We start from the raw sequence: 57,671 nt of genomic DNA, 5'->3' as shown, positions 1-57,671 counted from the left end.
TAGGCAGCGATTGCAACCCGCGGCAAAAGCTCAATGGGATGGTTCTTTGATTGTAAGCTGTACTTAATCATGAATCAGTTATGAAATCCACTCGACTCTCTACATCAGGTGAATATCACTTAAAGCAGCCTAATAAAATAGAGAATTTATTTAGCTTGTTAAAAGGAAAAAATCATTTGGTGACGAGTAAAGCGAGAAGCATTGATGGGTATTTATCTGGAGTTTATGCATCGTTATGTGTCTATCAACTCTGTCATAAAAACAAGCCAGTGGTTCGTATTATGCAAACATCTGCTTAAACAGGATTCGGGTTGAGTAAAATTTTATAGCATGGAGTAGAGGCTTGATTGAAAGACGTAAAAAAACCGCCCGGAAGGGGCGGTTTTTTTAAATCATTAATTCTAAAAGAATTAACGACCTTGGATGTCACGTTGAACTTCACCAGTGTAAAGCTGACGTGGACGACCGATTTTGTAAGGGCCGCTGTGCATTTCTAACCAGTGGCTGATCCAGCCAACTGTACGTGCAAGAGCGAAGATTACAGTAAACATTTCAGTCGGAATACCAATCGCTTTAAGGATGATACCTGAATAGAAGTCTACGTTAGGGTATAAGTTACGTTTGATGAAGTATTCATCAGACAATGCAATGCGTTCAAGTTCCATTGCAAGAGCAAGTTGTGGATCGTTGATACCAAGCGCACCAAGAACTTCATCACAAGTTTCTTTCATTACTTTCGCGCGTGGATCGAAGTTTTTATAAACTCGGTGACCGAAGCCCATCAGTTTAACTTCTTTAGTCTTCACTTTTTCCATGAAGCCCGCAACGTTTTCTACAGTGCCGATTTCATCAAGCATCTTAAGAACGGCTTCGTTCGCACCACCGTGAGCAGGACCCCAAAGTGCAGAGATACCCGCAGCGATACATGCGTAAGGGTTAGCACCAGTAGAACCGGCTAAGCGTACTGTAGAAGTAGATGCGTTTTGTTCGTGGTCAGCATGAAGCGTGAAGATACGATCCATTGCTTTAGCAAGAATTGGGTTAACTTTGTAGTCTTTGTCTGCAGGAGTAGCAAACATCATGTACAAGAAGTTTTCAGCGTAGCTCAAGTCATTACGTGGGTAAACGAATGGTTGACCAACTGTATATTTGTAGCTCCAAGCTGCTAGCGTAGGAACTTTAGCAATCAAGCGGATTGCAGTAATTTCACGGTGGTTAACGTCTTCGATGTCCAAGTTGTTGTGATAGAACGCAGAAAGCGCACCAACTACACCAACCATAATTGCCATCGGGTGAGCATCACGACGGAAACCATTGAAGAAACGGCTAACTTGGTCATGAACCATAGTGTGGTTACGAACTTTAGCATCAAATTCTACTTTTTGTTCAGCTGTTGGAAGTTCGCCGTTTAACAATAAGTAGCAAGTTTCTAAATAGTCTGCTTTAGTTGCAAGCTGGTCGATTGGGTAACCGCGGTGTAGAAGAACACCTTTGTTACCATCGATGAATGTGATTTTAGATTCACATGCAGCTGTTGCCATAAAACCAGGATCAAAAGTAAAGTGACCTGCGGCCAACACATCTTTAACGTCGATTACATCTGGGCCCAATGTGCCGCTGTAAATTGGTAATTCAATTTCTTTGCCATCAAGCTGTAAAACGGCTTTTTTGCCAGTTGCTGCAGACATTCAATAGATCTCCTGTCCTGGTGAATGTTTTATCTGACTCGTAGTACTAATCTTTTAATGCGCGAATCAGACGGGTCAAAAATTTGCTATAAGATTAGTGAGTACTGAAATTTTGTCAATTATACTTATGGATAAAGCGACGCCCTCACCGGGGTTGGATCAAAAAAATCCAGTAGCCATGAGGAAAATATCAGTATCGACGCTGTATAATAAGTCAAATGAAAATAAGTTGCAGAAAAAAATATGCATGTTGTGGGAATTGTAGGCAATTTTTAATTCCTAAAAACTCTGATAGGTTCCGAATTTACGTCAAGCCTAATATTTTAAATTATTCTAATTTTCGTAACTTACATCTTTTTATTGTATTTTTTGCTGATTTTTTAGTCATAATTAAAAGCGATAAATGAAAAGTGAAATTAAGTTTGTTTGGTTAAAAAATAGCTGCCAAATATGTGCTGAAATGGTGGTTATTTGTCCAAATTGGATAAAATAAACCATAATTTTGCAGAAAAAATCAGCATGATTTTGCCATATGAGGAAGTTATGCACAGACTAAGTAGTTATTTCATTTCATGAAGTTGGATTGATATAATTATTGTAAATACCATATATTTCTAATGGAAATGAAAATTGTTATAAATGATATAAATACAGCTAAGATTGTTGTAAAATATAATGATTCTTTGTTCATCTTTAGTCTAAATAAATAAATTTAATTATCAAAGCTAAAAACGATAAATAAAATTTAATTTTATTTAATAAAAACCAAACATATAGCTCTGTTTTCTTAGATGTATTTTGTCTGCTTGCATTGGGGATTTTATGTTAATGATTCTTATTTGATGCTTTTTTATGGAAAAGCTAAATGTGACTGTTTGTATTTTGATAGTTCACGTTTTATAATTCAGTGTCGTTTTAAGTTTAGGTGTTACTGGATAGAGTAATTGCCTAAAAATGCTAGCTTTCCTTCGAATTAATTCCAACAAACTCCGGATGGAGTTTTTACTTACAGGATGCCCGCTGTGAAAAGCAACAGACCTGTCAATTTGTCCATGGGTCAAGTTTTAGAAGTAAACTTAAAATCCCCTGTGGCTATTGCATCAATTCTACACCGTCTCTCTGGTGTCATCGTATTTTTACTTGTACCGGTACTTTTGTGGCTTTTAGACAAATCATTGTCTTCTGCTGAAGGTTTTGCTGAAGTTCAGGCAATCTTTAGTAGCTTCATTGTGCGCTTTATCGTATGGGTATTTGTAGCCGGCTTACTTTTCCATTTTATTATGGGTATTAAGCATTTACTTGCTGACCTTGGTTTTGCTGAAGAACTGCAAAGTGGTCGTGTGGCAGCTACTATTTCATTGATCTTGGCTGCGATTTCGATTGTCGCATCATTTGTATGGATTGTTCTCTAATGAAAAGTGCTACAGGTTTAACGGGTTCAGGTTCTCGCGATTGGTATATCCAACGCGTAAGTGCTCTTGTATTAGCTGTTTATACTGTTGTGGTATTGGGTTGGATCCTTCTGAATGGCGGATTTAACTATGAACAATGGTTTGGCTTTATGATGACATTACCAATGAAGATTATGTCTTTATTGGCAGTCTTATCTCTTGTCGCACACGCTTGGATCGGTATGTGGCAGGTATTCACGGATTATGTGACTACTCGTCAAATGGGTCCTTCAGCTTCGGGCTTGCGTTTGGTGCTGACTTCAGCAGTGATTATTGCTGTATTTGCATATGCAATCTGGGCAATCCAGATTTTTTGGGCGAATTGATAGGAAAATATCATGGGCGCGATTAACCCTAAAGAAGATTACACAAATATTCCACACGAAACTTTCGATGCTGTCATCGTTGGTGGTGGTGGTTCAGGTATGCGCGCATCTTACCAGCTTGCTCAAGCGGGTTTGAAAGTTGCGGTACTGACTAAAGTGTTCCCAACACGTTCTCATACTGTAGCAGCACAGGGCGGTATTGGTGCATCTCTTGGTAATATGCAAGAAGATAACTGGCACTACCACTTCTATGACACGGTTAAAGGTTCTGACTGGTTGGGCGACCAAGACGCGATCGAATTTATGACGCGTGAGGCTCCACAAGTTGTTTATGAATTAGAACATTTGGGTATGCCATTCGACCGTAACGCAGACGGTACAATTTACCAACGTCCATTCGGCGGTCACTCTGCAAACTACGGTGAAAAAGCAGTTCCTCGTGCATGTGCTGCTGCTGACCGTACAGGTCACGCACTGCTTCACACGCTTTATCAAAGCAACGTGAAAATGGGTACGCAATTCTTCGTAGAATGGATCGCACTTGACTTGATCCGTAACGAAGCTGGTGACGTACTTGGTGTAACTGCTATTGACCAGGAAACTGGTAAAATTGCAGTATTCCAAGCGAAAGCGACATTATTCGCTACAGGTGGTGCAGGTCGTGTTTACCGTGCATCTACTAACGCATATATCAATACTGGTGACGGTCTTGGTATGGCAGCTCGTGCAGGTATTCCATTACAAGATATGGAATTCTGGCAGTTCCACCCCACGGGTGTTGCGGGTGCAGGCGTATTGTTGACTGAAGGTTGTCGTGGTGAAGGTGCAATCCTTCGTAACAAAGACGGCGAACCGTTCATGGAACGTTATGCTCCAACTTTGAAAGACTTGGCGCCACGTGACTTCGTATCACGTTCTATGGACCAGGAAATCAAAGAAGGTCGTGGTTGTGGTCCTAAAGGTGACTACATTCTTCTTGATATGACGCACTTAGGTGCAGATACGATCATGAAACGTCTTCCATCTGTATTCGAGATTGGTAAGAAATTCGCGAACGTTGATATCACTAAAGAGCCGATTCCAGTAGTACCAACAATCCATTATCAAATGGGTGGTATTCCAACGAATATTCATGGTCAGGTTGTGGTTCCTGAATCTCGCGAAACAACTCCGCTTGAAGCACACTACAACAAAGATACTGATGTTTATTCTACAAATGCGGAAGGCCGTGACTTCACTAAGCCAGTGAAAGGTTTCTATGCAATTGGTGAATGTTCATGTGTATCTGTACATGGTGCGAACCGTTTAGGTACAAACTCATTACTTGACTTGGTTGTATTCGGTAAAGCTGCTGGTCAACATATCATTGATTATGTGACTAAACATCATGGTGATGACTACCAACCGCTTCCTACGACTGTGCTTGAACAAACTGTTGAGCGTATTCGTAAATTGGATGAGTCAACTTCAGGTGAAAATGCTCAAGAAGTTGCTGATGCAATCCGTGACATCGTTCAAGACCACGCTGGTGTATTCCGTACATCTGCACTTCTTGAAGAAGGTGTGAAGCAAATTCTTGCGATTGAGCCACGTGTTCGTAACATTCACTTGAAAGACAAATCTAAAGTATTCAACACTGCACGTATTGAAGCTCTAGAAGTTGAAAACTTGTATGAAGTGGCGAAAGCAACACTGATTTCTGCTGCGGCTCGTAAAGAATGTCGTGGTGCGCATACAGTGGTAGATTTTGAATTGCCGCCAGAACATGCGGACTATCCATACGGTCGTCGTGATGATGAGTGGATGAAGCACACATTATGGTTCTCTGTTGATAACCATCTTGAGTACAAGCCAGTGCGTTACAAACCTTTATCGGTTGATGCAATTCCACCTAAACCACGTACATTCTAATAGGGAGAAGTAAGATGAGTAGAGGTACTCGTACATTTAATATCTACCGCTACGATCCTGATAAGGATAAAGCACCGTACATGCAAACTTTTAAACTTGAATTGACAGACAAGCACCGTATGTTGCTTGATGCTCTTCTTGCTTTGAAAGTGCAGGACGAATCTTTAACGTTCCGTCGTTCATGTCGTGAAGGTATTTGTGGTTCTGATGGTGTAAACATCAATGGTAAAAATGGTTTGGCGTGTCTGTGGAACCTGAATGATTTACCGGAAGTGATTACTGTTCGTCCACTTCCAGGTCTGCCAGTGGTTAAAGACTTGGTTGTAGATATGAATCAGTTCTATGATCAGTACAATAAAATTCATCCGTTCTTGATCAACAACCAGCCTGCGCCACCGAAAGAGCGTTTACAGTCTCCTGAAGAGCGTGAACACCTTGATGGTTTATATGAATGTATTCTTTGCGCATGTTGTTCGACTTCATGTCCGTCATTCTGGTGGAACCCTGACAAGTTCTTGGGTCCTTCAGCATTGTTGAATGCTTATCGCTTCATCATTGACTCGCGTGATACTGGAACACAAGAGCGTTTGGCTCGTCTTGACGATCCATTCTCGCTATTCCGTTGTAAAGGTATTATGAACTGTGTATCAGTTTGCCCTAAAGGTCTTAATCCAACTAAAGCTATCGGTCACATCCGTAGTATGTTGTTAGATCAAGCAGGTTAATCTGCTCCAGTCAAAAAAAGCACACCCTAGGGTGTGCTTTTTTATGCTTTTAATAGTTGTAAGATAGGTAAGGGATACTAAATGGCTATATGAATAGACAGGAGTAGGGGTGTGAAGTGTTATTAAAAAATATATAATTGATTAAAGTAGAGACGGAATCTTGCTTAAAAGCGGTCTAAGTCTTGTGGGACTGTTTGAGTGAGTGATTAAAGCACTAATTGTAGGCTTGAATCTGCAAAGTTGAGATTAAAATGTTATCATATAACGCATATAAAGAGAGCCAGTTTAAATATTGAGCTCTCTTTTGTTATATGTGTGGGCGTGGGGTAGGACTTTGGTCTAGATTGAATCTAATTATGAGATAAAGCACCATATGTTAGATGAAAATGGAGGATATGTATTTCGCTGAGTTATGAGAGGTATGTGTCAAAAAAATCAATTGCAACTGGAGAACATGTTACGATTTGGCACAAAGTTATATTTAAAAAAAGCACTGTATTTGCGTACATTTTTTCAACATCTGAAATTATGTATAAGGTTTATAAATAGATATAAATCGCTTTAGAAAAATTAAGTCGAGTAGTTATTTTTTCTAAGTCGATTTGCAAAAAATTGCTCGGTCTTGGTCGAGTATATATCAATGAGTGATGATGCCAATGGGGGCGTTATGATTCATTATTCACATTGGGTTATTCCTAATGTAGTGATCACGCCTCATGGCTTATGCCTTATGGGGACTAATGTCATATTACCAATTTGACATTATTAATCATGGGTTCGCTTAAAAAGCATCCTGAAAATGTTTTTGCAATAGGAAATGGGTCCACAAATGCAAGAAGTTGCTGACGCACTGCGTCTTGACACTGAACTTAGCGCTGACAGTGCAGCGTATATTGAAGAACTTTATGAGCAGTATTTGACGGCTCCAGATTCAGTAGGTGCTGACTGGCAGGAATACTTCGGTAAATTCCCTAAAGGTGATCAACCACATAGCAATGTACGTGAGCAATTCCTTTTATTAGGTCGCAACTCAAGTCGCGTTCAACCTGTAATTCAAAGTGCTGTAAGTTCTGAGCATGAGCGTCGTCAAATTGGCGTATTGCAACTAATTGCGGCTTATCGTAACCGTGGTCATCAAAAAGCAAAATTAGATCCACTAGGTTTGGCTAAGCGTGAAATCGTACCTGATCTTGATCTTGCTGCGCATGGTTTGACTCAATCTGATTTAGATACAGTATTTAACACAGGCAACCTTGCAATCGGTAAGAGTGAAGCAACTCTAGCTGAAATGGTTCAGGCGATGGAAGCAACTTATTGTGCTTCTATTGGTGCTGAATACATGCATATTGTTGATACCAAAGAAAAACGTTGGATTCAACAACGCCTTGAAAGTGCAAAAGGTCAATTCGGTTTCACTGCTGAGCAGAAAAAACACGTCTTAGAACGTCTGACAGCAGCTGAAGGTCTGGAAAAATACCTCGGTAATAAATACGTTGGTGCAAAACGCTTTGGTGTAGAAGGTGGTGAATCCTTCATCCCGATGGTAAATGAACTGATTCAACGTGCAGGCTCTGTAGGTTGTAAAGAAGTTGTAATCGGTATGCCGCACCGTGGCCGTTTGAACTTGCTTGTCAACATTATGGGTAAAAACCCGGCTGACCTGTTTGGTGAGTTTGAAGGTAAATCACTGCACAAAAAAGGTTCTGGTGACGTTAAATATCACCAAGGTTTCTCATCTAACGTGATGACTCCAGGTGGCGAAGTTCACTTGGCATTGGCATTTAACCCGTCACACTTGGAAATCGTTGGACCTGTAGTTGAAGGTTCTGTGCGTGCACGTCAAGTCCGTCGCAAAGACATTGGTGGTGATGATGTATTGCCAATCATTGTTCATGGTGATGCAGCATTTGCAGGTCAAGGTGTTAACCAAGAAACCTTCCAGATGTCACAAACACGTGGTTATACTGTAGGTGGTACAGTTCACATCGTTGTTAACAACCAGGTGGGCTTCACAACTTCTGACCCACGTGATGCACGTTCTACAGAATACTGTACTGATATCGCGAAAATGATTCAGGCACCGATCTTCCATGTCAATGGTGATGATCCTGAAGCTGTATTGTTTGTTTCTCAATTGGCACATGACTTCCGTCACACTTTCCGTAAAGACGTTGTAATTGACATGTTCTGTTACCGTCGTCGTGGTCACAATGAAGCGGATGAGCCAGCTGCAACTCAACCAATGATGTATCAAGTGATTAACAAAAAAGCGACGACTCGTACGCTTTATGCTGACCAACTTGTACAACAAAATGTTCTGGATCGCGCTGCTGCTGATGCAATGGTTGAACAATACCGTTCAGACCTTGAAGCAGGCAAGCATGTTGCCAATGCATTGGTACTTGAACCAAATACCAAAATGTTTGTCGACTGGTCTCCATACCTGGGTCACGAGTACACAGACGTATGGGATACCTCATTCCCAATCGAACGCTTGAAAGAACTCGGTACTAAAATGCGTGAGCTTCCAGAAGGCTTCGTTATGCAGCGTCAGGTTGCAAAAGTGATTGATGATCGCTTGAAAATGCAAACTGGCGAAATGCCGCTGAACTGGGGGGCTGCAGAAACTTTAGCGTATGCAACTATTCTAGATGAAGGCTTCCTGGTTCGTTTAACTGGTGAAGACGTGGGTCGTGGTACTTTCTCACACCGTCATGCGAAATTGCATAACCAGGTAGACGGTTCAACTTACATTCCATTATGTAACCTGAAAGAAAACCAGCCACGTACAGCAATTTATGACTCTTTATTGTCAGAAATGGCGGTACTTGCATTTGAATACGGTTATGCAACGACTCTTCCTAAGAGCTTGATTATCTGGGAAGCTCAGTTCGGTGATTTCGCTAACTGTGCGCAAGTTGTAATTGACCAGTTCATCGCATCTGGTGAAACTAAATGGGAACGCGTATGTGGTTTAACTATGCTTCTTCCACATGGTTTTGAAGGTCAAGGTCCAGAGCATTCATCTGCACGTTTAGAACGTTTCTTACAGCTTTGTGCTGAAGACAACATGCAAGTGATGACACCGACTACACCAGCGCAAATTTTCCATGCGATGCGTCGTCAGGCACTTCGTCCAATCCGTAAACCAATGATCATCATGTCGCCGAAGTCTTTGCTTCGCCATAAACTTGCAACCTCTACGCTTGAAGAGCTTGCAAATGGTTCATTCCAGACTGTGATCGATGAAATCGACAACATCAACAAGTCTGAAGTGACTCGTCTGGTGCTTTGTGGTGGTAAGGTTTATTACGACTTGCTTGAAAAACGTCGTGAGCAGGAATTAAACAACACTGCAATCGTTCGTATCGAACAATTGTATCCATATCCAGAACAACGTATTGCTGAAGTACTTGCTTCTTATCCAAATATCCAAGAAGTGGTTTGGACTCAAGAAGAACCGAAAAACCAAGGTGCTTGGTTATTCATCGCACCTCGTTTATATGACGATGTAATGAAAACAGGTAAACAGGTACGTGTTAGCTACGCAGGTCGTCCAGCTTCTGCTGCGCCAGCTTGCGGTTCACCATATTTGCATGCAAAACAACAAGCTCAGCTGGTAAATGACGCATTAGCGATTGCAGCTGAACAATCAGGAGATTCTAAGTAATGGCAACCGAAATTAAAGCACCGGTATTCCCAGAGTCAGTTGCAGACGGTACGATTGCAACTTGGCACAAACAACCAGGTGAAGCTGTATCACGTGATGAAGTGATCTGCGATATTGAAACTGATAAAGTTGTTTTAGAAGTTGTTGCTCCTGCTGACGGTACAATTGCGTCAATCATTAAAAATGAAGGCGATACAGTGCTTTCTGCTGAAGTGATTGCACAGTTTGAAGAGGGCGCTGTTTCTGGCGCTGCTCAAACTCAAGCAGTTCAATCTGAAGAGAAAGTTGAACAAGCGGCTGCACAAACTCAAGCGGGTAATGCACCTGTTGTTGAGCGTGCTCAACCTGTTGCTGATCAAGCTCCAGCAGTGCGTAAAGCATTGACTGAAACTGGTATTGCAGCGAGCGATGTAGCTGGTACTGGTCGCGGTGGCCGTATCACTAAAGAAGATGTTGCAAACCATCAAGCTAAACCAGCGGCTCCTGCTGCTGCGCCTTTAAGCGTTGCTGTCGGTGAACGTATCGAAAAACGTGTTCCTATGACTCGCCTTCGTAAACGTGTTGCTGAACGTTTACTTGCTGCGACTCAATCAACAGCAATGTTGACCACGTTCAACGAAGTGAACATGAAACCAATCATGGAAATGCGTGCTCAATATAAAGATGCATTTGAAAAGCGTCATGGTGCACGTCTAGGCTTCATGTCATTCTTCGTTAAAGCAGCGACTGAAGCACTTAAACGCTACCCAGCTGTAAATGCTTCTATCGATGGTGATGACATTGTTTATCACGGTTACTATGACATCGGTGTAGCTGTATCAAGCGACCGTGGTCTAGTGGTTCCTGTATTACGTGATACTGACCGTATGAACTACGCTGAAGTAGAAAACGGTATTCGGGCGTATGCCGGTAAAGCACGTGATGGCAAGTTAGGTATTGAAGACATGACTGGCGGTACATTCACTATTACTAACGGTGGTACTTTCGGTTCATTGCTTTCTACGCCAATTTTGAACACACCACAAACTGCAATTTTGGGTATGCACAAAATCCAAGATCGTCCTATGGCAGTTAATGGTCAAGTAGAAATCTTGCCAATGATGTACTTAGCGCTTTCTTATGACCACCGTTTAATTGATGGTAAAGAAGCAGTAGGTTTCCTTGTAGCAATCAAAGAATTGTTAGAAGAGCCTGCTCGTCTTATCCTTGATCTTTAATTTATAGAATAAATCCATGGGCTTAGAGTGATCCTCTAGGCCCATTTTTGGAGAGCATAATGTCTCAACAATTTGATTTAGTAGTAATTGGTGGTGGCCCAGGTGGTTACGAAGCTGCAATTCGTGCTGCACAATTGGGTTTCAAAGTTGCGTGTATCGAAAAACGCATCCATAAAGGTAAACCATCTTTAGGTGGTACTTGCTTAAACGTGGGTTGTATCCCATCTAAAGCATTGCTTGATTCTTCACACCGTTATGAAGATACAGTGCATCACTTAGATGATCACGGTATTACCACAGGTGAAGTGAAGTTTGATCTTGCAAAATTACTTGCACGTAAAGACAAAATTGTTAACCAATTAACAATGGGTATCGATGGTCTATTAAAAGGCAACGGTATCGAATGGTTAAAAGGTACTGGTAAATTACTTGCGGGTAAAAAAGTTGAGTTTGTATCTCACGAAGGTGAAACTCAAATTTTAGAACCTAAATACGTGATTCTTGCGACTGGTTCTGTGCCTGTAAATATTCCTGTAGCGCCTGTAGATCAAGACATCATTGTTGACTCTACTGGCGCACTTGAATTCCAAGAAGTGCCTAAGCGTTTAGGTGTAATTGGCGCGGGTGTTATCGGTCTAGAGCTTGGTTCAGTATGGCGTCGTCTTGGTGCTGAAGTTGTTGTATTCGAAGCAATGGATGCATTTTTACCAATGGCTGATAAAGCCTTGGCAAAAGACTATCAAAAACTTTTAACTAAACAAGGACTTGATATCCGTGTTGGCGCGAAAGTTGCTGGTACTGAAATTAACGGCCGTGAAGTGACAGTTAAGTATACTCAAGGTGGCGAAGACAAAACTCAAACTTTCGATAAGTTGATCGTTTGCGTAGGTCGTCGTGCATATGCTGAAGGTTTATTGGCTGATGACTGCGGTATTAAACTGACTGAACGTGGTTTAGTTGAAGTAAATGACTGGTGTGCGACTTCTGTGGAAGGCGTATATGCAATTGGTGACTTGGTACGTGGTCCAATGCTTGCACATAAAGCAATGGAAGAAGGCGTAATGGCTGCTGAGCGTATTCACGGTCATGCTGCACAAGTGAACTATGACACCATTATTTCTGTAATCTACACACACCCAGAAGCAGCTTGGGTAGGTTTAACAGAAGAGCAAGCGAAAGAAAAAGGCCACGAAGTTAAAACTGGTCAATTCGGCTTTGCTGCGAATGGTCGTGCAATGGCTGCTGGTGAAAATGCCGGTTTCGTGAAGTTTGTTGCTGATGCAAAAACTGACCGTTTACTCGGTATGCACGTGATTGGGCCTGCTGCGTCTGACATCGTACATCAAGGTATGATTGCACTTGAGTTTGTATCTTCAGTTGAAGATTTACAGTTGATGACTTTTGGTCATCCAACTTTCTCTGAAGTGGTTCATGAAGCTGCACTTGCAGTAGATGGACGAGCGATTCACGCGATTCAACGTAAGCGTAAGTAAGACAAAAAAGAGCGGCTTAGGTCGCTCTTTTTACATTTGATAGTTGTTTTTATTAGAACAATCATCTAAAAATAAAGATAAGAATCATTTTAAGTTCTCAAAATACCAATATTGATTGATGTGAACCAAAAGATATTGGTGAACGTAATAACAAAGTCAAATAAGTACTAAAAGGTTGTTCAATGAATTTACATGAGTATCAAGCAAAAGCGTTATTAAAAAAGTATGGGATGCCGGTTCAAGAGGGCATTTTGGCAACAAATGCAGAAGAAACCGTAAAAGCCTTTGAGGAGCTTAGTGGAAAATTTGCAGTACTCAAAGCCCAAGTACATGCTGGGGGGCGCGGTAAGGCTGGTGGAGTAAAAGTCGTGAAGTCTGCACAGGAAGCTGCAGATTATGCCAATCAGATCATTGGTACTCGTTTAGTGACTTATCAGACGGATGCCAATGGACAGCCAGTCAACAGCATTTTAGTCTCTGAAGATGTTTATCCGGTTGAACGCGAGTTGTATCTTGGTGCAGTGGTTGACCGTTCCAGCCGTCGCGTAACTTTTATGGCATCAACAGAAGGTGGGGTCGAAATTGAAAAAGTGGCTGAAGAAACCCCAGAAAAAATTATAAAAGTCGAAGTTGATCCATTGGTTGGATTGATGCCATTTCAAGCTCGTGAAGTGGCTTTTGCTCTACATTTGAAAGATGGTCAGATCAATCAGTTTGTCAAAATTATGACTGCAGCTTATCAGGCCTTTATTGAAAATGATTTTGCCCTATTTGAGATTAACCCGCTTTCAGTTCGTGAAAATGGTGACATTTTATGTGTGGATGCCAAAGTCGGGATCGACTCTAACGCCTTATACCGTTTACCCGAAATTGTAGCGATGCGTGACAAATCTCAGGAAAATGAACGCGAATTAAAAGCTTCAGAACATGACCTGAATTATGTGGCCTTAAAAGGTAACATCGGATGTATGGTCAATGGTGCGGGACTTGCCATGGCAACTATGGATATCATCAAACTGTATGGTGGTCAGCCTGCAAACTTCCTTGATGTTGGTGGTGGTGCAACCAAAGAGCGCGTCATTGAAGCATTTAAAATTATTTTGGCAGACAGCTCGGTACAAGGGGTTTTAATTAATATTTTTGGTGGAATTGTACGTTGTGACATGATTGCTGAAGCCATTATTGCAGCGGTTCAGGAAGTCCACGTAACCGTGCCGGTCGTTGTGCGTTTGGAAGGAAATAACGCAGAACTTGGTGCTAAGTTATTGGATGAATCTGGACTCACGTTAATCTCTGCATCAGGTTTAGCTGATGCGGCAGAAAAAATTGTCGCTGCGGTAAAAGCTTAAGGAGTATCAATCATGAGCGTATTAATTAATAAAGACACCAAAGTATTGGTACAAGGTTTTACCGGTAAAAATGGTACGTTTCACTCAGAGCAAGCATTGGCTTATGGTACCAAAGTCGTCGGTGGTGTAACGCCAGGTAAGGGGGGGCAAAGCCATTTAAACCTACCTGTATTCAACACCATGAAAAAGGCAGTGAAAGAAACAGGCGCAGATGCCTCGGTCATTTATGTGCCTGCACCATTTGTATTGGATTCGATTGTAGAAGCAGTAGATTCTGGGATTGAACTTATTGTTGTAATTACTGAAGGTGTGCCGACTTTAGATATGTTAAAGGCCAAGCGTTATCTTGAAACCAATGGCAATGGTGCGCGTTTAATCGGTCCAAACTGTCCGGGTATTATTACCCCGGGAGAATGTAAAATCGGCATTATGCCAGGACATATTCATCAGCCAGGTAAAATCGGAATTATCTCGCGTTCGGGTACACTAACCTATGAAGCTGTAGCTCAGACTACAAAGCTCGGTTTAGGTCAGTCAACCTGTATTGGCATTGGGGGAGACCCAATTCCAGGCATGAACCAGATTGATTGCTTGAAGTTGTTCCAAGAAGACCCGCAGACCGAAGCCATTATCATGATTGGTGAAATTGGCGGTACCGCAGAAGAGGAAGCAGCTGAATATATTCAGTCTCATGTCACCAAGCCGGTTGTGGGCTATATTGCAGGTGTGACTGCACCAAAAGGTAAGCGTATGGGGCATGCAGGTGCAATTATTTCTGGCGGTAAGGGCACAGCAGAAGAAAAATTTGCAGCCTTTGAAAAAGCGGGTATAGCTTATACGCGTAGTCCTGCAGAGCTCGGATCAACCATGCTAGAAGTTCTAAAACGCCAAAACCTGGCCTGAGTCAATCCATAAACTTGAAAGCTCTCAATTGAGGGCTTTTATTTTATGGTCTTTGATAAGCTGGGTATCTGACATTGAAAAAACTTCATATAAAAATGAGAAACTAGACCTTCTGTAAAATTACTTTTAAATCATTTACGTGCTGTAAATTGCAGTAATCAAATTCATGCCTAAATCTATACCTTTACATCGATTACGGTAAGGCGTAGCAAAAAAATTAAAAATTTTTAATTTACTATTTACCTGCTCAATTCGAATACGATGTTTGCCCATTTTTCGATTAATCTGCTTATGTAAGAAAGTTAATGGGTTGTTTTATTTGCTGAAAATGTGGTTGGTGTCTGATCCCTAATTGGCTTAAAGCTGGTTACTCTTTATTAACAAGCATAAGGGCTTGATATCTCTGCTTCTTGTGCTGATCTTTAGACAATGAAAATCATGTGTACTTCCTTATGCAAGACCTATTGGAATCATCTGCATCGTTTCATCATGAATTGTCAGTTGGGCTTTAATCTTATGGCATTTTTTCTTAGCACTATAGAATTTTTTCCGCTTTTTGGGGAATGCTTCATTGCCATCTCCGTGGCATCAACAATAACAATCTCCCCATCTAAGCCTTCACTATGAGATAATTTCCTAGGCAAATGAAAATTATCAGATTTTATTAAAATATTTTCGATCTTTTGGATGATTCCACGTGCATTAGATGTATGTATTCCATGGCTCATAGCGACATGAAAAAGTGTTTGATATTTATGTCAATAACTTAGACTCATTAATGGTTAATATTTCGGTAAAAGGCTAAAAGGTCTGCCTCGTCAGGTATTTGCTTGGCTTATTTTTAATACTTCGTGCACTTCTAAAAAGATTCTAGGTTGTATTCCAATAAGTCATTTGAATTGACTGCTTGATAATATTTTAACTTTTGAATATTTTATGTTCCTATAATAATAGAACATATCTTTTCTGTATGAATAAAAATACTCAACTTATTGAGCATTTTTGATTTATACAAGATATTTATTTTGAGTAATAATGTTTTTATAAAGTGGTTAAGATGAAGGATTATATAAAAAATTAATTATTAAATAAATAAAATATTGCTGTTAAAATAATTTTCTAAGATAAAAAAAATAATATATTTCACAATTAAAATAATGTGATATTTATCGCATAAAATAATAAAAACACAAAATTATACACAATATTTTTGTTAATACGGTCTTTTATTTATATATTGTGGATTACAATGTGACCATTAATAACAATGAATAAAGAATATTTTAATTATGAACTTTAATCTCACTATACTATCGATCTCCTGTGGGACTTTACTGTTTTCTACATTGTCATTCGCAGAATTGATCTATAAAGACGTTGTTGATCAACAACGTGAAAAAATTGTACCTTTAATTAAACAAGGCCAGGTGGATACTGGATTACAAAAACTCAGGCAATTATTGGGGCGTTATCCCAATAATCAAAAATTGATTGCTGATTTTGTAGTAATGGCTTATGAAAATAAAAAATTTGCAGAATCAGATATTCGCTACCTGAAGGGTATTCAAAGTCAGCAATTTCCAGACTATGGAAAAATATATGTTATTAAGGCATTACGCGACTTAAAGAAATTTGAGCTTGCAGAAAACTGGGCCAAAAACTTTGCCAAAACCGATTCTAATCAACAATGGATCGTTTGGGCAGGAATATTACAAGCAGAAGCCGGTAAAAAGGCTCAGGCGAAAAAAACCCTTTCTCAAGTTGATATTAATCAAGTCGAAGCAGATTATTTAGCACAGCTTTCCTATACTTACCGGATACTAGATATGCCTGTTGAGGCATTGAATACGGCTAATCTGGCTCTTGAAAAGAGCAAGGACATGGGTACTGAGGAACAGTATGCATTAGCATTGCTGAATAATGCAGATTACGCTAATGCGGAAAACTTTATACAAAACAGTAACTCATTAAAAGAGAATACTGATCTCAGAGCCAATGCCAAAATTAGTGAATTTTCTCAGCGGATTCAAAATGCTGTGGAATATTATAAACTTTCAATTTATCGAGGACGAAAACAGCCGTACCAGCAACTCGATGAAGTGCTCGCAGATATGGAGCAATACGAATCACAATTGCCGAATGATCCGAGTTGGAAACGCCGTTTTTATTATGAATACATCTATGCCTTAAACGAGCGAAATCGCTCTAAAAAAGTTTTTGAACAAATTTCAAAAACAGGAGTGCCTCTAGAACAGATGCCTCCTTATGTGCGTCAAGCGATTGCAGATGCTTACTTTAAGAATCAACAACCTCAAATAGCTGAAAAAATTTATAAAAGCTTATTGAATGAAAAGAACTATGCTCATTTTGAGCTATATGCAGGCTTGTATTACTCATTAATTGAACAAGAGAAATATCAGGAAGCTGATCAATTACTCAAAACGATGGACAAGGCATTACCTACTTTCCAATACAGTAATGCTAAAGGTGTGGATAAGGTTACCCATGATGACCGGAGTGAATATTTAGCTTTAGTCGGGCTTAACTACGCCTATCGTCAAGAATATGCCAAAGCAGAACAATACTATGAACAATTAATTGCAAAAGCACCGAATAACGTTCTTTTTCAAAATAATCGCGCATTCATTCAACTTTTGCGTGAAAACCCACAGCGTGCAGAATGGATTGTATCTCAATGGGATGGAGTCATACCTGTAGATGAAGGCATCCGGATCCGTCATTTAGAAAATCTGCGAGCTTTGGAAAATATCCAGCAATGGCGTCTGCAAAGTACTGAACTTATGCAAACCATGCCTGAAGATACGACCGTAATAAAAAATAAAAAACAGCTTGATGACCGTAATCATGCCTCTATTCAACATCAGAGTAACTTTTCAGAAAGTGATTCCGATAACTCGGCTTTACTTAATCGTTTGAAGGGGAATCGTGAGCAGGATCATTTTACCCGCATTCACAGCCCATGGTTTTTTGATAATTATCGTACTTATGTAGATCACAGCTTTCGTTCTGGTGAATATGATACGGGCACAATTGAAGATCAACGTGTAGGTTTGGGACTGGAATGGGCATCACGTCGTAAAGCAGTGAATGTCATGTTGTCTCAGAGTATCGATAATCCACAAGATCAAGACCGTTTTGGGATCAAGGCCAATTGGTCACAATGGCTGAATGATCATTGGCAGTATGCATTCGGATTTAATAGTCAGGCGGATATTCCATTACAGGCCATCCGAAAGGGCAATGAAGGTAAATCTTATACCTTTGATTTGAATTGGCAACAGCATGAATCTCGTAAGGCGGGTCTGGTCTATCAGTTAACTGATATTGATGATGATAATACACGCCAAGAGGTTTCGGCATACCTTAAACAGCAGATTTTCCAGGCTCCGCATCATATTACCAGTTTGACTTTAGCGGGTTATTACAGCCAGAACAAAGATGTCATTGTGGACTATTTCAATCCTGAAGAAAGTTATAGTGCAGAGTTGCATTTACAGCATGAGTGGATTACGTGGCGGAGATATGACCGCAATTTTACTCAAAATTTTGAAGCTACCGTTGGGACTTTTGGACAAGATAATTATTCCGCGAAGCCAATTTATAACGTTTTTTATGGACATGATTGGCAGGTTTCCCGGACTTGGAGTCTGAACTATGGCATAGGATGGGGAACTCATCCTTATGATGGTGAAGATGAAGAAAAAACTTATGCAACAGTGGGCTTTAAAGGAATTTTTTAATGAAACAAGTGATGAAAACCTTACTTTCTGCTGTCATGGTAACGGTCTTCGCCGTTCCTGCGACGGGATTTACGCAAAATATAACCAAAAATACCACTGAAATACCTGATAACTTATTTGTTACCATTACTTTTCATGATGTTCGAGATGACGTTGCCCGTGAAGGAGATCGGGATCTTTATGCAATCAGTACTAAAAATTTAGGACGCTATTTTGCCTGGCTAAAACAGGAAGGCTGGCAAACCATCAGTTTGCAAGATGTATGGGATGCTCGGCAAAAGAAAAAGAAATTACCAAAAAAATCAGTGTTATTGACCTTTGATGATGGCGCACTCAGTAGTTATACCCGGGTTTTTCCATTATTGAAACAGTATAAATATTTCGCTGCTTTTGCTATTCCGACGAGCTGGATTAACGGGAATACCAAAGATGCTTATGAAGCCTATGGTCAAAATAGCTTAATGTCTTGGGATCAAATGCGTGAAATGCAGCGCTCAGGCCTGGTAGAGTTTGTTTCACATTCGGACAATATGCATAAGGGCATACTTGCCAATCCACAACAAAGTATGCAGCCTGCAGCAATTACACGTCAATTTTTACCCAAATATCAACGTTATGAATCTGATCAAGCTTATCAAAACAGGGTTGTAGAAGATTTACAACAATCCAAGAAAATTTTAGACACTGAATTGGGAATAGATACACGCGCGATATTCTGGCCTTATGGGGCGGTGACCAAGGAAAGTGAAGAACTTGCAGAAAAAGCTGGTTTGCCTATGTCATTTAGCTTGGGCAGTATGTCAACCCTTGCTGATTCGGGGCAAACCTATCAACGTGCCCTAGTAATGAATAATCCAACCCCCGAAATGCTGCATGCAGAAATGCTGGATTTTTTAACTTTTGCAAGCGATATCCACAAACAGCGTAGAAGTTATATCCGTTTTGATTTGGCTGAAATGGTCAGTCCCAATGACAAAATTTTTGATCAAAAACTGGGGCAATTCTTAGATCAGATTAGTGCATTACAAACCAATACTATTTTATTAAAAACTGTAGCGGATGAAAATGGGGACGGAAAAATAGATGTTGCCTATTTTCCTAATCGTCAACTGGGTATGCGTAAGGATTTATTAAATCGTACAGTTTGGCAAGCACGCACCCGTGTGGGTAATCGGGTGTATGCTGAATTACCGATCAGTTTACAAACGAAACAGGGACTCAATTTTGCAGATCTTACTGCGGAATTAGTTAAGTATAATTCTTCAGTTGAAGGTGTAATGATCGATATTGGAGATGAGCTCGACTGCGCGATACAGAAAAAGACTTGGGATGGGGAGTGCGCTGAAAAAATAAAACAGGTTTTTGATATAAAAGATCAAGCTAAAAAACAGGCAAAATATTACACCAATATCAGTAATAATTATCAAACTGTTTTGAAAATCACCTTAAAGGATAAGCATGTAGATGGATTAATGCCTTTGATGGAATATAGTTTAAATAATAATGATTTTCTTTATATTGAATTTGATCCGGTGAAAGATTCTGGAATATTTAAAACTTTAGAAAAACAACTGGAAAAATTAAACAGTATACAAAAACAGTATTTAATCGTGAGTTTTACAGTAAATCCGAATGGGAAAAGAAGTGATTGGAAAGAATATTCACAATATTATCAGGAATTAAAAAAATTATCCGTACAAAAAATTGGGATTAATAATTATCAGTTGAAGGCTGGACAGCAAGTTCAGGGACATCTTTACCAAGATCTAAGTATTAATACCAGTCCACTCACTTATCGTAATCCATATGAAAATAATACTGCGAAGGGGAGGAAATAATGACTGACTCAAGTTTATTTCAAATGAGTGATGTGTATTTTGGCTTTGCTTTTTTCTACCCATTATTTATGGCTTGGCTTTGGATTGCTGGGGGAATCTGGTTCTATTTAAAACATGAACGCAAGCAACCATCGTTACCTCATCCTAGCGAACATGGATGCAGTATTATTATTCCTTGTTTTAATGAGGCAGCACAGGTTAGGGATACCATAAAGTTTGCCATGCAAACGCAGTATCCGGATTTTGAAGTCATTGCCGTCAATGATGGTAGTCGAGATAAGACTGCTGAAATTCTAGACGAGCTTTTGCAAAAATATCCGAAACTCAGGGTTGTCCATTTGGCTGAAAATCAGGGCAAGGCCTATGCTTTACGTGCCGGTGCAATGGTGAGTCAAAATGAATATCTGGTTTGTATAGATGGTGATGCCTTAATCCATCCTCATGCAGTGTTATGGATGATGCATCATTTAACAAAATATCCACGGGTTGGGGCAGTCACGGGGAATCCACGTATTTTGAACCGCTCCAGTATTTTGGGCAAAATTCAGGTGGGTGAATTCTCTTCTATTATTGGATTAATTAAACGTGCACAACGTACCTATGGACGCATCTTTACTGTTTCCGGTGCAATCGTTGGTTTTCGTAAAACGGCACTAGACCGGATAGGATATTGGCGCGATGACATGATCACGGAGGATATCGATGTATCATGGCGCTTACAGTTCGATCATTGGGACTTGCAATATGTCCCAAGAGCATTGTGCTATATCTATATGCCTGAAACCTTCAACGGCTTGTGGAAACAGCGTTTGCGTTGGGCACAAGGAGGAGTGGAGGTTTTATTTGCTTATTTACCAAACTTATTTAGGTGGAATCGACGCCGTATGTGGCCTATTGCACTAGAGTCTATTATCAGTGTGGTTTGGGCATATGTGATGTTCGGTATTATTATCTTATATCTATATGGCCTATTTTTTTCTTTACCCGGAGAGTGGGCGATTCAATCTCTCTTTCCACAATGGTACGGGATTATTCTGGGTTTAACTTGCCTGATTCAATTCTTTGTTAGCTTATATATTGATAAACCCTATGATAAAGCCCGAATCTTCAGAAACTATTTTTGGGTCATTTGGTATCCACTGTTCTTCTGGATTCTGACTATGCTGACGACTGTGGTTGCATTACCTAAAACGATTTTCAAGACTCAAAAACGTGCACGCTGGGTAAGTCCAGATCGTGGATTTAGAGGAGAGCCAGAAAATGACTAAAGTATATAAATATTATTTAATTGAAGATGAATCAAAATTAGAACTACCAGCGTACATTGATCAACCTGAATATGTACGTAATAAAAGCTTGGGTTACAGTCTGCAAATCGTGGGTTGGTTTATATTTATGTGGTTATTTATGCCAGTGTTGACCCTATTTTTATGGTGGTTTGAAAGTCAAACCATTTATCAGCAACTGGTCATACAAGCTCAACCCAATAGCCAGTTAAGTTTATTGAACCTTGTAGTAATGATTTTAAGCTTTATTGGCGTGCTGTTGCTTTGGGCAACTTATAACTGGGCCCGCTTTTCAGGTAAGGATCGTAGAAAAGCTCCATTAGCGGTTGCTGTACCCCAACTGGCCAGCAGTTTTAAGGTGAATACGGCAGATATTATCAATATGCAACAGGCCAGAAATTTAACCCTTTATTATAATAATAAAGGGTTACTGGAATTCTTTGAGACTAATCACCAGTTAAAAAAGCGGATTTCAGCTTAGAAGGTTGAGGATGTTCCTGTACAAAATCATCGGGGTAATAACCAATATGTTTTACCCCGTTTTTTTCTAAAAACTTGATGGTATCCACAATTTCTTCGGTGGAAAGCTGTTGATTGTTTCGCCAATTCAATGCTTGCAGTTCAAAGATGGTATGACTCAAATCCGGGTCGTATTTTTTTGACTGTTGTATGAGGTCGAAATAGAATTGTTGATGGTCATCCGCTTCTTCCATATAAGGCATCGCCATAATGGCATTGTAGTCATAATATTGATAAGTACTTGGCATGGATTGACTAAACCAGTTTTCACTATGAGGCTCTAATACTACGGGTGCATACATATTACGTGCAGTCAGTAGATGAGGCTGTTGTTGTTTAATGATTTTGCTAATACCTGCGGCAAACTGATCCAGATATGCCGTTTTGAATTTGGCAAATTGTAATTGTTTAGATTGCCGTGGTTGTTTTAATAATTGATCTGCACTAAATCCCCAAGCCCGATACATACTCTGTGCTGGAGCAGAGCTGTCTTCATAATCATTCAGCGTGACATCATCATGGTAGAGCACACCATCTACCGCATTTGATTTGATAAAATCTAAGTAAATTTCAGAAACATATTGAAGATTCTTTGGATCAAAGGGTGAAACTCGAATATAGCCCTGTTTTCCGCCGTTGTTATGTGAGACATAAGTCAGTTTGTAATTTTTTGGAAACTCCCACGCCATTAAGGGCAACCAGGCATAAATATGCTTGACCTGGGTCTTGCTACGAATCTGGCTGACAAGAAGAGGAAAAAGATTGTCTCTGGTCGGGATGTGGCGGTTTTTAAAGTACACCTGATTGGCTGAACCATTGGCATCGGGATCGGCAAAGGCTTGCAAGAAAATGGTATTGGGTTGAATCTTGTTAATACGTTGTAATAAAGCCTGAAGATTTTCTTGCTGCTGTTCTTTATTTTTATCATATACATAGTCAATATCGATATGCATGATGCGCATCTGATCGATTTTACCGGTTTTTTTTAATGGCGGTGCAACTGATTTTTGTGTCATATTCTGCTGCACAATTGCATCAATAGGATGCGGCTTGATCTGTACGAAATCTGCAGCCTGTGTAGCTAATGGCAGACAGGTTAAGCTCCAACAAAGACAATGGCTAAGCCTGCTCTGGTATAAATTTTTTAAATTATTCATTATTATACTCACATTTTTTGGTTATAAAATTTTAAAAAAAATATCAATGGGTTGTTTTATTATTAGCTCATCCTATTAAAGGGTGATCAGGCATGAATCAAATCATCAATCAGCAGCTTTTTCATTTTAAATAACGTTGCTTGTGCATGAGAATTCTGCTTAACAATCTCGCCTAAATTTTCAGGGTGAATTTGCCAGCTCACCCCAAACTGGTCTTTACACCAGCTAGATTGGCTCTCGATTCCTTTTAGCGTGATGCTATTCCAATCATAATTAATCTCGGTCTGATTTTCGCATTCAATGATTTTTGCTTTTGCCGCATATTCGTTTGTGGCAATCATGTGATTATACGGAAAACTAGAGTAATACCATTCACAGGCTGCTTTGGCATTTTTTCCAAACCACAGGCAAGGATAAATAGAGGTCGTCATTATTATGCTCTATATAGGCCATATAAACAGATAATGTAGCGCTCTACCAGCATGACTCAAGTGAGTTTGTGCAGGCTAATTGTTTAAAATTGATTCAATTTAAATGAAAAATGCAGCCGATGAGACTGCATTTTTTAGCTGGAAAAAATTTATCTAGATTCAATCATTTGTGATATGAACTCTGAATGATATTTTTAATAAGCACGATTAAAGTAAACAGGTTTGAATACGGACTTTCATGTTCAATGCCTGTTGCAGAATAAAAGCTTTCATCCAGTTGACCTGTTGTCCCATCGGATTGGTTTTGATGGCTGTCTTCAAGAAATCCAAGTTGGCCTGATTGAACAGTTGTGTTTCAATGGCCTGTTCAAGCTGAGCACTACTGGCTGTCATGGGCAGGCTCACCAGATAAAATGCCTTGGGATAGTTATAAAAGGCATACAACAAGTTAAAGGCTTTTTGATCGGCCTTAAGATTGCCTGCACCAATTTCATAGCTGCGATCCTGATTGCTATGGGTGACACCAATCAAAAAATCAAAATGATTATCCGAAAGTCTTAGTCCAAATTGCAGCCCAATCTGGTCAGCGGTGAGCTCATGCTGCACAAAATTATTCAGGATGGAGCCATCCTCTCCCCAAGGTTCTTGCAGCACCAGTAAATGTGGATTGTGCTGATAGATGTGGCCTGCAAGCTGTGCCTGTTCCAGGCTGGATTTCACGGATTCAATAGTACGGTCTGGCATAGGTATAATTCAAAAGAATACAGGAGATGGGAGAAAGTTTAGTTACTCTATGCAATTTTCAGCATGAATTACATAGATGTTTTAGAGGAATTAACAATCAGATTAGATTTTGTACATTTTAATGTTGGCTTGCGGTAAGGGTTATCTCTGAATACAATAATAGATCATCATTTAAGTAAATCATTAATAAAAACTTATACTCTTTATTAGTTAAGCTTTATATGACAAATATGCATATTAATATAATAAAACAAGCAATAGATGTGATAACTAAATCTCTATAATGAATATATATATTTTTAAAAGTGTAATAAGTACACGTTGATCTGAGCTGGTGTTGTCAATGTCCATAACTGAGGAAAGACTTACTCATCTTAAACAGCTTGAAGCTGAGAGTATTCACATTATTCGTGAAGTGGCTGCCGAATTTGAAAATCCGGTCATGTTGTATTCTATTGGTAAAGATTCTGCAGTGATGCTGCATCTTGCTTTAAAAGCCTTTTATCCTGCAAAACTTCCATTTCCGCTATTGCATGTCGATACAGGCTGGAAGTTTAAAGAGATGATCACCTTCCGCGACAACATGGCGAAAACCCATGGTTTCGATTTGATCGTGCATCAAAATAAAGAAGGCGTTGAAGCAGGAATCAATCCGTTTGATCATGGTAGTTCTAAATATACCGACATCATGAAAACCCAGGGCTTAAAACAGGCTTTGGATAAATACGGTTTTGATGCTGCCTTTGGCGGTGCGCGCCGTGACGAAGAAAAATCACGTGCCAAAGAACGTGTATATTCTTTCCGTGACAGCAAACACCGTTGGGATCCTAAAAACCAGCGTCCTGAGCTTTGGAACCTTTACAACGGTAAAGTAAACAAAGGCGAAAGTATTCGTGTGTTCCCATTATCAAACTGGACTGAGCTTGATATCTGGCAATACATCTATTTGGAAAGCATTCCATTAGTACCGCTTTATTTAGCTGCAGAACGTCCTGTGGTTGAACGCAGTGGCACACTGATTATGATTGATGATGAACGTATGCCTCTACAAGAGGGCGAAGTTCCACAAATGAAATCGGTACGTTTCCGTACTTTAGGGTGTTACCCACTTACGGGTGCAGTTGAATCAACTGCCAATACCTTGCCGGAAATTATCCAAGAGATGCTCTTGGCGACCAGCTCAGAACGTCAAGGTCGTATGATTGACCATGATGAAGCAGGCTCGATGGAGAAGAAAAAACAAGAAGGTTACTTCTAATTTTTCGATCTGAACCCGATTTCTAAAGTATGTGGAGTTTGAGCGATGTCTCATCAATCTGAACTGATTAGCCAGGATATCTTGGCGTATTTGAAACAACACGAAAATAAAGACTTACTGCGTTTTTTGACCTGCGGTAACGTGGATGATGGTAAATCGACTTTAATTGGTCGTTTGCTTTACGATTCAAAATTGATCTATGAAGATCAATTGCAAGCTGTTACCCGTGACTCTAAAAAAGTCGGGACGACTGGTGATGCACCTGATTTGGCACTTCTTGTTGATGGTCTGCAAGCTGAACGTGAGCAGGGTATTACTATTGATGTAGCGTATCGTTATTTCTCTACTGAAAAGCGTAAGTTCATTATTGCCGATACTCCGGGGCATGAGCAATACACCCGTAACATGGCGACAGGTGCTTCAACTTGTGACCTTGCGATCATCTTAATTGATGCGCGTTATGGTGTACAAACCCAGACCCGTCGTCATACCTATATTGCAAGTTTATTGGGTATTAAGAACATTATTGTTGCGATCAACAAAATGGACCTGGTTGAATTCTCTGAAGCACGCTTCAATGAAATTCAGGCTGATTATGCCAACTTCGTAAGCCAATTGGGCGACCGTAAGCCAAGCAATATCATCTTTACGCCTATTTCTGCATTGAATGGCGATAACGTGGTGAACAAGTCGCCAAATACGCCATGGTACACGGGCGAAACCTTGATGGGTACGCTTGAGTCTGTAGAAATTAACCGTGATACCGCGAAACGTGATTTCCGTTTCCCTGTGCAATATGTGAACCGTCCGAACCTCGACTTCCGTGGTTTTGCAGGTACGATTGCGTTGGGTGAAATCAATGTCGGCGATACAGTTGTGGCTTTACCATCGGGTAAGACTTCAACAGTGAAAGAAATCGTGACTTATGATGGCAACCTTGAACATGCTTTTGCTGGTCAAGCGGTGACATTAACGCTGAATGATGAAATTGACGTATCACGCGGCAATATGCTGGTTCGTGCAGATCAGGGCATTCCTGCCATTTCACGTTCGGTTAAAGCGACTGTGGTCTGGATGGCGGATCAGCCGCTAGTGATTGGCAAGCTGTATAACATTAAAATTGGTACACAAACGGTGCCTGCCAAAGTGACTGGCATTAACTTCCGTACCAATGTGAATACACTTGAGCACATGCAAGTGGATCATCTGGATCTGAATGCCATTGCCAATGTGACTATTGAATTTGATGCGCCAGTGGTATTTGATCGTTATCAGGACAGCCGTTACACCGGTTCGTTTATCTTCATTGATCGTTTGAATAATGTGACGATTGGTGCGGGTATGGTGGAAGAGTCTGTTGAATGGACTGCACATAGCAACCCTGTAACAGCGGAAGACCGTGCGGCACGTTTGGGTCAAAAACCTGCGTCAATTACGGTGTCTGCCAAAGCATTGGAAAATGCGCAAGCACTTGAAAACCTGTTGCTTCAACAAGGTATTGTCGCGATTGCGAAAGCTGACCTTGATGCTGCGCAAGTTGCACTTCTTCGTGAAACAGGTATTGCTGTGATTACTACTGTTGCAGAGGGTACAGATGTAAGCTTCGCGCAAGAGTCGGTTGACGAATTGGCTGAGAAGATTGTGGAATTGGTTCGTCTGTAATAGATTAAGCTGATTTAAAAAAAACCCGCCTTATGGTGGGTTTTCTTTATCAGATGGCTCACCGATTTTAAATTTGTAAAGATCTGGATATGCAACAATAGTCATCATTATCGTGTGATAAATATTGTAAATAAAAGATCCTAATTGAATTACTAAAAAAAAGAAAAAAATAAGAATAAAATTAAAGGTTAGATAGTTGATTATATAGAATAAATTTTTTGAAAAACTGAATGAGCTTTCAATGTGAAAATAGATGAAATTGTGAGTTCCAGAAAATGCTGAAATTGTTACCAATACTGAGGTATAGAATAGGCAATAAATAAATACTCTAATTAATGATAAATGCGCTCTTTTAAGCTCGGAAAGACCATGCTCAGTTTTGCCAAAAGAAAATAATAAAATTGATAATTTAGGACTCACCACTGAACAGAAAATCGTATATCCTGCGATTAAGAAACCTGTTACGGTAACAACGGTTCCGATTAATGAGCTGCTTAAAGTAAAAATTTTTTCATAGAGTTCGTTAGAGGGAATCCCATAACTTAGGAATAAAGATAAAAATGCAAATACAATGAGAAGAATTTTGTTTTTCTTAGAAAAGGGAATGGCTCTTGCTGAAAAATAAACATTAAATAAATGCTTTTCTTTTAAGAGTTCATCTTTAAGTTTTTTTTTATTAACTGTCATTTGTTTGATTATCCACTTTGCTAGTTAACCGACTAGTAGAAGTTAATTTTTGAATTACCGAGTCCTTTGTTTTAGGTACGGTTATTTGTTTTTTTTCTATTAAATTACTAAATCGTTTAATTAGACTTTTGGCAGTAGCAGATATATTCTTCAAGTCAATTCCATTTATGGATTGTATGATTTTAAAGTTTTCATTATCACCCTTTAGGACTTCATCATTTTCGGAGAGTCCAACAAGTCTCACAGCTTGATTTCCCTGTTGAGTTAAATCACTTAATTGCTGTGTGATTACGTCTTTATTTAATCCCTTATCTTTGTTTTCATATAATAAATTTGTAGATTGGCTATTTGCTGCTGCTGATCTTTCTTGTAGCTCGTCAATAAATCCAGCGTAGTCATTTTCATCATTTCTAACTTTTAATGTAACTTTAACAGTTTCCAATTTTTTATAAGATTTGATAAATTCAGCAAGTCTTACATCAGAAGTTAAAGGCGTAATTCTTACAGAAGGTAAGCCGAAGTCTAATAAAAAATCTTTTTTAGATTCTTTGGGAAGGCTTGAAGCATAATCTCTAGTTTCTCTTTTTAGAAAAGTTTCTGCAGTGCTTCTGAACATATCTAAAGTTGGTGCATGTTTTGTTTCTTTAAGATAGATCAAACGATGATTGTTTAAAATAAGTACAAAAAAAGCAGAGGGAGAACTTGGGAGGGCTTGTTCGTCTTGAATCAATTCACCAGTAACTTCATTATGGTACTGCTGTCTTTTAAGTAAAGTATTTCTAATGAACTTTCCAGCTAAGGCGTAATACATTTCGTTGTTAGTTTGATAATTGATGAATGATACATCTTTAAAGAAAAATGTGCCGTTAGCAATTTTCCACTTATCCTCTCGGTTAAAAGCGGTAAGAACTACTTCGTTAAATAAATCCATTAGATTATTTTCATTAAATTTGCATACAAAATTTGAAACTTCGAACTCAAAAGATGAAGATGTAGGCATAATCCCCCCAAAATAAAAATTTAATTATTTATCATATGTTTAAATGGTTATTTAGTAAACAATTTTGTTGATGAGGTTGTTTTTTTATTTTTTAATATTAAGATATATCTTAATATATATTAAGATATATCTTATCTATGCGAACTTCCAATCTTATTGAGAATAGTGAAAGTACACCAACACCACGTAAACGCCTGTTTGAAGCAGGACAAATGAAGCTATTGGTGCTGCATTTTATTGCCCAATCTCCAAAGTTTAGCTACGACATCATTAAAGACGTGGCATCACTGGTGGGCGGGAACTATAAGCCGAGCACAGGCACCATCTGTCCGACGATTCACTATCTTGAAGAACATCACTACACAGAAGTGAAGCTGAGTGAGGATGAGCGCAAGCAATATCACATTACAGCCCAAGGACTAAAACATTTAGCTGCGCATCAAGACCAGATTAATAAAGTTCTCGACCGCTTTAATACGCGTAAGCAAATCCAGAACAACGAATACTATGTCGATATCAAACGTGCGATGGAAAACTTGAAAACGTCATTGCGCCTGAAGATTCAACATACTGAACTGAATACAGAGCAAATCCGTGAAATCTCCGGAAAGATTGATCAGGCAGCAGTAGAAATTGCACGTATGTAATTCGATTCACGATTTAAAAAGATTAGGTTAAATGATGAAAAATAATTTCCCAAAATTCCACCAGAAACATCTGACTTGGCTGATGCCACTCATCCTGTCGGGCATCATGAGTGGTGCAATTTCCTGCTTTAACCTGTTGCTGAATAAAGGCTTGGTTGATGGCTTTTTTTCTCTGTGGCTACATGCATGGAGTTTGTCATGGCTGATGGCTTTCCCACTGATTCTGGTGATGCTGCCATTGGTGCGTAAATTCCTGATGCAGTTTGTAGAAATGCCCAAATAAAAAACGATTTGGTTTGATTTAAAAACTGTCAAAACCATGCATATAAGAGACGGGATGAATGCATCAGCTTTAGCCCCGTTTTTTTCTCAGCCAGATCACTAAACGGGTCAACATTAGCAGTACGGCAAAATAGATCTGAAAAACGGCTGCAAAAATCATGATCCAGCCGCTATTCCCCGGAGTCTTTCTTGCATCAAGCTCAATGACAAATACCAAAATTGCAACCACAATTTCAAAAACAATCACGGTTTTAAATAGCCAGGTCCATGGAAAACGCAACAACTAGGTGAGGAAAATAACGCCCAAACCAGGGAACAGGCAAAATAGGAAAATAACTTTTAAATCCATAATAATTGAGCATTTTTATTGTGGGTGTGGGGCTAACAATATATTGAATAAAATAAAAATAAAGCAATACACACTGAAATGACGCTACAATATTTAATTGGGTATTTTTATCATTGAACCACAATAATTTTAGATTAGTTCATTGAATCAATAATGCTTTTCATTTCATTCAAACTTTTCACCCCTGCAATTCGTTGAATGATTTGTCCATTTTTAAAAATCAGTGTAGAAGGCAAACCGTAAACGTTATAGCGTAAGGTCAGAATCGGGGATTGATCGACATTGATCTTGCCGAATTTAATCTCAGGTTTGACTTCAGCATAATGAGTTGCCAACTGTTCAAAGACAGGAAAATTTTGTACACAGGGTTTGCACCAGTCGGCATAAAAACGAATCACAGCAAATCCTTCAAACCATTCAAAGTCACTATAATTATCTTCATTGTATTCAATGATGGCTGACATAAATTTTCCTGATGTTTTCCAATTAAGGCTTGGACCAAGTCATACTTAATTCTGCATGACCAGTGTTTTTGTCCATGGCTTGGCTGATGATTTTAAAGCCCTGCTGCTGATAAAAATTTACCGCTGCGGTATTTTCAGTATAGACATTTAAATGCAATTCATCACATTGCTGTTTAAAAAAATCAATCAAGGCCGTACCGTATCCCAAGCCTTGCTGATGGGGTGCAATAAAAAGTGCAGCTAGCACCGCCTCTGATTTCAATAAGGATGCAAAACCTGTGACATTTTGATTGTCCTTGATTACATAATTTTCGGCTAAAGGCAGATACAGATCCCGCATCGGAAGCAGCTGCTGTTCCCAATATGTTGCAGGAATAAAATCATGTGTCTGTAGGGAAGCATTGAGCCAGATGTCTAAGATAGATTCCATATCCTGCATTTCAGCTTTTTGAATAGTTGCCATGTGCTCATATCATTTTGCTGAATAGTAGGAAGATTATACATAAGTCCACAGTTATTCATTCCCGGCTATTTCTATGTTCAAATAGAGCAGTAAATTTTAAAAAGTAATGAATAGATCAGGAATAAACTATGTCACAAACGACTATGCAGCAAGTCATTATCACAGAACCGGGTGGTGTGGATAAACTCGCTTACGAAACTGTTGCAGTACCTGAAGCTAAAGCAGATGAGGTCTTGGTGAAAGTGCATGCATTTGGCATTAACCGTCCTGACATCTTGCAGCGTCAAGGTCTATATCCAATGCCTAAAGGAGTCACGCCTGTTCCGGGGCTGGAGGTGGCTGGTGAAGTGGTGGCTGTAGGAAGTGAGGTTTCTAAGTTTAAGGTTGGCGATAAGGTCTGCGGCCTAACCAATGGGGGCGGTTATGCAGAATATTGTGTGGTGCCTGAAAGCCAGACCTTGAATATTCCTGAAGGCGTGAGCTTTACTCAGGCAGCCGCGATTTCTGAAACCTTCTTTACTGTATGGGCGAATGTGTTCCAGATGGGTAAAGCCAAGGCAGGGGAAACGGTACTGGTACATGGTGGAACAAGCGGGATTGGAACGACTGCTTTGATGCTGTGTAAATCACTTGGTATTAAAACGTTTGCAACCGTAGGTTCAGATGAAAAAGTGGCAGCAATTTCGGATTTAACCACGGCAATCAACTATAAGACTCAGGATTTCGAGCAAGTCATTAATGAGGTTACTGACAATGGTGGGGTCGATGTGATTCTGGATATGGTGGGTGCACCGTATCTGGAGAAAAACTTGAACCTGCTACGTCGTGATGGTCGTCTGGTTTATATTGCATTCTTGGGTGGTGCAAAAGCCAAAGAGGTGAAACTCGGTCAAATCATGATGAAGCGTCTGACTATTACCGGTTCAACCATGCGTGCTCGTAATACAGCAGAAAAAGCTGAAATTGCTCAAGGTCTGCAAGAGCATGTTGCACCGCTGTGGGCAAAAGGGGAATGTTTGCCGATGATCTATAAAACTTTTAAGTTTGACCAGATTCAGGATGCTCATGCGGTGATGGATACTGGTGAACATGTCGGTAAAGTTGTGGTAGAAATCCTCTAATCATTCCCGCTTTCAATAAAATAAAAGCCAACATCTGTTGGCTTTTATTTTGTATACAATAAAAAATGATAAGTAACTTAAATTAATGGATAAAAATAAGGTCATAAAATTTTAAAAAATGGTAAAAAATGTCGATTGTTCGACACAACCTGTCAAAACCAGAGAGTAGATTAAGATTTAGAATAATCCGACTAAATTGTTTGGAATTAATTGAAATGTCATTTAATAAAAGGAAGTATATTATGAAAATAGTCTCAGCTCCTTATACATCTGAACATGGCTTACGCGCCTTGAAGCGATTGCATAAGGCCATTATTTGCAATCAGGTATTACCTTCTAATCTGCATCAGTTTTATAAAGCCATGCTGCATCTTGAGCGTTATGTTGAACGGCTTAATCCCAAACCGCCGACAAAAGGTGTCACCAGCCGTTTCAAATCCTGATTCAAGTTTTTCCTATTAGGCTTAAGTTGAAATAAATATTTAAAATTAAGTTTTTGATTGGTAGTATAATTTTTAGATAATTTAAAAAAATTTAGCATTTTAGGTATTGTGCTTTTATTGCACAAAGAGGGTATTTATGAAGGGCAATGCGTCAACGCATGAGCGCCTCGCAGAGCGTTTGGCCAATATTTTAACCAAACTGAATATAGGGCATCAGTTAAGTGTACAAGAACTGGCGGGTGAGTTTCAGGTCAGTACCCGAACCATTGAACGGGACTTTGATCGGCTTAATTCATACTTGCCTTTGATTCAGGATGGAAACACTAAACGCTATTATCTGGAACCTTCCTATTTAGGCCGTTTTAAACTGCAGGATATCCAGAACTTTGCGCAACTGTCGGGAATTAGTGAGCTTTACCCGACGCTGGATATTTCTTTTTTACGCGAATTGCTGGACGAGCGGGCGAACCAGGTCTTCTCGGCAAAAGGCTATTATTTTGAAGATAGCAAACGGTTTGCTGAACATTTTAAGCTGCTTAGCGCTGCGATTTATAAACGTCAATGGATTGAGCTGCAATATCGTGATCAATGCAGAATCATCCAGCCTTATCGTTTAATCCATCATCATGGCATCTGGTATTTGGCGGGTGTCTTTCAGAAAAAACTGCAGACTTATCGTTTAAGTCAGATTCAGCAGGTGAAACTGCTATTTGAGACAGAAAATTTCCAACATGATGCCGAGATATTAAAAATACTGGCCGATGAGGAAAGCATCTGGTTTGGAAAGCAAAAACAGCAGGTTTTTATCCAGGTAAAAGCTGAGGTTGCGGTATTTTTTAAAGAGCGGCGTTTATTTCCAGAGCAGCAGATTGAGCAGGAATCCACATCTGGAGAATTATTAATCAGCTGTCAGGTTCGCCACGAAATGCAGTTATTGCCTTTGGTGCGGTATTGGCTACCACATGTCAGGATTATTCAGCCAGTTCATTTGCAGCAAAAACTGGAGCAGGACCTGGAGAACTATTTGCGCTCTGCGGGATGATAGCCAAAGAGCACGATAGTGGAATGCAATTCAGAATAAGAATCTGAGTTGCTAAATTTTAGGCATAAAAAAACCAGCTTAATGCTGGGTTCTTTACTTACACCATCTTAGTAAGCTAAGAATGGTGCCCGAGGCCAGACTCGAACTGGCACGCTTTGTGGGCGGGGGATTTTAAATCCCCTGTGTCTACCGATTTCACCACTCGGGCTTAACAAGATTGGAGGCGGAGGTCGGAATCGAACCGGCGTACACGGAGTTGCAGTCCGCTGCATGACCACTCTGCCACCCCGCCATGTCTTGTTGCTGCGTATATTATCAAGCCCTGAAAAAAAAACAATAGTAGATTTATGCAGATGTGCAGAAAAGCAGCATATAACGGAAAATATTTAAAATATTCATGTAGAATGTGCGAAATTGATTCATATCAACATTTGGGAGAAGTGCCGTGGCATTAGTATTAGATGGTCGTGCATTGGCAAAGAAAATTGAGGCTGATTTGTTAACTCGCGTAGAAGCGTTAAAAGCAAAATCAGGTCGTACTCCAATCCTTGCGACTATTTTGGTGGGTGACGATGGCGCATCTGCAACTTATGTGCGTATGAAAGGAAATGCTTGCCGCCGTGTCGGTATGGATTCATTGAAAGTTGAACTTCCGAAAGAAACTACGACTGAAGAATTACTGGCTGAAATTGAAAAACTAAATGCCAATCCTGATGTTCACGGTATTCTTTTACAGCACCCAGTGCCTGCACAAATTGATGAGCGTGCTTGTTTCGATGCCATTTCACTGGCGAAAGACGTTGATGGTGTAACTTGTCTGGGTTATGGTCGTATGGCAATGGGTGAGGCAGCTTATGGTTCTGCAACGCCTGCAGGTATCATGACTATCCTGCAAGCCAATGACATTGAAATTGCAGGTAAACATGCAGTCGTTGTTGGTCGTTCTGCAATTTTGGGTAAACCAATGGCTGCAATGCTGCTTGAAGCCAATGCAACGGTAACCATTTGCCATTCACGTACTCAAGATCTTGCTAGCTTCGTTAAACAGGCTGACATCATTGTTGGTGCGGTAGGTAAAGCTGAACTGATTCAAAAAGACTGGATTAAACCAGGTGCAGTGGTTGTAGATGCAGGTTTCCATCCACGTGATGGCGGTGGTGTCGGTGACATTCAACTTGTCGGTATTGAAGAAGTGGCTTCTGCTTACACGCCTGTTCCAGGTGGTGTAGGTCCTATGACAATTACGACTTTGATTCGTCAAACAGTTGAAGCTGCTGAAAAAGCTTTGGGTTAATGCGTTTGTTCCTTCTCCCTCTGGGATGAGGAGCATGCTCCGCAAGGGGATGAGGGGACTTTAAGCAAATTAAAAACCTCTCCCTAACCCTCTCCTAAAAGGAGAGGGAACTTTTTGTTTAGACAAGTATTCATTTCTTAAACCTAAAACGAATAAAAAATTCCAATGAGCTGTACTTTCCAATTTCCCAAAGCCCCAGAACATCTTATCCAAGCCTTGCATGAAGTGATTCCAAACTGTGAGTTGATGGCACAGCAATTGCCTGAAATCCCCATTTCACTGTGGCTGATTCCACTGGTCTTTCCGACAGACAAACTCGATGATGAGGTGATTCGTCGGATCTGGAATGATACGCCATACTGGATATTCTGCTGGGCTTCAGGACTTGCTATGGCACAGTGGCTCTTAGCTGAACCACATCATGTGAAAGACAAGGTGGTACTCGACTTTGGTGCGGGGTCGGGTGTGGTTGCAATTGCAGCGAAAATGGCAGGAGCGAAGCGGGTGATCTGTTGTGATATTGATCAGGTCAGTCTGGATGCGTGTCGTGCCAATGCCGAGTTGAATAATGTCGAGCTGGAATATCTGGATGATCTGTATAAAGCAGAGCAGGTCGATATTCTCTTGGCTGCCGATGTGCTATACGATCAATGCAATCGCTTCTTTTTAGATGAGTTTCTAAAGTTTTCCCCAGAAGTATGGGTGGCAGACAGTCGGGTGAAAAATTTTAGTCATCCAAACTACGAAAAACTGGATGAACGTAGTGCCACGACTTGGCCAGATCTGGATGAAGCAAAGGAATTTCGTAATGTCAGTTTTTACAAGACGCTATAAATAGCGTCTTATTTCTGTCTAAATTATTAAGTTTTAAGAGCAGGTATAGCGAACCACACTTAAGGTGCTTGGACGCGCTTCTAACGACTGGCGAGTAGCCATATTTTCACTATTATATAAGTCTGGGGTGTTGCTAAGACTTATGCTGGTACGGCTCTGGCCCAGTTGACGACCATAGTGTGGAGTTTGTATTTCCGGATTGGCAATTTCACTAATGCTCATGATCGTTAATTTATATTGTTTATTTAAGCCTAATACTTTTTGGCAGGCACGCTGTAATTTCTGTTCATCTATTTTCTGGTTCTGACGAATAGCTAAAGTATAAGTCAATGTTGCGCTATTGGCAGACTGGCTTTCAATCTGATAGCCGACATTACCATTGTATTGGCGCGGAGTACTTTGACAGGCAGTCAGTGCAAGCGCAAGCAAACTTAAACCCAACAATTTATAGCTCTTGTTCATCTTCAAAAAATCCCGGTGTTATTATTCTACTCAGTATGCCATAAGCCCGATTTTTTAACGATCTTGAGGCAGTGTATATTCCATAAAAAAGCTTTCCAAATGTGACCATCTGGAAAGCTGATGCCATCAGAATAAAAAAATAAAAACTTCGTTCATTTTGCCTGCATTGAAGTGAATGACAATTATCTGGTGTCCTTTCACTTTAAATAGTGTTAGGTTTCTTGAGATAACAAGAAATTTAAGTTTACTGTCTGAACAGGATTAGAGGAGGTGGACATGCTAGTGAGTCATCCGGTCTATGATGTAGCGGTGATTGGTGGTGGCATTAATGGCGTGGGTATTGCCGTTGATGCTGCAGGACGGGGTTTGTCGGTTTTTTTATGTGAAAAGGATGACCTCGCCAGCCATACTTCCTCTGCCAGCAGTAAGTTGATTCATGGCGGTTTGCGCTATCTTGAATATAAAGAATTCCGTTTGGTACATGAAGCTTTGCTGGAGAGGGAAATCCTGCTAGCCAAAGTGCCGCATATCATTCGTCCATTACGTTTTATCATGCCGCATCAGCCGCATTTACGTCCTGCATGGCTGATACGGACCGGTTTATTTATTTATGATCATTTGGGCAAGCGGAAAAAATTAGCTGCTTCCCGGCATATTCATTTTGATCCGGCCAGCAGCCCTTTAAAAGATGAAATGACGCAGGGTTTTGAGTATTCGGATTGTACTGTGGATGATGCGCGCTTGGTGGTTTTAAATGCCATGCAGGCCCATGAGCTGGGTGCCAAAATTGCCACACAAACGCGTTGCACAGCTGCTTACCGTGAAAACGGATTATGGAACATCCATCTGGAACATGCACAGGGCAGTTATCAGCTACAGGCAAAGACCCTGGTCAATGCTGCCGGCCCCTGGGTAAATCAGTTTATTGAGCACAATTTAAAACAGCAATCACCACATGGTCTACGTCTTGTTCAGGGCAGTCATATTATCGTGCCTAGAATTTATGAGGGCGATAAAGCTTTCATTCTGCAAAATGATGATCAGCGTATTGTTTTCGCGATTCCTTATCTGGAGCAATATACCTTGATTGGGACTACTGATCATGAGTATCAGGGCAATCTTGATCAGGTCGAAATCACCGCACAGGAAGTGGATTATTTGCTGGATGTTTATAATGATCATTTTAAGCATCAGCTGACGATTAAGGATATTTTATATACCTATTCAGGTGTGCGCTCTTTGTGTGATGACGAGTCGGATAATCCATCGGCTGTTACCCGAGATTACACTTTGGCAATATCGCATGCGCAGGAAAGTGATGCACCTTTACTCTCGGTATTTGGCGGCAAGCTCACCACTTATCGAAAACTGGCAGAAGCAGCAATGGTGCATTTGGCACCGAACTTTCCTGACATGCATAGTTCCTGGACTGAAAAAGCATTGTTACCGGGTGCGGAAAACCTGGTTTCAATTGAGCTGTTAATACAGCAGCTTATGCAGGGCATTGATGATGTTTCTTTGCCATTGGCTTCGCGCTGGGCCCATGCTTATGGTTCAAGGGTATGGGTATTTTTAAAGGATATTTCCGGCATCAATGAATTGGGTGAAAACTTTGGTCATGGACTGTTTGCGAGAGAGGTAGACTATCTGGTGGATCAAGAGTGGGCGAGAACAAGTGAGGATATTTTATGGCGCAGAAGCAAACTCGGTTTTCAATTTAGTAGCGATGAAATACAGCAACTGGATCAATATCTTTTAAAGTTACTGCTGACAAGATCAAGCGATACTGCAGCTGAAGTAGTTCAACAAGAAAAAAGACCGCCTGAGCGATCTTTTGGGTACAGCAAGTTTTAGTTGTGATCTTCAATCAAGTTTCAGCGGTGGGCTGTACTTAAATTTCAACGCCGCCGAGTTCTTTACAATTTACCGGCGTATTCCATTTCACGGCTGTACCCCAAACCACGGGGCGTACAAAACGCCAAGGCCAGAAACCGAATCTCTGGCTGGCATTGTAGTTAATGACCACGTTGCCACCGACTTGATGGGCACGTTCTGCAAAACGTGAATACAGTTCTTCTACGCTGCCATAAGTCCCTTTAGCCACTTTAATGCGCTTTTTGATCTGAAACTGGCTAGAGTCAGGTGTACCTTTGATTGCACAAATGTGAAGAGCAGGCTGTTCTGGTGTCTCGGGTTTGGCTATTGCCAAAGTAGACATGCTAAGCAGACAGGCAGTCAGTGTGAGTGTTTTTAACATAAAGTTTCCCCTTTTATGGCTGTTGTTAAGTTATACAATCTTATTATTAAATAAATAGTTAAAAAAAAGGCCGCTTGTGCGGCCTTTTTTTATTTAGCAATTAAGCAGATTGAACTGCAGCTAAAAGTTCAGCTTGACGCTTTTTCAACGCTTCTGGTAAACGGTCACCCAGTTTGTTGAACAATTCAGAGTGGCTTTCAAATTCTTTGATCCACAAATCTTTATCTTGAGAAGTCACCATCTCGAACTGTTCTTTAGTGAAGTCAGAACCAGTCCAGTTCAGCTGTTCGTAAGTTGGAACACGACCGATTGGTGTTTCAACAGCATCTGCACGACCTTCACAACGGTCAATGATCCACTCAAGAACACGCATGTTTTGACCGAAACCAGGCCATACGAAGTTGCCTTCAGCATCACGACGGAACCAGTTTACGTTGTAGATGCCAGGAAGCTTGTTGCCAGCAGCTGCAGCTTTCGCACCAACTTTCTCACCCATTTCTAACCAGTGAGAGAAGTAGTCAGCCATGTTGTAACCGGTGAATGGAAGCATCGCAAATGGGTCACGACGAACAACACCTTGTTGACCAACAGCAGCTGCAGTGGTTTCAGAACCCATGGTTGCAGCTTTATACACGCCGTCAACCCAGTCGATTGCTTCTGAAACTAGAGGAACTGTGTCTGCACGGCGACCACCGAAGATGAATGCAGAAATTGGAACACCTGCCGGATTTTCCCAGTCAGCATCAATTGAAGGGCATTGACCTGCAGCAACGGTAAAACGTGCATTTGGATGCGCAGCTTTTTCACCAGCAACGTGTGGTTGACCTTTCCAGTTAGTCAGGTTAGCAGGTACTTCTTTAGTCAGACCTTCCCACCATACTTCACCGTTGTCAGTCACGGCAACGTTGGTGTAAATCACATCGTGGCTTAAAGTTGCCATACAGTTCGGGTTAGTTTTGGTATTGGTACCAGGTGCTACACCGAAGAAACCAGCTTCTGGGTTGATTGCATATAAGCGACCGTCTTCACCTGGTTTGATCCAGGCAATATCATCACCTACAGTTTCAATTTTCCAGCCTTCGTAACCTGCTGGTGGAATCAACATTGCAAAGTTGGTTTTACCACAAGCTGATGGGAATGCAGCAGCGATGTAGTGTTTTTCACCTTGTGGATTGGTTACGCCAAGGATCAGCATGTGTTCAGCTAACCAGCCTTGTTGACGGCCCATAGAGGATGCAATACGTAATGCCAGGCATTTTTTACCAAGCAATGCGTTACCGCCGTAACCTGAACCATAAGACCAGATTTCACGAGTTTCTGGATAATGCACGATATATTTTTCTGGGTTGCAAGGCCAAGCTACGTCTTTTTGATCTTCTTCAAGCGGAGCGCCTACAGTGTGGACACATGGTACGAATTCGCCATCAGTACCAAGTACCTCGTAAACAGCTTTACCCATACGAGCCATTTTAGCCATGCTTACTGCTACGTAAGGAGAGTCGGTTATCTCAATACCGATGTGTGCAATATGAGAACCTAAAGGACCCATAGAGAAAGGAACCACGTACATGGTACGTCCTTTCATGCAACCATCAAACAAACCGTTCAGGCGAGCGCGCATTTCAGCAGGCGCTTCCCAGTTGTTTGTCGCACCTGCGTCTTCTTGTTTTTCTGAACAGATAAATGTGCGACCTTCAACACGAGCAACGTCAGAAGGATCTGAATTTGCCAAGTAAGAACCAGGGTGTTTTTCTGGGTTAAGTGCTTGCATAGTGCCGTTAGCGATCATCAAGTCAATAAGACGTTGATATTCTTCTGCGCTACCGTCACACCATTCAATTTTTGCCGGTTTGGTTAATTTAGCAATCTCTTCCACCCATGCAATAAGCTTAGGGTTACGAACGAATTCTGGTGCGTTCACTTGGGTCATGGTGAGGCCTATCTCAAATATGTACGATTCAAATGTACAAAGTACAATCCAGGCAATGGGATACATCGCCAAGATGAAAATATAAAAAAAAGTGGCTGTATTAAAGCATAAAATCATAAAAAAAATAAGACTAAAGAAGTAGCTGAAATAGATTGGAATATTATATATTTATTTTTTAAAATCATTAAAAACAATAAGTTAAAACATTGTTCGTTTATTAATTGATCCATTTACTAGTTTTATGAGTGTTATTTATTTAAATTATTTATTTAAAAAACAATGGTTTAATGTTGTTATTTTTGTGGTGATCGCTATTGATTTAATAAATGGTGGTAATTCGAATTTTACATAAAGATGCTTTCAATTGTCGATAATTTGGACGAAATTAGAGCAATTGCTTCAAAAAAGTAGTAAAAATGTCAGTTTCTGCCAAGCCTTTGTCCCTTATCTATAATGAAAAATCAGGATTTCATGCAGCCAATAAAGATGAAATCTATGAGCCGCTTATGACAAATTTAACAGCTTATGGTTATGAGATTCAGGCATTTGAAATTAGTGCTGAAACAGATTTTAGCAGTTTTATGGACAGAATCATCGCACGCCATCTACAGGCAGACGAAATTGGTATTGTGGTTGCTGCGGGTGGGGATGGTACACTCAATACGGTGGCTACTAAATTGATAGGCACCGAGATTCCTATGGGTATTTTTCCCTTGGGAACCTTCAATTATGTTGCCCGCTTGTTGCATATTCCACTTGATTTGCTCAAAGCGGCCGATGTTATCGCGACAGGACAAATCCGTGCAGTTCATGTGGCGCAAATTAATGATCATATCTATTTAAATAATGCCAGCTTGGGACTTTATCCCTTATTCATACAAAGGCGTGAACTCTATAACCAGCGTTTTGGCCGTTTTGCTTTACATGCTTATACTTCAGCGCTAGATGTACTGATTCGTGATCGCAAAGAACTGAAACTGGAAGTGGAAATTGACGGTAAAAAATATCCCGTCAAAACTCCGCTGATTTTTTTTGGCAATAATCAGCTGCAACTGGCAGAGATGAATTTACGCATTGCCAAATGTGCTGAATTGGGGAAAGTCGCAGGGGTCGTTGTGGCAAAAAGCGATAAACCCACCTTATTTAAAATTTTATGGCAGTTGATTCGAGGCAATCTTGATCATGCACCAGATGTGTATAGCTTTTCTGCCGACAAGGTGCAAATACATTCCAAAGCCAAAAAACTGACTCTTGCACTGGATGGTGAGATTGTGGAAATGCAGCCCCCGCTGCATATTTCCGTACGCAAGCATGCATTGAAAATAATGGTTCCTTATGATTCTACATCTATCTGATTTGCATTTTGGTACGGAAAGACCGGCCTGTATGGCTGCAATTCGTCTCTTTTGTCAGCAACATCCTTTGGAGGCTGTGGTTGTAAGCGGGGATTTAACCCAGCGCGCCCGTTATAAGCAGTTTTATGACTGCAAACAGTTTGTGGAAAGTTTAAATCTACCCTATCTGGTGGTGCCTGGAAATCATGATATTCCCTTGTACCATGTCTGGAACCGGATATTCAGTCCCTTTACCCGCTATAAAATTTTCTTTGGTCATATGGAAACTGTGTTGGAAACCAAGCATTTTTATCTGATTGGCGTCAACAGTATTCGACGGCGTTATCATACGCGCGGACATATTTCCCTAGAGCAAATTCAGCAAATTGATCACAGGCTGATGATGGCTCCCAAGCGTAAAATCAAACTTATTGTGGCGCATCAGCCATTTTATACACCGCCGGATAATCCGCATGGGATCAAGGATTGTCCAATGCTGGGGCGTATGGCTTTGGAATCTTGGAGTCAAAGTGGTTTAAATGGCCTGTTGCATGGTCATCTGCATCAATCAGCGGTGTATGATCTGAACCAGATTTACCATTTAGGGGTAGACCATCCGGTGCTGGATATTCATGCGGGAACTGCAACGTCTTACCGTTTGCATCGGGGCTTACCCAACAGTCTGAATCTGATTTATCCAAATGCTGATGTAGAGCATTATTATTTTAACAATCAGCAAAAAGAATTTGTGTTAAAAGAAGAAAGTGCTGATTAAATGCAGAAATATCGGATTTGAATAAAAAAAATACAAAAAACAGCAAATTTTTTTTGTTTGCCCCTTGAAGCGTTTTTTTCCATCCCCACAAAAGTGTCATCGAAATTATTTGATGATGACCGATGGAATAACAAAGTCATCATTACTTCACTAATAAAAGACTTAGTCTGATGGAGTTTCCAATGAGCAACATTCGTCCATTACATGATCGCGTAGTTATTCGTCGTGTTGAAGAAGAAACTAAAACTGCTGGCGGTATTTTGCTTCCAGGTTCTGCTGCTGAAAAACCGGCTCAAGGTGAAATCATTGCAGTAGGTAATGGTCAGATTACTGACAACGGTGTGCGTGCTTTAGATGTAAAAGTTGGCGACAAAGTATTATTCGGCACTTATGCGGGTACCACTGTAAAAGTACAAGGCGAAGAGCTTCTTATTATGAAAGAGTCTGACATTTTAGCGGTGCTTGAAGGTTAATCCTGAGCCGGAAAATTCAGACCTGATTATTTATTCAGCTTATTGAAAATTAAAATATTTGGAGTAAACCATGTCAGCTAAAGACGTAAAATTTGGTGATTCAGCTCGCGCTAAAATGATTGCAGGTGTAAACGTACTTGCAGATGCGGTAAAAGTGACTTTAGGCCCTAAAGGTCGTAATGTTGTGATCGACCGTTCTTTTGGCGCACCACATATCACTAAAGATGGTGTAACTGTAGCGAAAGAAATTTCACTTGCAGACAAATTTGAGAACATGGGTGCTCAACTGGTTCGTGAGGTTTCTTCAAAAACCAATGACATCGCAGGTGACGGTACAACAACTGCAACCGTATTGGCTCAAGCAATCTTGAACGAAGGAATCAAGTCAGTGACTGCGGGTATGAACCCAATGGACTTGAAACGTGGTATCGACCTTGCAGTGAAAGCTGTAGTGGAAAACATCAAAGCCACTGCTAAACCAGCGTCTGACACGAAAGCAATTGAACAAGTCGGTTCGATCTCTGCAAACTCTGACGAAACTGTGGGTAAACTGATTGCTCAAGCAATGGAACGCGTTGGTAAAGAAGGCGTGATCACTGTTGAAGAAGGTTCAGGTTTTGAAGATGCGTTAGACGTAGTTGAGGGTATGCAGTTTGACCGTGGTTATATCAGCCCGTACTTTGCCAACAAACAAGATACCTTGACTGCAGAACTTGAAAATCCGTTCATTCTTCTGGTTGATAAAAAAATCAGCAATATCCGTGAATTGATTACAGTACTCGAAGCGGTTGCTAAAACAGGTAAACCTCTTCTTATTATTGCTGAAGATGTTGAAGGCGAAGCGTTGGCAACTCTAGTTGTGAACAACATGCGCGGCATCATTAAAGTATGTGCAGTGAAAGCGCCAGGTTTTGGTGACCGTCGTAAAGCAATGCTGCAAGATATCGCGATCTTGACTGGTGCGACTGTGATCTCTGAAGAAGTGGGTATGTCTTTAGAGCAAGCTACACTTCAAGATTTGGGTACTGCACATAAAGTAACAGTATCTAAAGAAAACACCGTGATTGTAGATGGTGCTGGCGATGCAAACCAGATTGCTGAACGTGTTCAACAAATCCGTGCGCAAATTGAAGAATCTACGTCTGAATACGACAAAGAAAAACTTCAGGAACGTGTTGCTAAATTGGCTGGCGGTGTTGCAGTAATTAAAATTGGTGCAGCAACTGAAGTTGAAATGAAAGAGAAGAAAGACCGTGTTGACGATGCGCTTCATGCAACTCGTGCTGCGGTTGAAGAAGGTGTAGTTGCGGGTGGTGGTGTTGCACTGGTACGTGCAGCTTCTGCGCTTAACGGTGTAACTGGTGCCAATGATGACCAAAATGTTGGTATTAACATTTTACGTCGCGCTATTGAAGCTCCGCTTCGTCAAATCGTAGCGAATGCGGGTGATGAGCCATCTGTAGTCATCAATGCTGTGAAAAATGGCGAAGGTAACTTTGGTTATAACGCTGCTACTGGTGAATATGGCGATATGCTTGAAATGGGTATTCTTGACCCTGCAAAAGTAACGCGTTCTGCACTTGAGCATGCTGCTTCTGTTGCTGCTTTAATGTTAACGACTGAATGCATGATCACAGATATCCCTGAAGATAAACCTGCTATGCCTGATATGGGCGGCATGGGTGGAATGGGCGGTATGATGTAATTCGTCTGGCTCATTCATTACTCAGCTTTCCAATACATGTTAAAAACATCCTTCAGGTTTAGGCTTGAAGGATGTTTTTTTATTGGTATATTTATTTATAAGTGTTATAAATTTTAACAATTTCAGTAAAAAATCTTCGACTTTTGTATCCTGTCTGTTAATTTATTTTGTGATAGGATGAATGAACATAAGATAAATTTCACATCAGGAACGTATGATTTTTCTGTTGATATTTTAAACAGAGTTAAGTGTATAGAGGGGATCTTGAACATAATAAGTATTTCTGAATATGTGTGATCTTTATCATAATCTGATGTATAAATGTTGTTAAATAGTGATATTATTGTGACTGTGTAATCAGTTTATAATAGTTAATAATTTCTCCAAAATATAGTTGACATTTAGCATGAATGATTTGAATACAAGAGCTAAAGAACATAAGAGGGTAGTTCTGAAATCGGAGCTGATAATGATTAGCGCTGAAGAGTTGAAAGGTTTATATCGAAAGTTGAGGGACTATGAAGATCAGATACAAAGTTACCAACAAGAAAAGCAATTTTTTCTGAAAATGCTGTCCAATCAATCCTAATTAGTTTGGCTAAACTCATCAATTAAGTTTTGAATAATTTCTTTGTGTGCACTCTTTAGGGCTTTGAATTTTAAAAAATAGTTTAATTCAACACTTTGTGATTCTGTTAGTGTAGATGTTTCATCTGCTAGTTTTTGATCACCAAATCTTAACCATTGTTTAGAAACATTTAACCATAATGCTAATAGCGACAATTTATCCTGACCAGGAATAGCCTTGCCAAGCAGCCAGTTATTCGCTGATTGTACGGAAATTGGTTGACCATCATAACGACAGTTAAATTCTTTCGACAAATAAGTTGGACTAATCGGATGTTTGGCTTCTGATAAAGCCTGAGTTAGGCGTTCAGCAAAAAGTTTTTTTTCCTGTTGATTGCTCATGATCTAAAATAAACCTCAAAGATGCAATTATTATACACTTTTTATATTGCGAATAGGTTGTGCTATTGTAATACTTTTACTCCATAAAGGTAAATTAATTTCAATATCTAAAAAAGTCTTTGATAGTTTAATTTGTATCCAAAAGTTTCCATTTGATGTTTTAAAGTCAGCTTGATTTTACAAAAATAGCTGTAATAAGCTAAATAAAATCCCCATCTCTTTTAAGAGTATTTTAAATGGTTTTTTGCATTCTGATGAGTAAATGTAAATTCACATTTTTATGTGTAGTATTAAAAAAATTGATTAGCACAATTATAATTTCCAGTGCTCTTTTTAGAGTGGTGCTACAGTTTTCCATTTAATTTATGTGATTTTGATCCTTGATGAAATGACTAGAATGCTGGATTCAATGATGGCGAAAGTTTGTATCTTCTAGAGTCTAACAGTGCTAATTAATTTGTACATGCAATAGATCTCTAATCACTGCATGGTTTTTTATTTGGGGGCCTGTTAATCATTCATAATGGTAGCCAAATAAATACACAAACTAAGGCAACAGAACTTTCATAGTTTCTCTTTGGCTTATCATAACCTGTCGTATTGTTTCTAAATAGCTGAAGCATATTCTTAATTAAGTCTCTAATTTTATATAAGTACCAATCCTTGTAATCATTATGCGATTGGGTTTTGAATTTTGTAAGATATTTGCTTTAGTCATTGTTTTTTGTATTTTTTTCTCTAAATTAAGTTCGCATCATATCCTTTATTTGTACAAAGCACATCAGTATCTTTTAGATCTATGGGATTAACCAAGGCTGTTGCTACTTTCACATTATGATTTGTACCGTCATGAATTAGAAATTGAATAGGGTTCTCATTTGAATCTACTGTTAAATGAGTTTTAGAGCTATTACCACCCATGCTTTTTGAAATAGCTTGGGTTCTGATGCTTGTGGCATGCTGATGAGCACGCACATGGGTTGCATCAATAAATACCCATTCCAGATCGGCATCAAAAGAAATTAAGTTAAATACTTTTAATAACTTATTATCTTTTGATCACTGTGCTTTGTTTGAGATAAATATCAGAATTTGGGGTGAGGGGTATTGCTCAGTAAGGCTTTCAGCTTAGACCAGTGTTGATCTGTCAGTGTTGTGCGAGTCATAGCGAGAAGTGAATTTGGTTTGGTGATTAAATTTTACTTTCTCGCTATTTTTTTGCCCAGCAAATGTCACAGGCTTAATTTAAATCGAGTTGTTTTCATAAAAATTGACTGGTAGATGACGCTAACTGATGCCACCGCTAAAAAATTATAAATTGATCTTATTGGTTTGATTTATCGCCTAAAAAAATACCTCATAGTTACAAAATATATCAAATATTGATTTAAATTATTTTGATATGATTTTTGATATTTTATTTTAAGTAAATGATTTTAATCTATTTAATTATTGTTATATTGTTTATATTGCTAAGAAATATGTAGTTATTATAAATATAAATCAAATTTTGATTGATAAAGATGTTTCTTTTTGTATATTATGCCCTTGTACGAAATTGATGCTCTGAACGGAATTTTTCAGTATCCAAATTTTCGTCCCAGTTTTGCTGGTTTGCAAACATCCTAGGGTAAACCAGTCTTTTTATAAGAATTGAAAGAGGACAAATCTATGACATTTAAGAAATCAGCATTAGCCGCTGCGCTCATGACTATGGCAGGTACAACAACATTCGCTGCAGTAGTAGAAAATCCACTGACACGTTGGAATTATGATTCTGATACAGCTAATTTATACTTGCAAAGCACAGGAACGGAAACAGTAACTACTGATGTGAATCAATCTACGGTTCAGCGCGTTGAAGAAGTGCTCAATTCGCAAGTCATTTTAAATGCAACCACAAAGGTTCAAATTCCTGCTCAGTTCCCTAATTTATTCAATAAGTATGAATATGAGGAAACACGTGCAGGTTTACTACGTGAAACAAATGATCATGTTGATACTAATATTACAAATACAGACACCCAAGTTTCTCGCTCTGTAGAAAACAGTAGCTTTAGTGAAAAAACAGGTACAGTTACTCGGACTGCTCAAACAAATGTTGCTTTGTTTAATGGTAATGAAATTCCTGGAACAGAAACACGTTTAGCTGATACGACTTTTGAGTTTGTTCAAGATGATCTTACTAAAGTTGCGGGTGCTTATGAGCGAACAGGTACGCGTAGCAGAACAGAAATTGACTATAACGATGATCAGGTACTGGATCGTACGGTAGAAAGTACTCGAACCAATAGCTATAAAGACAATGCTGTTGCTTATGATACAAACGGTCAACCAGTACAGGTTGATGGTCAAACCAGTTATGTGGTGTTAGAAGATACCAATGAGCGTAATTTTAATTTAACGGCATATAATTCAGATGTTGAAAATGGCGTAGAGACTAGCCGTGGTCCTGATGGTAAGTTACTGGTTGTAGAACGTAGCCGTTCTTCTACCGAGCAAGATGCTAACTACCAATATGATGATATTTCTGGTGATTTTGTTACCTTTAAAGGACAAGGTGATAATGTAGAATTGTCTAATATTGAAGAAGTAACCCGCGCTCGGACATCGACATATACCAATTATGATGATGTTAGTGTAAAAGATTTGGAACTCTCTCGTCAGCAATCTAATAGTTACCAGCAAACTGATATCTTTGATAATTTTGTAAGCTACAATAACCAGAATGGAACAAGTGATTTAACCGTCTATAATGATGGTAAATCCAATCTGGCTTGGGAAGGTCAGCTTAACCTTGATGCAAGCTGGAAGTCACGTGAAGTTTCAGAAAAAGATGGTCAGCTCAATACTGATAGCATTACCACAGGTACTTATGAGCTAAACCAGCAGGACGCATATTATCAACCTACCCATAATGCGGAAGGTGAAAATTATAATATTGTAAAAGCAACTGGTAATCAGGAAATCCCTTTCCCATATGATTATTTAGGCGGTAATCAGCCAATGCTGTTGGGCAGTATGTACTATAATGGGGAAGATACTGCATTACAAAGTTCGCTTTACGATTCAAAATATCATGAAAAAACTGTTGATGGGAACGGAAATTTAGTTCATGAAATCACAAACAACCAATATGAATCATTAAACTATGCTGCGAATATGCAGGAAAATATTGAAGTTGATCGTGACTTAGTACGTAATGATCTACGTGATGAAACTACTATTGGTTCTGAAGTCGTGGTCTCTACTAATCCACAAGATCAGGTGGTTTCAGGCTTCACCCGTAAATTTGACGGTTCGCCAATTACTCTGAATGATGTTAATCAGTGGGTAGATGATAATGGTGATATCCATCATTATGTAGTTCTGGGCTTGGATAAAAATGGTCAAGAAATCCGTACTGAGGTACAGGTTGCTGATGCAGCTGATCCAACCAGTTTGAGTCTAAATGCAACGTATAACCAATTGAATACCTCAAATTCAACAGAGTCAGTGCGTTATAATGAAGATGAGTTCTATAAATCTACAGATTCATCACTAGATTCATATACTACGACTTATGAAGATGGTTCTGTTGACTCTGATAAATGGACTTCTGATCAAGCAATTACCGTTTATAATGAGAATGTAGTTGATAAAGAGTGGGAGGGTTCTCGTTCTAATACCTACGAAAACCAACGTGTTACATTTGCTGATGTTGAGGGTGTTGCAACAGCAGCTCAGATTAATACTTATGCACATCAAGATGCTGAAAATACCACTAAATATAAACCTGGTCAGGAATTGGTAGAAGAAACCAACCAGACAGAATCATATCAATGGACTCAAGAAGATCTATTGGCTAATACAGCTTTTGCTGCTCAAGATAACTGGCAACGCAATGAAAAATTGTATGCTGAAGGTGCTAGTGATTTAGGTCTTGTTGTAACTGAAAATGGAAACGGTACATCTTCTTATATTTCTGCTACACAGACTGAAGAATCACAATGGGCATCGAATAGTCAGGAAACAATCTATCAAGCTGGTGATATAAATAGTACTGAAACTGGTTCCAATTCACAGAGCACAACACGTACTGATCTTGTAACAGGTAATTCAGATACTTATGCAACTAATGGTCAATTTGCATCAACTGAGTTCAACACGGTTACTGGTTTGCTAGCATCACAAGCTGTTCTGTCTACAGAGGCTGCTGAGCGTCAAGAAAGTTTAAGCACTACTCAGGCTGGTGTAACCACCTCTACAACGGTTGTTCGTGGTTATGAAGATGAACAACGTAGTGATGAAAGCGCAACCTTGACAGTTTATGGTTCTGAAACCAATGTTGCGGGTGATGGCTCTCAAACTGTATTGGCTAAGAGCGCAACAACAGTCGTAGATAAATTTGGTATTGAGGAATCTAATCAGCTGACTCAAGCAAATACAGATATCACTGCTGCTGGTGCTGCAACCACAACTACACAACAACGTACAGACGATGTTTCTGGAATTAAGTTAGAAAAAACAGTGACATTGGAAGGTGCTAGCGCTAGAGCTGCGGGTACAACTAGTTCAACGATAATTAGTGCGGGTGAAATTTCTGTAGATGGTGTGTCTATCACTGCAAATGGTTTGAATGCCAATAATACCGTTGTATCTAATGTTGCAAATGGTGTTGCGGATTCTGACGCAGCAAACCTTGGTCAAGTACGATCATACTACAATGATGTCAGTGGTCGTGTTAACCAATTAAATACACGTGTAGATGATGTAGAGAAAACTTCTTACCGTGGTATTGCTATTGCATTAGCTGCGCAACAACAAATTCCTAACATTGGTGCTGGTCAGTTTGCTGTCTTTGGTGGTGTAGGTCACTATGAAGGTGAATCTGCAGGTGCTCTAGGTCTTGCTAGTGTATTTGCTGACGGTCGTACTTCTGTAAGTGCTGCGGTAGGTTTTGCCGGCGGTAATGAAGTTGGTGGTCGTGTAGGTGTATCATACGTTTTTGGCGGTAAATAATTACCTGTTAAAAAGTATAGATTAAAAAAATCCTCGCCTTGTGCGGGGATTTTTTTAATCAATTTCTATTTGTATTATGAGTCATTTTTTTGTTTGACTTATCACTTTAATTTTTGTGTTAAACGTCTATAAAACAGCTGTTTTTATCCATTTTAGAATGGATAAAAATAATGCAAAAAGCTGGAAAATAAAATTATTGGACAAATTGATGATATTGCGTTGAATGTAAGTTTATAGGCTAAAATAATCCAGAAAATTGTTCACTATACTCAAACTCAGGCGGACAAGGTGTCTGCTTTGGATCTGGGAAAGAGATAGGATTCAGTTTCTTTGAGCTGATCGATTTTATACATAAATTATGTATAAATCCTGCAAGTTGACGGTACAAATCATGATCAAAAAATGGATATTTGCATCATTGATGTAAGAGGCTTACTGTTGAGGAATAGAATTAAAATTCCGGAAAAAAGAGGGGATAAAGTTACCTACTTAAAAAATATAGTCACTTGATAATAGAGCAAAAAATTAATGAAAGTTTCATGTGTTTAGTCTGTATTTTAATGAGTTGTTGCTTTAAAATCCGAAAATGCTCTAATTAATGTGATATTTTTCACATTAATTTGGATGGTTAATACCGAGTTTTTGATTAGAACACAGTAGAAATCTTAAAGCTAATTATTGAAAGTCATCATTATTTTTTATGTAATAATCACTTAAAGTTGAATATGAAAAAAAGTCATAGATCTGTTGTGAGATATCCTCAAAATCAGGTGATGGTGCTGTTCACCACATTAATGTTGACTTCCCCGGTTTATGCAGCGGATCTCAAAATATTGCTACAGAATGCATTAACACAAGATCCATTGATGATTGAAGCGCAAGCCAATGAGCAAGCGGCGATCAGTAAAGTTAAAGAGTCACATGCCTTGCATTATCCAGTTTTGGCAGTGACCGCAAATCAAGTCCTGGGTCAATCCCATAAAGATCGTACTGATTATGCCAGTGAAGACTTCACTCCGGGTTTACGTGGCACCCTGAATTTATATTCTTTTGGAGCCATTAGTGCGCAAGTCGAGCGTGATAAAAGCAAATCAGCGTATTTTCATGAAAAAATTGGTGAAACTTCAGAAGAATTAGGCTACACCATTGGCAGTGAATATATTAAAGCCTTGCGTGCCCAAGAGTCCTTAGTTGTACAAAACCGGAGTCTGGAACGCCACAATAAATTCACCCAAGATATTGGGATTATTGTGAAATATGATCAGGGACGTCGTTCTGAACTGATTCAGGCTAAAGCCCGGCAGATGCAGGTTGAACATATGATCAGCGGTTTACAGCGTGAGCTGGGCTTTGCTTTAAGTAATCTGAAAAAATATACAGCTGATGTTTCCCCAGATGGATTGCGTGATCCATTTGCCGATCTTTCCGTCACGGATGTTGTGAATCGTTATAGCTTGACCCATCCCAGCCAGCATCCCTCTTTTCAGGCACAACAAGCTGAATTGGACAGTATCCGATCCGAACATAAATATCGTCAAACCAAACGCTATCCAAGTATTAATTTAGAAGGAAATGTTACCACTGAAGATCGTCAAGTTTATTTGAGCATGTCGTGGGATATGTTTAATCAAGCGACAAAATATTCAGTGGAGCAGGGTGGACAATCGATTGTGGCAGCAAATGCACGATTAGGGCAAATTCAGCGAGATATAGAAGAACGTGCCCGAACTGCAGAAATTGATATGTTTCAAAGCAAACAAACAATGGAGATTACCCGACAACAAATTGCAGCTTCACGTGATGTAGTGATTGCCAATGAAAAGCAATTTAAGATTGCACGAAAAACTTTGGTTGATGTACTGAATGCCTATAATGAGCTGTCTGCAGTGGAAATGGCTTATGTAACGGCACAAAATGATTTTCGTATGGCAGCCCTGGCGTATTTACGGGCACAGGGGAAAATCTCAACATGGGCGATGGGTTCGAGCAACACGACCTGGTCGATACAGCCTTAACTTTTAATCCAGCATTGCGACAGAATAAAAAAGGTTGTTAAAACATCATGAAATCAATTATCGAACATATCGCTTTAGTGACCCAGCTTCTGGGAACACCTATTTCTGTTGCTACGCTTATGGCACAGGTCACCCAGGATCAGAACCTACAGGTCAATTATCATTCATTGGGTGAAGTGTTAAAAACTCATGGTTTTGACAATACCCTGGCACAGCGAAATTTGCAGGATATTCCGTCCTTAGCCATGCCTGTGGTGATTGTGCTCAAGGATGAACATGCAGCAGTGATTACCCATATTGATGGTGTGGGGGATGAGCGAGTTTATGAAATTCAGCAGACCGATGGTTTAAAGCAGAAACTCACTCAACAACAACTGAATGAGCTGTATCTGGGATATTGCTGGTTTATCAAGCCAAAACTGGCCAGTGATTTACGTTCAGAATTACCCGAATATCATATGCCTAAAGCCTGGTTCTGGAAGGTGATCTGGCGTTTCCGTTCCTATTATTATCAAGTCATTTTGGCGACTTTCATTATCAACTTTCTGGCATTGGTTAGTTCGCTCTATGTCATGAACGTCTATGACCGTGTAATTCCAAACAAGTCTTATGAAACGCTGTGGGTGCTGAGTATCGGGGTCATTTTGGCGATTTTCTTTGAGTTTGTTGCCAAGATGATTCGTGGACATTTAACCGATATTGCAGGGAAAAAAGCAGACCTGATCATCAGCTCGGCGATTTTTAGACGGGTGATGAGCCTAGATTTGTCGGAAAAACCTGCTTCTTCAGGGGCTTATGCTAACAACTTGCGTGAGTTTGAGTCGGTACGTGACTTTATGACCAGTGCCAGTTTGCTGGTTTTGGTGGATTTGCCGTTCTTACTGTTATTTATCACCGTGATTTGGCTGATTGCTGGGAAATTAGCTTTAGTGCCTTTAATTCTGATCCCTATTGTGATGTTGGTGGGTTTTTTGGCACAAGGTCCTCTTGCACGTTATATCAATGAGTCCATGCGTGAAGGCTCACAACGACAAGGTCTGGCGGTTGAGGCGATTGAAGGGATTGAAACCTTAAAAACCAATAATGCCGCCAGCTGGGCGCAAGAAAAATGGGATTTTTATACAGCCCGTAGTGCAGCTTCAAGCATTAAAACCCGTGATTTAAGCAATTTTGTAGTGAACTTTTCGGTTGGTATTCAGCAACTTAATACGGTGATTTTGGTGATCGTCGGTACTTATCTGATTCATAGTCCGGATGCCAATTCTAAAATTACCATGGGGGCGTTGATTGCCGCCGTGATTTTATCGGGTCGTGCGCTGGCTCCTTTGGCGCAAATTGCGAACTTGGCGATTCGCTTTCAACAAGCCAAAGTGGGGATGCAAGGTTTACAAAGCATTATTGACCGAAAAATTGAGCGTGATCCAGAGCGTGAATATATCAGTCTGGATAGGGTTGAAGGTGCGCTGAATGTGCAGCAGGTCAGTTTTAAATACCAGGCAGATACGCCAGAAGTATTAAAAAATGTCAGTCTGCAGTTGAAGCCGGGTGAGAAAGTCGGGATTTTGGGTAAAATTGGCAGTGGTAAAACCACCATGCTGAAACTGGCCAGTGGCTTATTTACTCCGAGTCAGGGCAATGTCACTTTAGATGGCGTGGATTTAAGACAGCTTGATCCGAATTATCTGCGCAACCAGATCGCGATGCTGGGACAGTCGCCGCGCTTATTTTTAGGCAGCTTGCGCGAAAATCTGGATCTGGCCCGTCAGGATGGTTTTAGCGGTAATCAGGATTTGATTAATGCGCTGAAACGTTTTGGTCTGGAACAGATGATTCAAAACCATCCTAAAGGTCTGGACATGCCCTTGGGAGAGGATGGACAGGGATTATCTGGCGGGCAGAAACAGATTATTGCTTTGGCGCGTCTGACCTTGCGTCATCCAAAAGTGGTGCTTCTGGATGAACCCACTACAGGGCTGGATCAAGGCACAGAACAGAAGGCGCTACAAGCTCTGGGACAATGGTGTAAAGACAAAACTCTGTTGGTTGTGACTCACCGGATGCAGGTGTTAAGCATTGTCGATCGAATTGTGGTGATGGATCAAGGCAAAATTGTCATGGATGGACCGCGTGATGCCGTGCTTAAAAAGTTGACACAAAATGAGCAAAAAGCACGTACAGCGACACAACGGGTGATTCGACCTGCGGCTATGGCGGGTTCAGTGGCAACCAACAGTCCGACGCAGCCTGATACGAATGCCGCCCAGATAGCTGAAACAGAGCATCCGATGGCCTAAATCTGACTTGAATTAATAAAGCCCGAGCCAGCGACACACATAATATTGAGTAAAATGTATGAAGGATAATCCAACCAAGTCATCTGAAAAGATACATTCCAAAGATCTGAAATTGGTGAATGATCTGAATGCCGCCCTGCAAAAAGAAAAGCATACCGGTCTATTTTGGATGATTGGTTTGCTGTTTGTGTTTTTGGTGGTATTTGTGATCTGGGCCTATAACAGTACGGTTGAAGAGGTGACTCGGGGGCAAGGCAGTGTCATTCCGACCAGTCGCGAACAAATTGTACAAAGCCTGGACCCGGGAACCATCAAGGAAATGCGGGTCAAAGAAGGTGATGTGGTCGAAAAAGGGCAAATTCTCCTCACTTTGGATGATACTCGGAGTGCCGCAGTATTGCGTGAAAGTGAGGCTAAGGTTGCCAACCTGGAAGCCATGGCAGCTCGCTTGCGAGCAGAATCTTATGGTACCGCCATTGAATTTCCTGCAGGGATTAGTCCGGACTTGCAGCGTCGTGAACGTGCCGCTTATGAAGCCCGTCGTCGTGCAGTTGAAGATGCTGTATCCGGTTTGCAGCAAAGTAAAGCCATGCTGGACCGGGAAATTGGGATTACTGCACCAATGGTCGCAGAAGGGGTGATGTCAGAAGTTGAATTGCTGCGTATGCGTCGGCAGTCTTCAGATCTAGCTTTGCAAATCAATGAAAAACGCAACCAGTATGCGGCCGATGCCAACAACGAGCTGGTCCGCATTGAATCTGAACTGGCACAGGCCAAAGAAAATATGGCAATGCGTGCTGATCCTGTAGACCGCAGCTTAATTCGGGCACCATTACGGGGTATTGTGAAAAATATCAAAATCAATACCTTGGGTGGCGTGGTTCAGGCAGGACAAGACATTATGGAAATTGTTCCTCTGGATGATAAATTACTGGTTGAAGCTTATATCCGTCCGCAAGATGTGGCATTTGTCCGTCCGGGGCTAGATGCAATTGTAAAAATTACGGCTTATGATTATTCGCTGTATGGTGGATTAGAAGGTAAAGTAACCCTGATTAGTCCTGATACCTTACGTGACAAGGCGCGACCAAGTGAACTGAATCTAAATCCAGATGAGGCCTACTATCGGATTTTAGTGGAAACCCATAAAAATTCACTGATGGATAAAAATGGACAATCTATGCCGATTATTCCCGGTATGATTGCCAGTGTGGATGTCAAGACTGGAGAAAAAACCATCTTTCAATACCTGATCAAGCCGATTACCCGTATGAAGCAGGCATTGCAGGAACGCTAAATAAAAATATATTTTAATTTAAAAACTTAAGCCAAATTTTTATGAAATTTGGCTTTTTTATTCACTTGAGATTGGATAAGACATACATGAGCTGAAAACTTCTTGTCAGTATCTGCTGGGCTTTACTAGGTTTAATTGAGGAGATGCATCTTAAAAATACACAGCACGATGATGGGGAAATCAACTTAGAAGTGATTTTGGTTTATAAAATATCGAATCTTTGAAGGAGACTACAACCGCAGTTTTTAAACAGGAATGCCTGCTGTGTTTAGGATCACAACATTTAAATTTCTATCTTCAAGGGAATGGTTTGGAAAGCTGAAAAATATCAACCTGCAGTAGTTAGGCTTGAATATATAGGTCTTGTCTAGAGGTCAGCATCATCTCAGGAACACTTTGATCAAAACAAATCGAACAAGCTCTAGTGTTTACTTCAATGCTGTATGCAGAGAAGAATCTCGTTTTCTAGCTTGAAACTGGGTGCGTGATTTTGAGTGACTCACTTTGATTACTTCATTATTCAGCACAAAGTTGCAATGAAATGTGTATTTTTAACTTTATTTCTTTGGTAGATTTTTTTGTTATTTATTATGTTTTTTATGTAATTAATGTATTGAAAGTGTAATTTATGTACCATAAATATTCATTTAATTAACTAGAATCATGTCTTACATAAAATTATTTATCACGTATAAATATAAGCAAGTTATTGTAAATTATTAATATAAAATCCTCGAGAAAACTTAATTTTAATAAAAATTATTCTTATTTAAATTCCAATTTAAATGGAAATAAAACCTTTTTTCTATTAGGGCGTGTCCTCATTTGAAGAATTGGTTTTAAATGCTTAAAATCCTCCTTTAAGCTCTTTTCATTTCTACATTTTTTCAATGGCACGTACTCTTCTCACCGATGATATTTGGCAGCAAATTCAAGATACTATGCGATTACACGGTTGTTACTGTTCAAAAAACAGTAGAAATATCATGGAAGCCATCTTATGGAAACTACGTACGGGTGCGACATGGCGTGATATTCCTCAAGAACTTTGCCCTTGGCAAACTGCTTACAATCGCTTTAATCGCTGGGCAAGTAAGGGATTATGGGATAAATTTTTTTTAGATTACGAGGCATTCTGGATCAG

At 40.0% G+C, this 57,671-nt stretch carries 44 protein-coding genes, 2 tRNA genes and 3 pseudogenes (1 of these 49 running past the window's edge); 33 read left to right on the top strand and 16 right to left on the bottom strand.

From position 1 onward, the window contains the following. Positions 1–299 (top strand): annotated as a pseudogene (locus tag GTU69_RS10590) (transposase); it begins 372 nt to the left of the window's first position. 111 nt (positions 300–410) lie between these two features. Here GTU69_RS10590 and gltA read toward each other — a convergent pair. Continuing rightward, positions 411–1,688 carry a citrate synthase gene (gene gltA / locus GTU69_RS10585; protein ID WP_086196825.1) on the bottom strand — a complete coding sequence of 426 codons (1,278 nt, stop codon included), beginning with the start codon at positions 1,686–1,688 and terminating at the stop codon, positions 411–413. 1,013 nt (positions 1,689–2,701) lie between these two features. Between gltA and sdhC the strand changes: the two genes are divergently transcribed. From sdhC to pgaD, 13 genes are all read left to right on the top strand, one after another. Then, positions 2,702–3,100, top strand: a complete 399-nt coding sequence (gene sdhC, locus GTU69_RS10580; protein WP_166170368.1) for a succinate dehydrogenase, cytochrome b556 subunit — start codon at positions 2,702–2,704, stop codon at positions 3,098–3,100. Continuing rightward, positions 3,100–3,465, top strand: coding sequence for a succinate dehydrogenase, hydrophobic membrane anchor protein (gene sdhD / locus GTU69_RS10575; protein ID WP_166170366.1), 366 nt, complete (start codon positions 3,100–3,102; stop codon positions 3,463–3,465). Before sdhC ends, sdhD begins: the two co-directional genes overlap by 1 nt. A gap of 12 nt (positions 3,466–3,477) precedes the next feature. After that, the gene (locus GTU69_RS10570; protein WP_086196823.1) at positions 3,478–5,376 is read left to right on the top strand and encodes an FAD-binding protein; all 1,899 of its coding nucleotides are present in this window, start codon (positions 3,478–3,480) and stop codon (positions 5,374–5,376) included. 14 nt (positions 5,377–5,390) lie between these two features. Further along, on the top strand, positions 5,391–6,101 hold the full coding sequence (locus tag GTU69_RS10565; RefSeq protein ID WP_086196822.1) for a succinate dehydrogenase iron-sulfur subunit: 711 nt from the start codon (positions 5,391–5,393) through the stop codon (positions 6,099–6,101). A gap of 829 nt (positions 6,102–6,930) precedes the next feature. Then, positions 6,931–9,771 (top strand): 2-oxoglutarate dehydrogenase E1 component, encoded by a 2,841-nt coding sequence (locus tag GTU69_RS10560; RefSeq protein ID WP_205683493.1) that lies wholly within the window; start codon positions 6,931–6,933, stop codon positions 9,769–9,771. Next, positions 9,771–10,988: a 2-oxoglutarate dehydrogenase complex dihydrolipoyllysine-residue succinyltransferase gene (odhB, locus tag GTU69_RS10555; RefSeq protein ID WP_166170362.1), complete on the top strand. Its 1,218-nt coding sequence runs from the start codon at positions 9,771–9,773 to the stop codon at positions 10,986–10,988. The genes GTU69_RS10560 and odhB overlap by 1 nt, the downstream gene beginning before the upstream one ends. A gap of 59 nt (positions 10,989–11,047) precedes the next feature. After that, the gene (lpdA, locus tag GTU69_RS10550; RefSeq protein WP_166170361.1) at positions 11,048–12,481 is read left to right on the top strand and encodes a dihydrolipoyl dehydrogenase; all 1,434 of its coding nucleotides are present in this window, start codon (positions 11,048–11,050) and stop codon (positions 12,479–12,481) included. A 182-nt stretch (positions 12,482–12,663) separates the two neighbouring features. Then, positions 12,664–13,830: an ADP-forming succinate--CoA ligase subunit beta gene (sucC, locus tag GTU69_RS10545; RefSeq protein WP_166170359.1), complete on the top strand. Its 1,167-nt coding sequence runs from the start codon at positions 12,664–12,666 to the stop codon at positions 13,828–13,830. A gap of 12 nt (positions 13,831–13,842) precedes the next feature. Beyond that, positions 13,843–14,733: a succinate--CoA ligase subunit alpha gene (gene sucD, locus GTU69_RS10540; RefSeq protein WP_166170357.1), complete on the top strand. Its 891-nt coding sequence runs from the start codon at positions 13,843–13,845 to the stop codon at positions 14,731–14,733. A 1,289-nt stretch (positions 14,734–16,022) separates the two neighbouring features. Beyond that, on the top strand, positions 16,023–18,494 hold the full coding sequence (pgaA, locus tag GTU69_RS10535) for a poly-beta-1,6 N-acetyl-D-glucosamine export porin PgaA (protein WP_166170355.1): 2,472 nt from the start codon (positions 16,023–16,025) through the stop codon (positions 18,492–18,494). Beyond that, entirely contained in the window at positions 18,494–20,332 is a 1,839-nt protein-coding gene (pgaB, locus tag GTU69_RS10530; protein WP_166170353.1) for a poly-beta-1,6-N-acetyl-D-glucosamine N-deacetylase PgaB, read from the top strand. Before pgaA ends, pgaB (GTU69_RS10530) begins: the two co-directional genes overlap by 1 nt. Then, positions 20,332–21,600, top strand: coding sequence for a poly-beta-1,6-N-acetyl-D-glucosamine synthase (gene pgaC, locus GTU69_RS10525; protein ID WP_166170351.1), 1,269 nt, complete (start codon positions 20,332–20,334; stop codon positions 21,598–21,600). Before pgaB (GTU69_RS10530) ends, pgaC begins: the two co-directional genes overlap by 1 nt. Continuing rightward, entirely contained in the window at positions 21,593–22,099 is a 507-nt protein-coding gene (gene pgaD / locus GTU69_RS10520; protein ID WP_166170350.1) for a poly-beta-1,6-N-acetyl-D-glucosamine biosynthesis protein PgaD, read from the top strand. Before pgaC ends, pgaD begins: the two co-directional genes overlap by 8 nt. Here the strand turns inward: pgaD and pgaB (GTU69_RS10515) are convergent. The 3 genes from pgaB (GTU69_RS10515) to GTU69_RS10505 form a co-directional block, all read right to left on the bottom strand. After that, positions 22,065–23,294: a poly-beta-1,6-N-acetyl-D-glucosamine N-deacetylase PgaB gene (gene pgaB / locus GTU69_RS10515; protein WP_166170348.1), complete on the bottom strand. Its 1,230-nt coding sequence runs from the start codon at positions 23,292–23,294 to the stop codon at positions 22,065–22,067. The two genes, pgaD and pgaB (GTU69_RS10515), sit on opposite strands and share 35 nt — an antisense overlap. 86 nt (positions 23,295–23,380) lie before the next feature. Beyond that, on the bottom strand, positions 23,381–23,725 hold the full coding sequence (locus GTU69_RS10510; RefSeq protein ID WP_166170485.1) for a VOC family protein: 345 nt from the start codon (positions 23,723–23,725) through the stop codon (positions 23,381–23,383). A gap of 207 nt (positions 23,726–23,932) precedes the next feature. Next, positions 23,933–24,469 (bottom strand): hypothetical protein, encoded by a 537-nt coding sequence (locus GTU69_RS10505; RefSeq protein WP_166170346.1) that lies wholly within the window; start codon positions 24,467–24,469, stop codon positions 23,933–23,935. Between the two features lie 349 nt (positions 24,470–24,818). Here GTU69_RS10505 and cysD point away from each other — a divergent pair, with 349 nt between their 5' ends. Continuing rightward, the gene (gene cysD, locus GTU69_RS10500; protein ID WP_171522023.1) at positions 24,819–25,727 is read left to right on the top strand and encodes a sulfate adenylyltransferase subunit CysD; all 909 of its coding nucleotides are present in this window, start codon (positions 24,819–24,821) and stop codon (positions 25,725–25,727) included. A 45-nt stretch (positions 25,728–25,772) separates the two neighbouring features. Then, on the top strand, positions 25,773–27,389 hold the full coding sequence (cysN, locus tag GTU69_RS10495; protein WP_166170342.1) for a sulfate adenylyltransferase subunit CysN: 1,617 nt from the start codon (positions 25,773–25,775) through the stop codon (positions 27,387–27,389). Positions 27,390–27,419: 30 nt separating this feature from the next. Here cysN and GTU69_RS10490 read toward each other — a convergent pair whose 3' ends face one another. Together GTU69_RS10490 and GTU69_RS10485 are read right to left on the bottom strand one after the other, a co-directional pair. Continuing rightward, complete coding sequence (locus GTU69_RS10490; protein ID WP_166170340.1) at positions 27,420–28,076, bottom strand: hypothetical protein; 657 nt, start codon at positions 28,074–28,076, stop codon at positions 27,420–27,422. Further along, entirely contained in the window at positions 28,066–29,076 is a 1,011-nt protein-coding gene (locus GTU69_RS10485) for a hypothetical protein (RefSeq protein ID WP_166170338.1), read from the bottom strand. Before GTU69_RS10485 ends, GTU69_RS10490 begins: the two co-directional genes overlap by 11 nt. Before the next feature lie 137 nt (positions 29,077–29,213). On the opposite strand from GTU69_RS10485, the gene GTU69_RS10480 reads away from it, so the two are divergent. Continuing rightward, positions 29,214–29,723 (top strand): PadR family transcriptional regulator, encoded by a 510-nt coding sequence (locus GTU69_RS10480; protein WP_166170336.1) that lies wholly within the window; start codon positions 29,214–29,216, stop codon positions 29,721–29,723. A gap of 34 nt (positions 29,724–29,757) precedes the next feature. After that, positions 29,758–30,006 carry a DUF2798 domain-containing protein gene (locus GTU69_RS10475; RefSeq protein WP_166170483.1) on the top strand — a complete coding sequence of 83 codons (249 nt, stop codon included), beginning with the start codon at positions 29,758–29,760 and terminating at the stop codon, positions 30,004–30,006. A gap of 69 nt (positions 30,007–30,075) precedes the next feature. On the opposite strand, the gene GTU69_RS10470 is transcribed toward GTU69_RS10475, so the two are convergent. From GTU69_RS10470 to GTU69_RS10460, 3 genes are all read right to left on the bottom strand, one after another. Beyond that, positions 30,076–30,285, bottom strand: coding sequence for a hypothetical protein (locus tag GTU69_RS10470; RefSeq protein ID WP_240921621.1), 210 nt, complete (start codon positions 30,283–30,285; stop codon positions 30,076–30,078). A 203-nt stretch (positions 30,286–30,488) separates the two neighbouring features. Further along, entirely contained in the window at positions 30,489–30,818 is a 330-nt protein-coding gene (locus GTU69_RS10465) for a thioredoxin family protein (RefSeq protein ID WP_166170334.1), read from the bottom strand. A gap of 22 nt (positions 30,819–30,840) precedes the next feature. After that, entirely contained in the window at positions 30,841–31,281 is a 441-nt protein-coding gene (locus GTU69_RS10460) for an N-acetyltransferase (RefSeq protein WP_166170332.1), read from the bottom strand. Positions 31,282–31,409: 128 nt separating this feature from the next. Here GTU69_RS10460 and GTU69_RS10455 point away from each other — a divergent pair, with 128 nt between their 5' ends. The 3 genes from GTU69_RS10455 (at position 31,410) to GTU69_RS10445 (ending at position 33,887) form a co-directional block, all read left to right on the top strand. After that, positions 31,410–32,402, top strand: a complete 993-nt coding sequence (locus GTU69_RS10455; RefSeq protein ID WP_166170330.1) for an NAD(P)H-quinone oxidoreductase — start codon at positions 31,410–31,412, stop codon at positions 32,400–32,402. A 242-nt stretch (positions 32,403–32,644) separates the two neighbouring features. Continuing rightward, positions 32,645–32,845 carry a hypothetical protein gene (locus tag GTU69_RS10450; RefSeq protein ID WP_086176233.1) on the top strand — a complete coding sequence of 67 codons (201 nt, stop codon included), beginning with the start codon at positions 32,645–32,647 and terminating at the stop codon, positions 32,843–32,845. Between the two features lie 136 nt (positions 32,846–32,981). After that, a complete protein-coding gene (locus GTU69_RS10445; protein ID WP_166170328.1) occupies positions 32,982–33,887 on the top strand; it encodes a WYL domain-containing protein in 906 nt (301 codons plus the stop codon). A 122-nt stretch (positions 33,888–34,009) separates the two neighbouring features. Here GTU69_RS10445 and GTU69_RS10440 read toward each other — a convergent pair. Further along, a tRNA-Leu gene (locus GTU69_RS10440) sits at positions 34,010–34,095 on the bottom strand. Between the two features lie 10 nt (positions 34,096–34,105). Further along, positions 34,106–34,179, bottom strand: a tRNA-Cys gene (locus GTU69_RS10435). A 153-nt stretch (positions 34,180–34,332) separates the two neighbouring features. On the opposite strand from GTU69_RS10435, the gene folD reads away from it, so the two are divergent. Then, positions 34,333–35,181, top strand: coding sequence for a bifunctional methylenetetrahydrofolate dehydrogenase/methenyltetrahydrofolate cyclohydrolase FolD (gene folD / locus GTU69_RS10430; RefSeq protein ID WP_166170326.1), 849 nt, complete (start codon positions 34,333–34,335; stop codon positions 35,179–35,181). 165 nt (positions 35,182–35,346) lie between these two features. After that, on the top strand, positions 35,347–36,015 hold the full coding sequence (locus tag GTU69_RS10425; protein WP_166170324.1) for a 50S ribosomal protein L11 methyltransferase: 669 nt from the start codon (positions 35,347–35,349) through the stop codon (positions 36,013–36,015). 33 nt (positions 36,016–36,048) lie between these two features. Here the strand turns inward: GTU69_RS10425 and GTU69_RS10420 are convergent, their stop codons facing one another. Further along, on the bottom strand, positions 36,049–36,477 hold the full coding sequence (locus tag GTU69_RS10420) for a hypothetical protein (protein WP_166170322.1): 429 nt from the start codon (positions 36,475–36,477) through the stop codon (positions 36,049–36,051). A gap of 276 nt (positions 36,478–36,753) precedes the next feature. Between GTU69_RS10420 and glpD the strand changes: the two are divergent. Continuing rightward, a pseudogene (glpD, locus tag GTU69_RS10415) lies at positions 36,754–38,229 on the top strand (glycerol-3-phosphate dehydrogenase); the annotation flags it as partial. Between the two features lie 139 nt (positions 38,230–38,368). Here the strand turns inward: glpD and GTU69_RS10410 are convergent. Together GTU69_RS10410 and GTU69_RS10405 are read right to left on the bottom strand one after the other, a co-directional pair. Beyond that, complete coding sequence (locus tag GTU69_RS10410; RefSeq protein WP_240921624.1) at positions 38,369–38,695, bottom strand: hypothetical protein; 327 nt, start codon at positions 38,693–38,695, stop codon at positions 38,369–38,371. 139 nt (positions 38,696–38,834) lie between these two features. Continuing rightward, on the bottom strand, positions 38,835–40,664 hold the full coding sequence (locus GTU69_RS10405) for a phosphoenolpyruvate carboxykinase (GTP) (protein ID WP_166170318.1): 1,830 nt from the start codon (positions 40,662–40,664) through the stop codon (positions 38,835–38,837). A 416-nt stretch (positions 40,665–41,080) separates the two neighbouring features. Between GTU69_RS10405 and GTU69_RS10400 the strand changes: the two genes are divergently transcribed. The 4 genes from GTU69_RS10400 to groL all read left to right on the top strand — a co-directional run bounded on the left by GTU69_RS10400 (position 41,081) and on the right by groL (position 44,951). Further along, on the top strand, positions 41,081–42,019 hold the full coding sequence (locus GTU69_RS10400) for a diacylglycerol kinase family protein (RefSeq protein WP_166170316.1): 939 nt from the start codon (positions 41,081–41,083) through the stop codon (positions 42,017–42,019). Continuing rightward, positions 42,000–42,773, top strand: a complete 774-nt coding sequence (locus GTU69_RS10395; RefSeq protein ID WP_166170314.1) for a metallophosphoesterase — start codon at positions 42,000–42,002, stop codon at positions 42,771–42,773. Before GTU69_RS10400 ends, GTU69_RS10395 begins: the two co-directional genes overlap by 20 nt. 182 nt (positions 42,774–42,955) lie before the next feature. After that, positions 42,956–43,246 carry a co-chaperone GroES gene (locus GTU69_RS10390; RefSeq protein WP_016167026.1) on the top strand — a complete coding sequence of 97 codons (291 nt, stop codon included), beginning with the start codon at positions 42,956–42,958 and terminating at the stop codon, positions 43,244–43,246. Between the two features lie 70 nt (positions 43,247–43,316). Further along, on the top strand, positions 43,317–44,951 hold the full coding sequence (gene groL / locus GTU69_RS10385) for a chaperonin GroEL (protein ID WP_166170312.1): 1,635 nt from the start codon (positions 43,317–43,319) through the stop codon (positions 44,949–44,951). Positions 44,952–45,536: 585 nt separating this feature from the next. On the opposite strand, the gene GTU69_RS17045 is transcribed toward groL, so the two are convergent. Beyond that, positions 45,537–45,920 carry a hypothetical protein gene (locus GTU69_RS17045; RefSeq protein WP_180042314.1) on the bottom strand — a complete coding sequence of 128 codons (384 nt, stop codon included), beginning with the start codon at positions 45,918–45,920 and terminating at the stop codon, positions 45,537–45,539. 518 nt (positions 45,921–46,438) lie between these two features. After that, positions 46,439–47,086, bottom strand: a pseudogene (locus GTU69_RS10375) (transposase). Positions 47,087–48,026: 940 nt separating this feature from the next. Between GTU69_RS10375 and GTU69_RS10370 the strand changes: the two are divergent. The 5 genes from GTU69_RS10370 to GTU69_RS10350 form a co-directional block, all read left to right on the top strand. Next, entirely contained in the window at positions 48,027–50,921 is a 2,895-nt protein-coding gene (locus GTU69_RS10370) for a YadA-like family protein (RefSeq protein ID WP_166170310.1), read from the top strand. A 749-nt stretch (positions 50,922–51,670) separates the two neighbouring features. Continuing rightward, positions 51,671–52,936 carry a TolC family protein gene (locus GTU69_RS10365; protein ID WP_166170308.1) on the top strand — a complete coding sequence of 422 codons (1,266 nt, stop codon included), beginning with the start codon at positions 51,671–51,673 and terminating at the stop codon, positions 52,934–52,936. Between the two features lie 47 nt (positions 52,937–52,983). Beyond that, positions 52,984–55,230, top strand: a complete 2,247-nt coding sequence (locus tag GTU69_RS10360) for a type I secretion system permease/ATPase (protein WP_166170306.1) — start codon at positions 52,984–52,986, stop codon at positions 55,228–55,230. A gap of 58 nt (positions 55,231–55,288) precedes the next feature. Then, positions 55,289–56,527, top strand: a complete 1,239-nt coding sequence (locus tag GTU69_RS10355) for an HlyD family type I secretion periplasmic adaptor subunit (protein ID WP_166170304.1) — start codon at positions 55,289–55,291, stop codon at positions 56,525–56,527. Between the two features lie 890 nt (positions 56,528–57,417). After that, positions 57,418–57,671 (top strand): transposase (locus GTU69_RS10350; protein WP_166169863.1); only part of this gene is annotated, 254 nt, incomplete at its 3' end.

It is taken from the genome of Acinetobacter sp. SA01, from assembly GCF_011319235.1.
Lineage (GTDB): Bacteria > Pseudomonadota > Gammaproteobacteria > Pseudomonadales > Moraxellaceae > Acinetobacter.
The sequence above is the reverse complement of the archived record's forward strand: the minus strand, read 5'-3'. Positions and strand labels throughout refer to the sequence as shown.

What these genes read in the sequence shown, in the direction of transcription:
- gltA (WP_086196825.1), bottom strand. Translation starts at nt 1,688, where the DNA reads ATGTCTGCAGCAACTGGCAAAAAAGCCGTTTTACAGCTTGATGGCAAA.
- sdhC (WP_166170368.1), top strand. Translation starts at nt 2,702, where the DNA reads ATGCCCGCTGTGAAAAGCAACAGACCTGTCAATTTGTCCATGGGTCAA.
- sdhD (WP_166170366.1), top strand. Translation starts at nt 3,100, where the DNA reads ATGAAAAGTGCTACAGGTTTAACGGGTTCAGGTTCTCGCGATTGGTAT.
- GTU69_RS10570 (WP_086196823.1), top strand. Translation starts at nt 3,478, where the DNA reads ATGGGCGCGATTAACCCTAAAGAAGATTACACAAATATTCCACACGAA.
- GTU69_RS10565 (WP_086196822.1), top strand. Translation starts at nt 5,391, where the DNA reads ATGAGTAGAGGTACTCGTACATTTAATATCTACCGCTACGATCCTGAT.
- GTU69_RS10560 (WP_205683493.1), top strand. Translation starts at nt 6,931, where the DNA reads ATGCAAGAAGTTGCTGACGCACTGCGTCTTGACACTGAACTTAGCGCT.
- odhB (WP_166170362.1), top strand. Translation starts at nt 9,771, where the DNA reads ATGGCAACCGAAATTAAAGCACCGGTATTCCCAGAGTCAGTTGCAGAC.
- lpdA (WP_166170361.1), top strand. Translation starts at nt 11,048, where the DNA reads ATGTCTCAACAATTTGATTTAGTAGTAATTGGTGGTGGCCCAGGTGGT.
- sucC (WP_166170359.1), top strand. Translation starts at nt 12,664, where the DNA reads ATGAATTTACATGAGTATCAAGCAAAAGCGTTATTAAAAAAGTATGGG.
- sucD (WP_166170357.1), top strand. Translation starts at nt 13,843, where the DNA reads ATGAGCGTATTAATTAATAAAGACACCAAAGTATTGGTACAAGGTTTT.
- pgaA (WP_166170355.1), top strand. Translation starts at nt 16,023, where the DNA reads ATGAACTTTAATCTCACTATACTATCGATCTCCTGTGGGACTTTACTG.
- pgaB (WP_166170353.1), top strand. Translation starts at nt 18,494, where the DNA reads ATGAAACAAGTGATGAAAACCTTACTTTCTGCTGTCATGGTAACGGTC.
- pgaC (WP_166170351.1), top strand. Translation starts at nt 20,332, where the DNA reads ATGACTGACTCAAGTTTATTTCAAATGAGTGATGTGTATTTTGGCTTT.
- pgaD (WP_166170350.1), top strand. Translation starts at nt 21,593, where the DNA reads ATGACTAAAGTATATAAATATTATTTAATTGAAGATGAATCAAAATTA.
- pgaB (WP_166170348.1), bottom strand. Translation starts at nt 23,294, where the DNA reads ATGAATAATTTAAAAAATTTATACCAGAGCAGGCTTAGCCATTGTCTT.
- GTU69_RS10510 (WP_166170485.1), bottom strand. Translation starts at nt 23,725, where the DNA reads ATGACGACCTCTATTTATCCTTGCCTGTGGTTTGGAAAAAATGCCAAA.
- GTU69_RS10505 (WP_166170346.1), bottom strand. Translation starts at nt 24,469, where the DNA reads ATGCCAGACCGTACTATTGAATCCGTGAAATCCAGCCTGGAACAGGCA.
- cysN (WP_166170342.1), top strand. Translation starts at nt 25,773, where the DNA reads ATGTCTCATCAATCTGAACTGATTAGCCAGGATATCTTGGCGTATTTG.
- GTU69_RS10490 (WP_166170340.1), bottom strand. Translation starts at nt 28,076, where the DNA reads ATGACAGTTAATAAAAAAAAACTTAAAGATGAACTCTTAAAAGAAAAG.
- GTU69_RS10485 (WP_166170338.1), bottom strand. Translation starts at nt 29,076, where the DNA reads ATGCCTACATCTTCATCTTTTGAGTTCGAAGTTTCAAATTTTGTATGC.
- GTU69_RS10480 (WP_166170336.1), top strand. Translation starts at nt 29,214, where the DNA reads ATGCGAACTTCCAATCTTATTGAGAATAGTGAAAGTACACCAACACCA.
- GTU69_RS10475 (WP_166170483.1), top strand. Translation starts at nt 29,758, where the DNA reads ATGAAAAATAATTTCCCAAAATTCCACCAGAAACATCTGACTTGGCTG.
- GTU69_RS10465 (WP_166170334.1), bottom strand. Translation starts at nt 30,818, where the DNA reads ATGTCAGCCATCATTGAATACAATGAAGATAATTATAGTGACTTTGAA.
- GTU69_RS10460 (WP_166170332.1), bottom strand. Translation starts at nt 31,281, where the DNA reads ATGGCAACTATTCAAAAAGCTGAAATGCAGGATATGGAATCTATCTTA.
- GTU69_RS10455 (WP_166170330.1), top strand. Translation starts at nt 31,410, where the DNA reads ATGTCACAAACGACTATGCAGCAAGTCATTATCACAGAACCGGGTGGT.
- GTU69_RS10450 (WP_086176233.1), top strand. Translation starts at nt 32,645, where the DNA reads ATGAAAATAGTCTCAGCTCCTTATACATCTGAACATGGCTTACGCGCC.
- GTU69_RS10445 (WP_166170328.1), top strand. Translation starts at nt 32,982, where the DNA reads ATGAAGGGCAATGCGTCAACGCATGAGCGCCTCGCAGAGCGTTTGGCC.
- GTU69_RS10425 (WP_166170324.1), top strand. Translation starts at nt 35,347, where the DNA reads ATGAGCTGTACTTTCCAATTTCCCAAAGCCCCAGAACATCTTATCCAA.
- GTU69_RS10420 (WP_166170322.1), bottom strand. Translation starts at nt 36,477, where the DNA reads ATGAACAAGAGCTATAAATTGTTGGGTTTAAGTTTGCTTGCGCTTGCA.
- GTU69_RS10410 (WP_240921624.1), bottom strand. Translation starts at nt 38,695, where the DNA reads ATGTCTACTTTGGCAATAGCCAAACCCGAGACACCAGAACAGCCTGCT.
- GTU69_RS10405 (WP_166170318.1), bottom strand. Translation starts at nt 40,664, where the DNA reads ATGACCCAAGTGAACGCACCAGAATTCGTTCGTAACCCTAAGCTTATT.
- GTU69_RS10400 (WP_166170316.1), top strand. Translation starts at nt 41,081, where the DNA reads ATGTCAGTTTCTGCCAAGCCTTTGTCCCTTATCTATAATGAAAAATCA.
- GTU69_RS10395 (WP_166170314.1), top strand. Translation starts at nt 42,000, where the DNA reads ATGATTCTACATCTATCTGATTTGCATTTTGGTACGGAAAGACCGGCC.
- GTU69_RS10390 (WP_016167026.1), top strand. Translation starts at nt 42,956, where the DNA reads ATGAGCAACATTCGTCCATTACATGATCGCGTAGTTATTCGTCGTGTT.
- groL (WP_166170312.1), top strand. Translation starts at nt 43,317, where the DNA reads ATGTCAGCTAAAGACGTAAAATTTGGTGATTCAGCTCGCGCTAAAATG.
- GTU69_RS17045 (WP_180042314.1), bottom strand. Translation starts at nt 45,920, where the DNA reads ATGAGCAATCAACAGGAAAAAAAACTTTTTGCTGAACGCCTAACTCAG.
- GTU69_RS10360 (WP_166170306.1), top strand. Translation starts at nt 52,984, where the DNA reads ATGAAATCAATTATCGAACATATCGCTTTAGTGACCCAGCTTCTGGGA.
- GTU69_RS10355 (WP_166170304.1), top strand. Translation starts at nt 55,289, where the DNA reads ATGAAGGATAATCCAACCAAGTCATCTGAAAAGATACATTCCAAAGAT.